This is a genomic window from Microcoleus sp. B4-C1 (assembly GCF_036705285.1).
GTDB lineage: Bacteria > Cyanobacteriota > Cyanobacteriia > Cyanobacteriales > Microcoleaceae > Microcoleus.
The window spans coordinates 1-53,712 of sequence record NZ_JAUBUC010000039.1; the positions used below are offsets into that span (position 1 = coordinate 1).

General features: G+C 45.6%; 50 protein-coding genes. 23 read left to right on the forward strand and 27 right to left on the reverse strand.

What is annotated here, in order from left to right; genetic code table 11:
- Positions 1 to 267 precede the first annotated feature (267 nt).
- The 3 genes from QUB26_RS16810 to QUB26_RS16820 all read right to left on the reverse strand — a co-directional run bounded on the left by QUB26_RS16810 (position 268) and on the right by QUB26_RS16820 (position 2,578).
- Positions 268 to 1,020, reverse strand: a complete 753-nt coding sequence (locus QUB26_RS16810) for a hypothetical protein (protein ID WP_333056884.1) — start codon at positions 1,018 to 1,020, stop codon at positions 268 to 270.
- A gap of 372 nt (positions 1,021 to 1,392) precedes the next feature.
- A complete protein-coding gene (locus QUB26_RS16815; protein WP_333242544.1) occupies positions 1,393 to 1,881 on the reverse strand; it encodes a hypothetical protein in 489 nt (162 codons plus the stop codon).
- 76 nt (positions 1,882 to 1,957) lie between these two features.
- Positions 1,958 to 2,578, reverse strand: coding sequence for a hypothetical protein (locus QUB26_RS16820; RefSeq protein ID WP_333242546.1), 621 nt, complete (start codon positions 2,576 to 2,578; stop codon positions 1,958 to 1,960).
- A 187-nt stretch (positions 2,579 to 2,765) separates the two neighbouring features.
- Here QUB26_RS16820 and QUB26_RS16825 point away from each other — a divergent pair, with 187 nt between their 5' ends.
- Both QUB26_RS16825 and QUB26_RS16830 read left to right on the forward strand, forming a co-directional pair.
- Positions 2,766 to 4,022, forward strand: a complete 1,257-nt coding sequence (locus QUB26_RS16825) for a WD40 repeat domain-containing protein (protein ID WP_333318920.1) — start codon at positions 2,766 to 2,768, stop codon at positions 4,020 to 4,022.
- Positions 4,023 to 4,091: 69 nt separating this feature from the next.
- Positions 4,092 to 4,265 carry a hypothetical protein gene (locus QUB26_RS16830; RefSeq protein ID WP_333242552.1) on the forward strand — a complete coding sequence of 58 codons (174 nt, stop codon included), beginning with the start codon at positions 4,092 to 4,094 and terminating at the stop codon, positions 4,263 to 4,265.
- 218 nt (positions 4,266 to 4,483) lie between these two features.
- Here the strand turns inward: QUB26_RS16830 and QUB26_RS16835 are convergent, their stop codons facing one another.
- Entirely contained in the window at positions 4,484 to 5,419 is a 936-nt protein-coding gene (locus tag QUB26_RS16835; RefSeq protein ID WP_333056878.1) for an isoaspartyl peptidase/L-asparaginase, read from the reverse strand.
- Positions 5,420 to 5,478: 59 nt separating this feature from the next.
- Positions 5,479 to 5,706: a hypothetical protein gene (locus QUB26_RS16840; RefSeq protein ID WP_445299409.1), complete on the reverse strand. Its 228-nt coding sequence runs from the start codon at positions 5,704 to 5,706 to the stop codon at positions 5,479 to 5,481.
- A gap of 104 nt (positions 5,707 to 5,810) precedes the next feature.
- Between QUB26_RS16840 and QUB26_RS16845 the strand changes: the two genes are divergently transcribed.
- The 5 genes from QUB26_RS16845 (at position 5,811) to QUB26_RS16865 (ending at position 9,592) form a co-directional block, all read left to right on the forward strand.
- The gene (locus tag QUB26_RS16845; RefSeq protein WP_333242555.1) at positions 5,811 to 6,767 is read left to right on the forward strand and encodes an RNA methyltransferase; all 957 of its coding nucleotides are present in this window, start codon (positions 5,811 to 5,813) and stop codon (positions 6,765 to 6,767) included.
- Between the two features lie 201 nt (positions 6,768 to 6,968).
- The gene (locus tag QUB26_RS16850) at positions 6,969 to 7,115 is read left to right on the forward strand and encodes a hypothetical protein (RefSeq protein WP_333291477.1); all 147 of its coding nucleotides are present in this window, start codon (positions 6,969 to 6,971) and stop codon (positions 7,113 to 7,115) included.
- Positions 7,066 to 8,655: a serine hydrolase gene (locus tag QUB26_RS16855; protein WP_333318922.1), complete on the forward strand. Its 1,590-nt coding sequence runs from the start codon at positions 7,066 to 7,068 to the stop codon at positions 8,653 to 8,655. Before QUB26_RS16850 ends, QUB26_RS16855 begins: the two co-directional genes overlap by 50 nt.
- Positions 8,656 to 8,720: 65 nt before the next feature.
- Positions 8,721 to 9,122, forward strand: coding sequence for a hypothetical protein (locus QUB26_RS16860; RefSeq protein ID WP_333318924.1), 402 nt, complete (start codon positions 8,721 to 8,723; stop codon positions 9,120 to 9,122).
- A complete protein-coding gene (locus tag QUB26_RS16865; RefSeq protein WP_333242563.1) occupies positions 9,119 to 9,592 on the forward strand; it encodes a hypothetical protein in 474 nt (157 codons plus the stop codon). Before QUB26_RS16860 ends, QUB26_RS16865 begins: the two co-directional genes overlap by 4 nt.
- 552 nt (positions 9,593 to 10,144) lie before the next feature.
- Here the strand turns inward: QUB26_RS16865 and obgE are convergent.
- The 4 genes from obgE to QUB26_RS16885 all read right to left on the reverse strand — a co-directional run bounded on the left by obgE (position 10,145) and on the right by QUB26_RS16885 (position 15,474).
- Positions 10,145 to 11,185, reverse strand: coding sequence for a GTPase ObgE (obgE, locus tag QUB26_RS16870; RefSeq protein ID WP_333242566.1), 1,041 nt, complete (start codon positions 11,183 to 11,185; stop codon positions 10,145 to 10,147).
- A 676-nt stretch (positions 11,186 to 11,861) separates the two neighbouring features.
- Complete coding sequence (locus QUB26_RS16875; protein ID WP_333242569.1) at positions 11,862 to 12,758, reverse strand: Mo-dependent nitrogenase C-terminal domain-containing protein; 897 nt, start codon at positions 12,756 to 12,758, stop codon at positions 11,862 to 11,864.
- 418 nt (positions 12,759 to 13,176) lie between these two features.
- Positions 13,177 to 14,109, reverse strand: coding sequence for a class I SAM-dependent methyltransferase (locus QUB26_RS16880; protein WP_445299614.1), 933 nt, complete (start codon positions 14,107 to 14,109; stop codon positions 13,177 to 13,179).
- 1,053 nt (positions 14,110 to 15,162) lie between these two features.
- Positions 15,163 to 15,474 carry a 30S ribosomal protein PSRP-3 gene (locus QUB26_RS16885; RefSeq protein ID WP_333056906.1) on the reverse strand — a complete coding sequence of 104 codons (312 nt, stop codon included), beginning with the start codon at positions 15,472 to 15,474 and terminating at the stop codon, positions 15,163 to 15,165.
- Between the two features lie 177 nt (positions 15,475 to 15,651).
- Here QUB26_RS16885 and QUB26_RS16890 point away from each other — a divergent pair, with 177 nt between their 5' ends.
- Both QUB26_RS16890 and QUB26_RS16895 read left to right on the forward strand, forming a co-directional pair.
- On the forward strand, positions 15,652 to 16,437 hold the full coding sequence (locus tag QUB26_RS16890) for a TIGR01548 family HAD-type hydrolase (RefSeq protein ID WP_333242575.1): 786 nt from the start codon (positions 15,652 to 15,654) through the stop codon (positions 16,435 to 16,437).
- A gap of 326 nt (positions 16,438 to 16,763) precedes the next feature.
- Positions 16,764 to 17,000, forward strand: a complete 237-nt coding sequence (locus QUB26_RS16895) for a hypothetical protein (protein WP_333242578.1) — start codon at positions 16,764 to 16,766, stop codon at positions 16,998 to 17,000.
- 201 nt (positions 17,001 to 17,201) lie between these two features.
- On the opposite strand, the gene QUB26_RS16900 is transcribed toward QUB26_RS16895, so the two are convergent.
- Positions 17,202 to 18,020, reverse strand: coding sequence for a tetratricopeptide repeat protein (locus QUB26_RS16900; protein WP_333242580.1), 819 nt, complete (start codon positions 18,018 to 18,020; stop codon positions 17,202 to 17,204).
- 933 nt (positions 18,021 to 18,953) lie between these two features.
- On the opposite strand from QUB26_RS16900, the gene QUB26_RS32015 reads away from it, so the two are divergent.
- The 5 genes from QUB26_RS32015 (at position 18,954) to QUB26_RS16915 (ending at position 27,738) form a co-directional block, all read left to right on the forward strand.
- A complete protein-coding gene (locus QUB26_RS32015) occupies positions 18,954 to 19,181 on the forward strand; it encodes an IS200/IS605 family accessory protein TnpB-related protein (RefSeq protein ID WP_445299612.1) in 228 nt (75 codons plus the stop codon).
- Positions 19,165 to 19,467, forward strand: coding sequence for a zinc ribbon domain-containing protein (locus tag QUB26_RS32020; RefSeq protein WP_445299613.1), 303 nt, complete (start codon positions 19,165 to 19,167; stop codon positions 19,465 to 19,467). Before QUB26_RS32015 ends, QUB26_RS32020 begins: the two co-directional genes overlap by 17 nt.
- 29 nt (positions 19,468 to 19,496) lie before the next feature.
- Positions 19,497 to 21,503, forward strand: a complete 2,007-nt coding sequence (locus tag QUB26_RS16905; protein WP_333242583.1) for an ABC transporter ATP-binding protein — start codon at positions 19,497 to 19,499, stop codon at positions 21,501 to 21,503.
- Between the two features lie 635 nt (positions 21,504 to 22,138).
- Positions 22,139 to 26,089, forward strand: coding sequence for a GAF domain-containing protein (locus QUB26_RS16910; protein WP_333318928.1), 3,951 nt, complete (start codon positions 22,139 to 22,141; stop codon positions 26,087 to 26,089).
- A gap of 350 nt (positions 26,090 to 26,439) precedes the next feature.
- Positions 26,440 to 27,738, forward strand: coding sequence for a cytochrome P450 (locus QUB26_RS16915; RefSeq protein ID WP_333318930.1), 1,299 nt, complete (start codon positions 26,440 to 26,442; stop codon positions 27,736 to 27,738).
- Positions 27,739 to 28,050: 312 nt separating this feature from the next.
- On the opposite strand, the gene QUB26_RS16920 is transcribed toward QUB26_RS16915, so the two are convergent.
- On the reverse strand, positions 28,051 to 28,656 hold the full coding sequence (locus QUB26_RS16920; protein WP_333318932.1) for a chorismate lyase: 606 nt from the start codon (positions 28,654 to 28,656) through the stop codon (positions 28,051 to 28,053).
- Between the two features lie 276 nt (positions 28,657 to 28,932).
- Between QUB26_RS16920 and QUB26_RS16925 the strand changes: the two genes are divergently transcribed.
- Entirely contained in the window at positions 28,933 to 30,552 is a 1,620-nt protein-coding gene (locus QUB26_RS16925; RefSeq protein ID WP_333318934.1) for an NAD(P)/FAD-dependent oxidoreductase, read from the forward strand.
- A gap of 6 nt (positions 30,553 to 30,558) precedes the next feature.
- On the opposite strand, the gene QUB26_RS16930 is transcribed toward QUB26_RS16925, so the two are convergent.
- From QUB26_RS16930 to QUB26_RS16940, 3 genes are read right to left on the reverse strand one after another with little or no spacing between them, the layout of a single operon-like run.
- On the reverse strand, positions 30,559 to 30,897 hold the full coding sequence (locus QUB26_RS16930) for a XisI protein (RefSeq protein ID WP_333318937.1): 339 nt from the start codon (positions 30,895 to 30,897) through the stop codon (positions 30,559 to 30,561).
- Positions 30,885 to 31,301, reverse strand: coding sequence for a XisH family protein (locus QUB26_RS16935; RefSeq protein WP_333318939.1), 417 nt, complete (start codon positions 31,299 to 31,301; stop codon positions 30,885 to 30,887). The genes QUB26_RS16930 and QUB26_RS16935 overlap by 13 nt, the downstream gene beginning before the upstream one ends.
- A 2-nt stretch (positions 31,302 to 31,303) precedes the next feature.
- Positions 31,304 to 31,855: an acireductone dioxygenase gene (locus tag QUB26_RS16940; protein WP_333318941.1), complete on the reverse strand. Its 552-nt coding sequence runs from the start codon at positions 31,853 to 31,855 to the stop codon at positions 31,304 to 31,306.
- 316 nt (positions 31,856 to 32,171) lie between these two features.
- On the opposite strand from QUB26_RS16940, the gene QUB26_RS16945 reads away from it, so the two are divergent.
- The 4 genes from QUB26_RS16945 (at position 32,172) to QUB26_RS16960 (ending at position 37,063) form a co-directional block, all read left to right on the forward strand.
- Positions 32,172 to 33,137 (forward strand): M48 family metallopeptidase, encoded by a 966-nt coding sequence (locus tag QUB26_RS16945; RefSeq protein WP_333202267.1) that lies wholly within the window; start codon positions 32,172 to 32,174, stop codon positions 33,135 to 33,137.
- A gap of 322 nt (positions 33,138 to 33,459) precedes the next feature.
- The gene (locus QUB26_RS16950; protein ID WP_333242602.1) at positions 33,460 to 33,885 is read left to right on the forward strand and encodes a DUF4359 domain-containing protein; all 426 of its coding nucleotides are present in this window, start codon (positions 33,460 to 33,462) and stop codon (positions 33,883 to 33,885) included.
- A 232-nt stretch (positions 33,886 to 34,117) separates the two neighbouring features.
- The gene (locus QUB26_RS16955; RefSeq protein WP_333242605.1) at positions 34,118 to 34,678 is read left to right on the forward strand and encodes a TerD family protein; all 561 of its coding nucleotides are present in this window, start codon (positions 34,118 to 34,120) and stop codon (positions 34,676 to 34,678) included.
- Between the two features lie 408 nt (positions 34,679 to 35,086).
- A complete protein-coding gene (locus QUB26_RS16960; protein WP_333242609.1) occupies positions 35,087 to 37,063 on the forward strand; it encodes a TerD family protein in 1,977 nt (658 codons plus the stop codon).
- Positions 37,064 to 37,075: 12 nt separating this feature from the next.
- On the opposite strand, the gene QUB26_RS16965 is transcribed toward QUB26_RS16960, so the two are convergent.
- Positions 37,076 to 38,434: a glycosyltransferase gene (locus QUB26_RS16965; protein WP_333242612.1), complete on the reverse strand. Its 1,359-nt coding sequence runs from the start codon at positions 38,432 to 38,434 to the stop codon at positions 37,076 to 37,078.
- A gap of 12 nt (positions 38,435 to 38,446) precedes the next feature.
- On the opposite strand from QUB26_RS16965, the gene QUB26_RS16970 reads away from it, so the two are divergent.
- Positions 38,447 to 39,838 (forward strand): ATP-binding protein, encoded by a 1,392-nt coding sequence (locus QUB26_RS16970; RefSeq protein ID WP_333242615.1) that lies wholly within the window; start codon positions 38,447 to 38,449, stop codon positions 39,836 to 39,838.
- Positions 39,831 to 40,463, forward strand: a complete 633-nt coding sequence (locus QUB26_RS16975; RefSeq protein ID WP_333242618.1) for an RloB family protein — start codon at positions 39,831 to 39,833, stop codon at positions 40,461 to 40,463. The genes QUB26_RS16970 and QUB26_RS16975 overlap by 8 nt, the downstream gene beginning before the upstream one ends.
- Positions 40,464 to 40,618: 155 nt before the next feature.
- Here the strand turns inward: QUB26_RS16975 and QUB26_RS16980 are convergent, their stop codons facing one another.
- The 7 genes from QUB26_RS16980 to hisH form a co-directional block, all read right to left on the reverse strand.
- Entirely contained in the window at positions 40,619 to 40,798 is a 180-nt protein-coding gene (locus QUB26_RS16980; RefSeq protein ID WP_333242621.1) for a hypothetical protein, read from the reverse strand.
- On the reverse strand, positions 40,795 to 41,142 hold the full coding sequence (locus QUB26_RS16985; protein ID WP_333242623.1) for a hypothetical protein: 348 nt from the start codon (positions 41,140 to 41,142) through the stop codon (positions 40,795 to 40,797). The genes QUB26_RS16980 and QUB26_RS16985 overlap by 4 nt, the downstream gene beginning before the upstream one ends.
- A 41-nt stretch (positions 41,143 to 41,183) precedes the next feature.
- Positions 41,184 to 42,353 carry a hormogonium polysaccharide biosynthesis glycosyltransferase HpsO gene (gene hpsO, locus QUB26_RS16990; RefSeq protein WP_333242626.1) on the reverse strand — a complete coding sequence of 390 codons (1,170 nt, stop codon included), beginning with the start codon at positions 42,351 to 42,353 and terminating at the stop codon, positions 41,184 to 41,186.
- Positions 42,354 to 42,384: 31 nt separating this feature from the next.
- A complete protein-coding gene (hpsN, locus tag QUB26_RS16995; protein WP_333242630.1) occupies positions 42,385 to 43,359 on the reverse strand; it encodes a hormogonium polysaccharide biosynthesis glycosyltransferase HpsN in 975 nt (324 codons plus the stop codon).
- Positions 43,360 to 43,545: 186 nt separating this feature from the next.
- The gene (gene glmM / locus QUB26_RS17000) at positions 43,546 to 45,006 is read right to left on the reverse strand and encodes a phosphoglucosamine mutase (protein ID WP_333242674.1); all 1,461 of its coding nucleotides are present in this window, start codon (positions 45,004 to 45,006) and stop codon (positions 43,546 to 43,548) included.
- Between the two features lie 256 nt (positions 45,007 to 45,262).
- Positions 45,263 to 45,805, reverse strand: a complete 543-nt coding sequence (gene rsmD, locus QUB26_RS17005) for a 16S rRNA (guanine(966)-N(2))-methyltransferase RsmD (RefSeq protein ID WP_333242633.1) — start codon at positions 45,803 to 45,805, stop codon at positions 45,263 to 45,265.
- A 264-nt stretch (positions 45,806 to 46,069) separates the two neighbouring features.
- Positions 46,070 to 46,705 carry an imidazole glycerol phosphate synthase subunit HisH gene (gene hisH / locus QUB26_RS17010; RefSeq protein ID WP_333242636.1) on the reverse strand — a complete coding sequence of 212 codons (636 nt, stop codon included), beginning with the start codon at positions 46,703 to 46,705 and terminating at the stop codon, positions 46,070 to 46,072.
- A 46-nt stretch (positions 46,706 to 46,751) separates the two neighbouring features.
- On the opposite strand from hisH, the gene QUB26_RS17015 reads away from it, so the two are divergent.
- Positions 46,752 to 47,258: a pyroglutamyl-peptidase I family protein gene (locus QUB26_RS17015; RefSeq protein WP_333242639.1), complete on the forward strand. Its 507-nt coding sequence runs from the start codon at positions 46,752 to 46,754 to the stop codon at positions 47,256 to 47,258.
- A gap of 49 nt (positions 47,259 to 47,307) precedes the next feature.
- On the opposite strand, the gene QUB26_RS17020 is transcribed toward QUB26_RS17015, so the two are convergent.
- From QUB26_RS17020 to lgt, 4 genes are all read right to left on the reverse strand, one after another.
- Positions 47,308 to 47,790 (reverse strand): flavin reductase family protein, encoded by a 483-nt coding sequence (locus QUB26_RS17020; protein WP_333225004.1) that lies wholly within the window; start codon positions 47,788 to 47,790, stop codon positions 47,308 to 47,310.
- 152 nt (positions 47,791 to 47,942) lie between these two features.
- Complete coding sequence (locus tag QUB26_RS17025) at positions 47,943 to 48,779, reverse strand: dienelactone hydrolase family protein (RefSeq protein ID WP_333242644.1); 837 nt, start codon at positions 48,777 to 48,779, stop codon at positions 47,943 to 47,945.
- 156 nt (positions 48,780 to 48,935) lie between these two features.
- The gene (gene cobM, locus QUB26_RS17030) at positions 48,936 to 49,715 is read right to left on the reverse strand and encodes a precorrin-4 C(11)-methyltransferase (RefSeq protein ID WP_333242647.1); all 780 of its coding nucleotides are present in this window, start codon (positions 49,713 to 49,715) and stop codon (positions 48,936 to 48,938) included.
- Positions 49,716 to 49,835: 120 nt separating this feature from the next.
- The gene (lgt, locus tag QUB26_RS17035) at positions 49,836 to 50,729 is read right to left on the reverse strand and encodes a prolipoprotein diacylglyceryl transferase (protein WP_333318943.1); all 894 of its coding nucleotides are present in this window, start codon (positions 50,727 to 50,729) and stop codon (positions 49,836 to 49,838) included.
- Between the two features lie 339 nt (positions 50,730 to 51,068).
- Here lgt and rlmN point away from each other — a divergent pair, with 339 nt between their 5' ends.
- Positions 51,069 to 52,184 carry a 23S rRNA (adenine(2503)-C(2))-methyltransferase RlmN gene (gene rlmN, locus QUB26_RS17040; protein ID WP_333250474.1) on the forward strand — a complete coding sequence of 372 codons (1,116 nt, stop codon included), beginning with the start codon at positions 51,069 to 51,071 and terminating at the stop codon, positions 52,182 to 52,184.
- A gap of 247 nt (positions 52,185 to 52,431) precedes the next feature.
- Here the strand turns inward: rlmN and QUB26_RS17045 are convergent.
- A partial coding sequence (locus QUB26_RS17045) for a calcium-binding protein (protein ID WP_333318946.1) occupies positions 52,432 to 53,712 on the reverse strand: 1,281 nt, incomplete at its 5' end.

Here is a 53,712-nt window from a genome sequence, read left to right on the forward strand (position 1 = left end):
CCGTCCAAAAAGGACGGGCGGGACGCCCATCCCACAATAAAAATTAAAATTGTCAGTTATTTAATTCGCGCTCCGAAAGAACCTAAAAAGTGAACGATTGTTCACTTTTTAGATGATGAGTTTCCACCCAATCGCGAGTTTCGCACTGGATACCAAAGAAACCGGGTTTTTATAACGGAAGCGATCGCACTCTAGGAGAGATTTTGCTAAAAAACCCGGTTTCTGCGTAAGTCTCCAACCTTGAGAAATCGGGTCGATCGCGAGCAGCTATTTTTGGTTATTTTGCTGGTGCAGATAGTTGTTAATCGCTTTGGCGATTTTTGCTTGCTGGTATGGGTTCATAGTGCGGGGTAGGGAGATGCGAGAGCCTCCACAAACTAACAGTCTAACTTCGTACCAAATGTCATGCTCCCGATCTTTTGTTCGCTCGACTTCCACGCCATAAATCTCGCACAGAGAGTATTGAATTAGCTTAGTTCCCAACAAACCCTGCTGTTTAACAGTCAGGGCATTTAAAGTTGTATCAAAGCTATAAATTTCCTTTTTTCCGAAGGCTATTACTGCTATCCCTGCTGTCACAAATATGGCTCCTATCCCTAGAAACCAACTGTCGAGTAGCTTTAATTCCAGCAATCTGCGCTCCGCATTTTTAACAAAAGAATTGATGTCCGAAGCAATAGCGTCTTGGGTTCCCCAATTAGGGGAGTTAGCAGTGAAAGGAACATAGCCAGCATCAGTCCGAAGTACAACTTTGCTGGTGTAGGCCGCTCTGACAACTTTTGCTCCCTGCAAAGAAGCAAGCTGAATTTCTTGAATCTTCGATCCCAGCAAGCTCGATCGCACCAACTGACAATTCCCTTGTGTTCCTTGCACTCTGTGACAATACAGGCTTGCCAAATTGTAATCAAACGCCGCCAATTTCAGTCCAAATACCATTAACAAACAGCTAGGTAGCCAAAAATCAAATACGCCACGAGTCTGAATTTTTAATTCAGTCGCTGTTTGCTCGATTATTTTCATTTATTTTACCCTGAGATTAAACAAAGGATATTAGAGGCCCTATCTTTGCTGGGATGCGCCCTATTGTTAACTTATATGTTATTTGAAGTTTGTCCTATGACCTGAGCCTTTTGATCTTGCTAAGATATTAGCACTAAAATGTCTCGCGCACAATAACTGTAGCGAGTATAGGTGCGGGTGGCTTTGAGATAGCTTTCCGTCATTTCTCCCTGGTGATGGACTTGGGCGATTGCCTACGCGATATAGCAATCCTCGCATCATTTGCATAATTATTGTAGGGGCAATCCCACGCCCGGTTACCCGATAGATAGGGGGTAGGCACTCTTAGCACTACCCCTACCAATTTATCTGAATCATTTAGGATTGCTATAGCTAGGGTTCACTGATTTGTAGGGCAAATACATTGCTAAGCGTGCGATTATCCTTAATCGAGATATAGCTGCGAATCAAGTCAGCCATTTTGTATTGTTCTGTTAGTGAATAGCTTCTTAAACAGATGATATCGCCCCCGAACATCCACAAATTAACATAATAGCTACGATTTCCCTCGCTATCTCCTATTTCCTCTAATTCCACCGCAGAAATCTCGCGAGTTGAGCATTCGGTAACATCATGAAGCCATACACCCCGTCGTTTAATGGTCATTTTGCTAAGAGTTTTATCAAAAATATATGTTTCATCTATCGCCCCGTCCAACAAAGACAGCGAAAACAACAGAAAGATACCTCCACCTATCCAATTTGATACTAAAATAATCTGCAATAATCCCATAACGATAAATGGAGAAATTAATAGCAAACCATCCCAAAAGCTCGCTGTTTTAATTATTAATCTATTTGGCGTTTGCTTGATGATTTTCATTATTTAAGGTGAGATTTTTAACAACCCTGTGAATCACTTATCTATTCGCTGTATGCAATTTTTACTGCACCGATTATTATTTGACACTGCTTTGGACGATCGCACTTTTGGTGTTGTAAACAGCCTTGACAGCATAAGCGTCGCCCGGACGTATATGTAAAGCTCTGTTAAAATTGATTAAAGCGGTTTGATAGTCTCGCTGTCCGTAGTAAATATAGCCGAGTTTCATCGATTGTTTGAAGTCAGAATTTTGATCAGCAACACGTGCAGAATTAGGATTAGTTACAGGTGCAGCAGAAGTAGGAGATGGCTCTAAAGCAGGAGATAACTCTTGATTGGGTGATGGAGAAGTGTTGAAACCAGAAGGAAAAGAAGAGGGCGATTGCTCGTTATACCCCTGCTCTACATTAGATCCAGAGCCAGAGATTTTTACAAAATTTTTGCCATAAAATACTGAAGTAGTAATGCCTCCCAATACAAACATCAACAATCCAGCACATTGAATTAAGAAGGTTTTTCTAATTTTTTCATTGCTCCAATTTTTGATATAAAAAACCAATGATGCCAATGGGACAAGCAAGTAAAGCACTCCCCAAATAGTTTCCTCTCCAAAAGCTTGAACTAATCCCCAAAAATAGCCAACAAGACTTAAAACTAAACCTAGGATAAAAAATAAGGCGATCGCAATTCCCGGCATTTTTTATTTCTCCAGTAGATGTATACTTATTTTGACAACTGTAAAAGAGCGGATTTTCAACCTGAAACTCTTTCCCCTGTTTGCTGTGTTAAAAATAGATTAGCGGTGACAACAGTTCGATCGCGCACAGCGAATGTTAGGATTTTGGTTAGGAATTTGACTAGGAACTAGATCGCGACTGCCGCAAATGATACTCTCAACCCTCGATCGACCCGAAGAACCATTTGCACGGGCAAGCAAAGGCTGGGACATCCAAAAGCTTTACACCGACTTGGCAAATGCCAAACAACAATTCGCCCCCCACACCAGAAGAGGGCTGACACCTGTAGAAAAGCGGCACCTCTGCGGCTTGTTGTGCGGCTACAGCCCAGCCGAAATTGCGGTATTTCTCAACAAACAAATCAAAGGTGTAGAAGTTGACTTGTCAAAAACTTTGTACAGATACATAGAATTATTGACAAATCGGCCCCGAAATGCTCTTAAAAATTGGAGAGATGCGATCGACTGGCTGGAAATAGCCGGGTATAAAACGCAGCCAAAAACCTCAACCGGCGCCATCTTAAAAGCCACTCTCCACCATTCAGACAGGATTTTGTCTGCAGCTATCAGTCCCGACGGACAATTCCTCGCAACGGGCTCAGAGGATAGTACAGTGAAAATTTGGAGTTTGCACAGCGGGGAACTGCAGCAGACAATTTTCGGACATTCAACAGCCGTATTGCTAGTGGCTTTCAGTCCCGCCAGCAAAACGCTGCTGACACGATCGCGCGCGGGTACAGTCAAACTCTGGAACCTGCAAAACGGCCAACTGCTGAAGCGTTTGGCAGACGTGCACCGCCACGAATCCGTCGCCGTAAGCCCCGACTGGCAAATTTTGGCGATCGGCACCACCCGCAGCACTGTCAAGCTTCAGCACCTCAACAGCGGCCAACTGCTGCAAGTTTTGGCAGGCTATCAAGGGGATGACATAAGTGCGATCGCCCTGAGTCCCAACGGCAAAATGCTAGTAGCCAGCGGCCTCAATGCAGCCAGCGGTTTCTGTCGCGCCACAGTCACTTTGTGGGAACTGCCGGGAGGCGAAGTGAGGCGAACATTTGGCAGCGAAAATTATGTGGCAATTTCTTCCGATAGCCAAATTCTTGTCAATCATGGTGGCCAAAATATCAAACTGTGGAATTTGCAAACAGGCGAATTATTGAACTCACTGCAAACAGGAATTCGCATCACTTCCGCCGCCGCAATTAGCCCCGACGGGAAATACTTTGCAGTGGGGTGTTTTGACGGTACTGTTAGACTTTGGAATTTTCGCGGCGAATTGCTGCACACTTTAGATGGACATTCTAGCCCTGTGTCTGCGGTGGCGATCGGGCTTTTGGGCGAAACTCTCGTCAGCGGCGGGGAGAATGGTACTGTTAAACTTTGGCAACTGCGGATTGAAGATTAGAGAGGTTAGGGGCGATGATTAAATTATTAGACTATAATTGATTTAAGTTTTTTTAGAGGGGGCCAGACAATGCAACTGCCAGAAAAAAGAAATATTGCATTGAAACAGAAGCGTCTGGCAGAACTCAAACAGAAAATTGCTAGTGGCACCGAGCAAATTGCTCAGGGGAAAGTAACTGATGGTGAATTAATTTTTACCAGATTGCAGGGAAAAATTCGCTTAATTTCTGATTCTAAGGAATGAGGATACGGCAATGCCGTTTCCCTCGCCCAAAATAATCAATCTTCCTCGCTTTTTATGTAAGCATCGCCCGATTGATTTTAGGGAAACGGCATCGCGTCGTGTCCTGAGTGTGGGTAATATCAATTCGGATGTGACCCGATTTATATAAAGCTAACGACATCAAGAGCCCCGACTTCTTGGAGAAGTCGAGGCTCGGAATCACCGATTAAGAACCATTTTTAAGCAATAAAAATCAACGTTCCCTTGCTCATTTCCAAAGTATCGCCCATTTGCATACCGTTGTGAAAAGCACCCAAAATCACCTCGCTAGTTTTGCCGAAAGCGATCGCCCCGCTAGCATCAATTCCAATTGCGCCAAAATCCCGTTGACGTTCGTCAGCTTCAGCAAAAGAACGCTCAAAAGCAGCTTTCAAACTCAAACCATCCGTTACCCGAATCACAATTCGCGCGGCCAAACACTCGTCCATAATGTGCTCGCCAATCCCCGTACAGCTTACCGCCGCACTCCCTGCCGCGTAATTACCCGCCGGCATCGCCGAGTCGCTAACCCGCCCGATGCGCTCAAAACCCTTGCCACCAGTAGAAGTCCCAGCAGCCAAGCGTCCATGAACATCCAAAGCTACGACTCCGATCGTACCCACACCGGCCGGTTCGGCAACCACGTCAGCCATTGCTTTGCTAAAATTGCCTTGGCGTTCCTGCATCCACTCGTGCAAACGCAAATCCGTCATCGGATCGTAAATCGGCAAGTGAAGTTCTCGCAACAATTCTGCCGAACCAAAATCAGAGAGAACCCGATCGTCCGAAGTCTGCAAAAATTTAGCAAGTTCGATCGGATTTTGAACGCGAGAAACATTTATCGCCCCGCTGAAACGCTGCATCAAACCGTCCATCAGCGAAGCACTCATCCGAATTTGACCGTCCGACTGCACCACAGAACCAGTACCGGCATTGAATCGCGGGTCATCTTCCAACAATTGGCACCCCCGCACCACTGCATCTACGGCACTTGCACCGTCTTTCAGCAGCGGATAAACTTCCTCCAAAACATCGTAAAGCGATTTCCGCACCGCCTCAATTCCGCCTTTACTGTGTAGAGAACTGCCGGCACCGCCGTGAATAACTAGCTTTGGTTGCACTTGTTGCGATGCCATAATTTATAACCTAATAACCTAAAATTTTTCCTTTGCAATCTTAGCTTTGATCGAGCAACTTACCCTAAATTCTTAATCTTGAGCCGCCAAACGGCGGCGACGACAACGTTCGGAGCAGTATTTGACCTCATCCCAGCAGTCGGCCCATTTTTTGCGCCAAGTAAAAGGTCGATCGCATACCGGGCACATTTTTGTCGGTAAATCAGATTTCGATCGTTGCTTAGCCATGCTAATTTTGACAATAGATTAACTAATTCCCATCTTGTACCATTTTTATGAACAGGCAAGATGCCTGTTCCACAACAAAATTCAATTCTTGTGGAACAGGCATCTTGCCTGTTGCTGAGGAAACGAAACCAACCACTTTCAGCTAAAAATCTCCCTAAATTAAATGCTCGAAACGGCCGACGCCAACATCCGAATAGTTTTAGTCGAACCTGCAGGCCCATTGAATGTCGGTTCTGTTGCCCGCGTCATGAAAAATATGGGTTTGCACCAATTAGTTTTGGTAAATCCCCACTGCGATCATTTAGGGGAAGAAGCCCGACTGATGGCAGTTCGCGCCGCCGACATATTGGAAACGGCGAAAGTAGTCGAGAGTTTGCCCGCTGCTTTGGTTGGGTGTGTCAGAGCGATCGCAACTACAGGGGATGATAGTCGATCGTTGCCAACACAACTAGAAGAACCCGCAGAGGCCTTGCCTTGGCTCCTAGAAGCCCCCAGCGCCCTCATTTTCGGCCGAGAAGACTGCGGCTTGACCAATGCCGAATTAAACCGCGCTCAACGCCTGATCCGCATTCCCAGCAGCGATGCCTACACATCTCTAAATCTCGCCCAAGCCGTCGCTATCTGCTGTTACGAACTATACCGGGAAGAAGGAAGAAGGAAGAAGGAAGAAGGAAGAGGGAAGAGGGAAGAAGGAACAGGGAAGGAAGAAGAAGATGCCTCGTTCCCCGGCTCAGCCGGGGAACGCATATCCAGAGGCTCTGCCTCTTCAATACCCCATGCCACAGATAATTTATCAACTTGTTACCAAGAACAACTTGCCACCCGCCAGACAGAAAATCTCTCAATTCCCCTCGCCAGTGCTCCCTTGGAAAATTTAGAGGGATATTACCAGCAACTAGAAACGCTTTTACTCAAAATAGGATATTTGCAGCAGCACACAGCAGCAAGCCGGATGGAAAAATTTCGGCGTTTGTACACCAGGGCCTATCCGACAGTGGATGAAGTCGCCATGCTGCGGGGCGTCCTCCGCCAAACAGAATGGGCAATCAAAACTTACCCACGAGAGGCAAATTCTGATACTCTGGATAGGGCGTTACCGGAAAATCCAACGGATAGCTAGGAGAAATGCTGATAATTGGGGATGTGATATTGAGGATTTTTTTCACAGAGAACTTTTCTTCACCCACTTGTCACTTTCATAACAGGGTTTCTTGACTAAAAACCAAAGCTTTGCGATAATTTGCGAGCAATAAACCAGGTGGCTGATACCATGCAGCGTCTGGGATAAATCTAAAATCTAAAATCTAAAATCTAAAATTGATTGGCTGACAAGCTGAAAAATCTTAAACTTGAACTTTACATTAGTGATGAAGGAGTAAGACGTGGCAGAGCGGTTTCCCAAAGGATCGATATTATCGGTGATATCCTCGTCGATATCCTCTCCCAACTCCGGCTCAAAGCAGCCTAAGTCCGGCAAAGCAAGTCAGTCTGGCAAATCGGGCCGCCGCCGTCCTCCGCAACCGCAAAACGGCAATCCAGAAATTCGATCGCCCGAACCTGCAACTTTGCCACCGCAACAAAGCCGCGGCAGCAGAATTGGAGCCAATTCTCCCACATCTTCGGAAGAATTTACTACACAAGACTTTTTATCCGATCCTCGATCGGCAATTAACCCCAGAAAACCCAGAACCAGCAAAACTCCGCAGTCGAAGACTCGCCAACCAGGCAAAAAAGGCCTCGCTGCTGTCGATATGTTCCAGTTTCCAGATCCTACTCTGGAGCGGGAAAATGTGAGTTCGATCGCCAGCAATCCCAACACCCAGCCCCCAACTGCCACTCCCCCTACCACCCGTGGAAGTCGTCCCACTTCGCCCCCAGTTCGCATTCCAGACACGGTAATCCCCCCAGATGTCAAAAAACCCCCCGTGCCTAAACCGCGTCCGCAAGCGAGCCAGAAACCGGGCAAACGCTCTGCACCTCGGAGCGTGCCGCCGTTGGTGTATGCTACTCGCTTGCTGATTCTGGGAGTTGGGATAGCGGTAATTTGCGGTACGCTGCTGTCGGTGGTAAATGCTGTGAGTCGAGCATCGACTGTAGCGACAGAAGAACAAACTACCGCAGGGCAGAAAAACCCAGCCGATAGCGCATCTGCTGCCTCCGCAACCCCAGAAGTGCTGCAACTGAATCAAGAATTAGGAGCTTTGAAAACCCAAGTTCAGGTTTTAGCAACAGAAAATCCTAGTTTGACAGCCGGAATATTTCTAGTCGATTTAGATACTGGAAGCTACCTAAATTTTAATGGCGATACTGCTTTTGCTTCAGCTAGCACAATTAAAGTACCAATTTTAGTGGCTTTTTTCCAAGCAGTAGATGAGGGCAAAGTGCAGTTAGATCAGGTGCTGACGCTGAAGTCCGAACACATTGTCGGCGGTTCTGGGGATATGCAAGACCAGGCTCCTGGGAAGAAGTATTCGGCTTTGGAAGTTGCCCAAAAGATGATTGTTGTCAGTGACAATACGGCGACAAATATGATGATTGAGTTGTTGGGAGGTGCTGAGGTTTTGAATCAGCATTTTGCAAATTGGGGTTTGAGTACCACGGTTCTGCGTAATAATTTGCCAGATTTGGAGGGGACTAATACTACCAGTCCGAAGGATTTGATTAATATCATCGCCCAGATCGATCGGGGTAATTTGGTATCGGTGAAATCGCGCGATCGTATTTTGCAAATCATGCGACAAACTAGAAATGATTCTTTGCTGCCGAAAGGTTTAGGCGAAGGTTCAATTATTGCTCACAAAACCGGCAACATTGATACAATTCTTGCGGATGCCGGTATGGTGGATTTGCCGAACGGTAAGCGTTATTTGGTGGCGGTGATGGTGAAGCATTCGCCGGAAACAGAGAAGCCAGCTCAAACATTGATTCGGGAGATTTCTCGGATGAGTTACCGCTATTTGTACGGTGGGGAAACGCCAGCCGATTCAAAAGTTAAAATTAAAAATTGAAAATTCAACCGGGTTTTTTCCGGCTATTGTTGTAGACTTTATCAAACTATAAACCAGTTGGTATTATGAAACTAAACATTCGACTTGCTTGTCTAGTAGCGCTCTCAATTTTAGCTGTGGGAGTCTTCCCTACCTTGAGTAATGCTAATCCTGCTCCTGAATCTGAGACGGACGGCGTGAGAGTGATCAACAATAATATCGAACTCAATCGGGCGAAAAACTTAGCCCGTCAAGCAGCAGAAAGGGCTAATGGGGGTTTAGGCAACTATCGAGCTGAAGCTTCTATGCACGGTACTTCTAAGGAATCGCCGTTTGTTGACAATGGCGATGGAACTTGGACTTTTACTTTTAAGGGTAACAAGCCTGGTTCGTCTGTCTATACTGTAGAAACGGTTGTTACGGTTTCTCAAGATGGGAGGGTGAGAGTCGATTACAACGGGCAAATTCGCCAGTTATCTCCATTGTGAACAACTGTGCAAATATCGGGCTATGCAGTTTCAATCCCCGATCGGGATTTAAGTTAACGGCATTTTTTCCGTTTGTTACAATCAAGGGAATTCCCATCCTCACATCAGCACTAATGCAAATTATCCTAGAAGTTCCCGAGATCCTTGGCGAAAAACTGCAACAATTGGGCGATCGTCTCCCGGAAGCCCTGGATCGCGCACTTCGGGAACTCGCCCCCGCAGAAACCATCCCCTACCAAGACGATCGCCAAATCGTCGAACTGCTAGCCAGTCAACCCAGCCCAGAAGAAATCCTCGCAATCCGCCCCACACCTGCGTTGCAAGCCCGTATGAGCGAACTGCTCGATCGCAATAAATCCGGCACTATTTCAGCCAGAGAGGAAGTCGAACTCGATCGCTATTTGCTGTTAGAACATTGGGTGCGTTTAGCCAAAGCTCACGCCTACAAACGCTTACAGACAGCAGCATGAGCTATATCAAATGCGTTAGCATTGAAATTATTCATCTCTCTTATCTCTCTCTGTGTTCTCTGCGTCCTCTGCGGTTAAAAATTCCAATCCAACTGGAAACGATATCAATCCCTGATAGGGGTTTAGGTTAATTGCGGCATTCTTGAGCAATCAAGAAAAGCTGAATAATTTTTTATATCAATCCCTGATAGGGGTTTAGGTTAATTGCGGCACAATCAGTCAATTAAATTATAACTTTGTGCAAAATATCAATCCCTGATAGGGGTTTAGGTTAATTGCGGCCGATCGCTCCAGAAGCATTACAGTATTTAGTTTTCAAGGTACTGTTCCGTCAAGCATCCAAAAAATATCATTTCAGGCACCGACCTGTCAAGAGGCAAAATTTTCAACAACCATCAAAGCTATACACAGCAATAATTTCAGCCTTTCCGTGAATCGTTTTTTTCAGCATAGAGGCTCAAACCCTTGCCGCACCAGCCATACAGCCGAAAGATTTGACCCCCTCAAAAAAACAGCTACCCATTCAGGGAAATTCCCAGAACCGGAAAGCGATTAAACACTCGCGACTGCTAACTGTTCCGCCGCCTCTTTCTCGTTCATCTCGTCGAGTTTCTGCCAAACTTGCTGCATCAATTCATCCAATCCAACTCTACTAACGGCGGAAATCAACAAAACAGGAGCCCCACTAATTTCTTTAAGTCGGCTGATTAAATTACGAATTTCTTCGCTTTCGAGGTCGATCGCATCTACTTTATTAAAAGCCAAAATCTGCGGTTTATCGGCTAAACCACGCCTGTAAGCCTTCAATTCTTCCTGAATTGTGACATAATTGGCGATCGGATCTTCATCCGTAATATCGATCAGATGCAGCAACAACCGAGTTCGTTCGATGTGCCGCAAAAACTCGTAACCCAAACCAGCACCTTCGTGAGCCCCCTCAATTAATCCCGGAATATCAGCAAAAACAGTACCGTCGCCGCTGGGTTTTCTGACTACGCCCAAATTCGGGACTAAAGTTGTAAACGGATAATCTGCTATTTTGGGGCGGGCTGCAGATAAAGCTGAAATTAAGGTGGATTTGCCAGCATTGGGCATCCCCAGAATTCCCACTTCAGCTAATAGCTTCAATTCCAAACGCAAAAATTTGTGTTCTCCTTCTTTTCCCGGCATCGCATAATCTGGAGCGCGGTTAGAATTGGTTAGAAAACACTTGTTTCCCAAACCGCCTTTGCCACCTTTGGCTACGCAAAAAGTCTGTCCGGGCGTTACTAAATCTGCTAAGATTGCCTGAGTTTCCGCGTCGTAAACTACTGTACCGCAGGGAACTTCGATCGTGCGATCGTCCCCACCGGCACCGGTCATATTTTTCGGCGCGCCCCGCTTCCCGTCATCGGCTTTAAAAATCCGGTTGTACTGAAAATCTAGCAGCGTTTGCAGGCTTTCCACCGCCACCATATACACGGAACCGCCTTTGCCGCCCGTCCCGCCAGAGGGGCCACCCGCTGGTACATACTTTTCTCTGCGAAAAGCTACCATACCGTCGCCGCCTTTGCCGGCTGCGACTTGAATATCTGCTCGATCGATAAATTGCATAATTTAGTCAGTTGTCAGTTGTCAGTTGTCAGTTGTCATATCATGTCCAATCGAGCGATTAAGAGGGCGGGTTTTTGAGATTGTCAATTATTGGCAAATATTTTTCGTAAACCCGCCCCTACCTTATTAGGGGTAATCGACCGGACATGATATCACTTGTCATTGGTCAATTGTCAATTGTTAGTTGTGATTAGTCATTAGTTATTATACCAGATGCAAGTACCATATTCCCCTTTTCCTTTAGTCCGCGTCGGCGTACGACAGCCAAGTTTAGTCGCGATTTACAGTTGCGGTAAAATTATAATTTTACCAATTTTTAAAAGTAGTTCAGAGCCAGAGATTGTACGTGAGCATTTGTAGGGAAACGGCAATGCCGTTTCCGGCTCCTAAATCGGCGATTTTTAATAATTTGTATAAGCTTGAGGATTGTACCAAAACTTTTATTGAAGTAGTATTATCAAAGCAGATTTGATATTAGCAGGACTTACGCACAAAAACTGCAAAAACCTGGTTTTTCTAATGGGGCGGATGGGTGTAATGATGTTTTTTCGTAGAAAAACCTGGTTTTTGCGTTCAGGACTAATTAGTAGTCATTGGTTAATAGTTACAGTCATTAATCCAAGATTTTACAAGAATGACTACTGACTACTGACTACTGACTAATGACTACTAACTACTAACAATATGACGATACATCTTCCTTACATTCATCTGCCAAATAGCAGAGAGCTCGAAAGCGCATCCCGACTAACTGTTCGTAAAGCGGGTTAATCTGGCACATCGCCGGAATGTGGACGATTTTGCGACCAAATAAAACGACATCTCGCTCAAACGGACACTGGGGCGGAATAATTTTACAGACAAAGTGTGCCAATTTTGGATCGTGAATTTCCCAGCCGTCAAGCCAGTCTTTGACGGGTTGCAGGACATCTTTGTGGTGAGGTTTAGGTAGCCGAGATGAAAGGGGTGTTCCGGCGACGGGGGCGACATTCGCATCAAAGACGATTTGGCTGCTGGGCCCCTGCGGATCATCGCACTTGCTGTCTTCGATGGTGTGTCGCAGAGCTTCGAGCGCCTCTACATTTTGCCCCAAAGCTGTGCAAAACTTATAGATTACCTCGTCTTCGCTGAGCGAGTAGGTACCGTCTGCCAAAGCTACCATGACTGCTGTCCTTAAAAAATCCTCGCCTTTGGCGGTGTCTTTCCCTAACACAGTGGCTAATTCCTCTGGGGCAATAGGTTCAAAACCCTCCTCAAAAGATACCGGGTGTAGTTCATCCTGAGTTAGATTTGCAATCATTTTTTGCTCGTCTTCGTCAAAGTTGCCGTCTGCCCAAGCAATTGTCAGCAATCCCCGCAGCCAAGCAGTAATCTCTTCATTGGTGCAGGAAGATTTAGCGTTACTCATTAGCATTTCCACTTGGATGTACCAGTCAATTTGTTCGTTTACAGCGGGATCAATATTCCCCTCCCAATAATTTTTACTGGTTTTTTGGTCGATGGATGATCTATTTGTGGAAGGTTTGTGGCCGAAGATTGCTCCAAACGCTTGTAGTGGATGTGTTAAAAGCATATTTGTTTCTGTGCAGCATCGCTGACTAGCGAGCTAATCTTTTGGCTAATCCTATTCCCTAAAAAGTCATCTATCGGGAGGAATAGGTTGGTTGAATTCATCTTAACTTTAGTTGCACCCATTGAGATGGGGATCGACTTTTATTCCAGCCGGATTGCCATTAGCAACCCAATTTTTCGCCAAAAATAAAAGGTTGGCAAGCGCGGGATCTAATCAGACACTGGGTTTCTTACCCAGGGGCGATCGAACTTCGCTCTCTTTACATTTTAATATATATTTTTGTGAATTTTTCTGTACTGGCAGCACAATATTAACAGCGAGCAGGGTTTAAGCTGTTGAAATAAAAATATATGAGAAAAATTTGACCGCCGATAAAAGCTTTTGATTGCTGTGTCCGTCTATAAATGACCGATTTTTTTTAACTTCGGCGGCACAAAATCCAGCGCAATTCCATTGGCGGGCGTGCGTTTGCCATCGGGAAGACATCTCGACCGGTGGCCCAACTGGGAAACCAGGGCGTCGGGGGCCAGGCTGCTTCCGGCAGGTGGTGGCGTTCATATTCAAACACCAATTCGTCGGATATTTGGACTAAGGGCAACCCTTCCATTGCAGTGGCGAGTTCTTGGGGCGTAAATAAAGTAGACCAGGAGAGTTGGGCAACTTGTCGCACGAGGGCATCAGGCTGGTAGTCACCGACGGTTAAAAACGTGCTGAACAGCAACAGACCTCCAGGAGACAGGGAATCGCACATTTTAGCGAGGAAAAGCCGTACTTGATCGCTGTCTCGAAAATGTGAGATGACTTCGGCGGCAACTGCCAACTGGTAGCGGGCCGGTTTCATCCGCATTAAGGGGTCGAGCACATCGCCTTCAGTCACTGTCACGGGAAGGTTTTCGGCTGTTACTGCTGCTTTCAATTGTTCTGCAAAAGCTGGGGCTAGTTCGATCGCATCTACAGAATAGCCCAATCTCGCCAGGGGCAAGGTATTGCGGCCGGTACCAGCGCCCACGTCCAAAATCCGCACTCGATCGGGTGTGCCCAATTTAGCAGCCGTTGCCATCAATTTTGCGTCTGGATGAGAGCCGAAAAGCGGAGGTTCTCTGGTGTCTACCCAGCTTTTGTACTGTTCTCCTACTGTTGAGCTAGTAACAATGACTTTGCAAGCTAAACCAGTTTGTGGCGGCTGCACAGATTCGTATTGCAGAATCAGCATCGATGCTGTGGAGGTGCGGTAGCCTTGTTCTAATTTGGTGGCTAAAAGCTTGCTGAGTTCGTCTCTGCGGTCTTCGGGCAGGGGTCTGTCGAGAGTGCTAAATAGCTTTTCTATCGACTTGAGATAGTGGCTTAGCATTCCCGGTACGCAGGGGAAAATTAATTCTCCGCGAGCGTTTACGCGGGTATTAATTTTGTAGAGGATAGCTTGCTGGAGAATGTCGGGATTTACTACCAGCGGTAGCTGTTCGGTCTGGTTGATTGTACTTTCGGCGCCCATAGATTCCGCGAAGAGGTGATTAGCTGTTAGTTGTTAGCTGTTAGTTATTTGTTATTTGTTATAACTCACATTTTGCACCCTTTTCAATAACAGGCATCTTGCCTGTTCCACAAAGAGGGAATTTTATTGTGGAACAGGCAAGATGCCTGTTCATAAAAAGCTATAAGCCGCGCGTCAAAGCACTTTTAGCGTAAGTATTAATTATCAAAAAAACGCGGATTTTAAAGCTTTATTTTCAATAAATATCAAATCGACCAAGCCCAAAACGCGAGTAGGTTCCAAAATCGGAGTTAGTATCAAGATCATCTGTAGCGGATTTAACTCAATTGGCGTAAGTCCCACGCTGTAATTGTACTCAATTGGGCGTTGGGATATAAGCCAAGTAAGGTGTATGAAATAATCCAAATTTTCCTGATTTGTCACAAAAAGATGGTATGATATAAGTGGTTGCGACCCACCCACTCGGCTGCAAACAACAGGTCACAGTAGCAGTAGTATGCTTACCAAGGATAACTGCGAGAGAAAGGGGGAAAAGACAGACCGCTGGTTATTGGGATACCTCCTAATGTGAAATACAATCCAAGTTTGTCATACGGAATAGTTTTTTGCCTTGGGAAACAGGGTTTCTGCGTGGGTTCCCTACGAAGGGATAAAGGCTGCAACGCCAGAGATGCTGTGTAAGACTTGGATCGTCTTGAGTGACGAATATTCAGCAATGGATATCCCCAACAGAGCAACGGCAAATGAGACACGAAGCCTACACGCTCACCGCAAGGTTAGTGTTAGGTATTTCACATTGTATTTTTCACGGCGAGGTGGAAAAAGCGTCAAATCCTCTCGCCTTCTCCCCTCTCTCCTTCCCCTTGTCAGCCATAACAGGCAATGTATATGGGTAGCAACTAAAAGCGGGGCTTAGTTGCTGCCGGTAAAAGTCACTAGGGGGAACTTTGACTGAGCTTCAGTCATCGGGCGCCGTCTGCCTTCCTCTTGCCAGTAGTTGATTACTTCTGTGGCTTGGTTGAGGATTTCGACGCGATCGTTGTCAGCAATCCAGTGTTTGGCTTCGAGTTCGTTTTTGAGGTCTTCCCACGCATCTTTGCGTGGCCAGAAAAAGTAGGATGTCAGCGGGCTAGTTCCTTTGCCGACAACTTGGTCAACGGCGAGGGCAACATTCTCTTCTAGCCAGAGAACTTTTAAGATGAACTTGGACAAGCAAACCTCCAGGGTTCCGATCGAACTTGTTAAAAATTTCTACAATCGCTAAGCGTAGCACACTCTGTTCGATAATTGGTCATCGGCCATAAAAAGTTTTGTGGCGCGACTGCTTTTAGCGCCACTCAGGGGCTGGAAACCGATAAAATTTGGGTTCTCACCCGCCCTAGGTACAAGGATGGTTAAATTGTGAACAGAGTTATTGTAGTTTTTGACATTGATGGTGTGGTGCGGGATGTGTCGGGTTCCTATCGGCGGGCGATCGCGGATGCGGTGGAACATTTCACGGCGGGTGCTTTTCGCCCGAATTCTCTCGATATCGACTCTCTGAAGTCTGAGGGAGTGTGGAATAATGACTGGCAGGCGTCTTTCGAGTTAGTTTGCCGTTATTTTGAGGGAATTGGGCGATCGAGAAACGAACTCGCTCTCAACTATGACGAATTAGTGGCTTTTTTCCAAAGTCGCTATCGCGGGCCCGATGAGAAAAATTGGACTGGTTACATTTGCGACGAACCGTTGTTGTTAAGTCCGGCTTACCTGGAAAATTTAACTGTTGGGGGAGTTGTTTGGGGCTTTTTTAGCGGGGCGATGCGGGATGAAGCTGCTTATGTTTTGTCAGGGAAACTGAGTTTAAATTCCCCGGTGTTGGTGGCGATGGAAGATGCACCGGGAAAACCCGATCCGGCTGGACTTTTCGCGGCAATTGAACAGTTGGAAAACCTGCACGGTTTAGAAGAAAATTTGCCCGTGATTTACGCGGGAGATACTGTTGCGGATATTTACACGGTTGTGAAGGCGCGGGAAGTGCAACCAAATCGGGTTTGGCTGGGGGCTGGAATTTTGCCACCTCATGTTTTGGATGATGCTGGGCGCTGCGAGGCTTATGCTGCGGGGCTGGAAAATGCGGGTGCAGCAGCGGTTTTCAGGAATGTCGAGGAGTTGACGGCTGCGCGGATTTGGGAATTAGTTCAGTAGGCTGTTGAATGTTGACTGTTGGCTGTTGGCTGTTGAATGTTGACTGTTGGCTGTTGACTGTTGAATAGGGGTCAAAAAAATGAAAATTGCGCGAATTATTTGTTGGCAGGTTGATTCGATTTTGCGCCTGACGTTGAAGCGCGGATTTGACATCGATATTATTGACAAACAAATCTAATTTTGTTAAATAACTGTGCACCTTATCCTATTGACAAGTAAATGTAGTTTTGTTACATTTATTTGTCAATTTTTGCATCTTTGAGTTGACAATATCTGCTGCTGCGGCTTAGTACAGAGTAGAGGTCAATCTCTAGGAGAGTGCCAATATGTTAGTTTCGCGATCGACTGCTAAACAAGCTACGCCGGAAGAAACTCGGCAACTACAAAAGCTCCAAGTCCAAATCGAGCGAGCTGTTGCTAACGGCAAGATATCTAAGCAAGAAATGGAAGACATCAGAAGAGCGATTTGTGCTGACGGAAAAGTTACTGTTGAAGAACTGGAACTATACAGAATGTTGGTGACAGATAGGATTGTTTCTGGAGATGTGGAATACGAGTTTTGAGAAAAAAATCAACGGAGGGAAGGTATTTAAGGAATGAATGTTGAGGAAAGAAGAAACAAGGAAGAAGAAGTTAAATTGTTCTTCAAGAGTTTATTTACTGCTAGCTTAGGATGAGATTGGGCAATTTTTTGGAGCATCCCTTTTAGGAACTATACCCCACAATCATCGGGATGCTCGCAATTTTTTATTGGCGTTTTGAGATTATTTCAAGTGCAAGAATTTGTCTAATGCACTGACTGCAAGTGGTGGCCAGCGGCGGGTATTGGCAACCCAATCGAGGTCTTTGTAACGGGAGTCGAGGCCGATGGCTGCTACCCAATTGCTCTCAGCTTCGCCGCGATTTCCAGCTTCCCAAAGACAGGCGCTGAGGGCGGCTCTCATGTCGGCAAATTGGGGGTATCTGCGGACGATGTTTTTCATGTTGCGAATTGCTTCTTTGGTTTGCCCGTTTTGATAAAGTGCCAGGGCGTGGTTGGCGCGGGCAAAGGCGTATTCGGGGGCTAGTTCAAAGGCTTTGCTGTAGTCGGCAATTGCTTGTTCCCATTTTCCTAAACCTGCTTCGGCGTTGCCTCGGTTGTTATAGGCGGCTGGATCTTGGGAGTCTAATTCTAGTACATGATTGTAGTCGGCGATCGCCTCTTCCCAGCGTCCTAAACCTTCTAAGGCGGTGCCGCGGTTTAGGTAGGGATCGGGGGCGTCGGGTGCTAGTTCGATCGCTCTTTCGTAGTCGGTAATAGCGGCTTGTAGTTTGTTTTGGCTGACTCTAGAATTGCCTCGGTTGCTCCAAGCGGCCGCTTGTGAGGGAAATTTGTCAATGATTTGAGTCCAAAAAGTTTCAGCGGCGGGAAATTTGCCTTCATTTGTAGCTTCAAAAGCTTTTTGAACGAGTTCTCCCAATTCCTGTTGGGGATCGGCGATATCTGTTGGTTGTACTTGTGCGGCAACGGGGGCGATATTTCCCAACCATACTAATCCGGTTACAATTAATACTGTAAAAAATGTGAAAACTGAGCGAATCATCGTTGTTGGTCGTTTAAACTTTACTAAACATATTATTAACCGAATTGGCGAGCGTTGGTTAGAAGATGTTTGAAAAGTCTGGGCGACTTAAGTCGCAGCTACAGGGACAAAACCTGCCTCCGCAGGTTCTGGATTTTGTTTCGTCGGGATAGGCGGACTTTGGTTGGGTAGTTGGGGGTTTAACTGATATCATGTCCGATCGATTGACCATAATATCCCGGCCGGGGCGGGTTTTTGAGATTGTCAATTATTGGCAGATATTGGCAGGTTTACCCGCCCCTTGCAAGCTCCAAGTAGCGCCTGAGCAGTCCATCAAAATTGATGCAACCCTTCAGGCGTTCGCGAGCTGACGGGGTGACAACCTCGTCAAAAGCCCTACCTGTTGCGGATTTCGGCAAGTTGCGGTAAAAAAGATGGGGTAATTTTTGTCAACAAGGCCCATCTGTTAAATATGTTTCCTCAATTTTACCACATCCACCTGCAACACCAACTAAAAACGGACGTATACGTGACGCTTAAAATCTTGGTATATCTTTTGCAATGCCACAAACAAGTTAGTATTGAGTTGCTGGCTTCTTTGATGCCTTATCCCATTTTATTTGAGAGTCTTCGTTGCAGCATACAAAGATTTATTAAATTATCTTGCCTCGATATTAAAAACCTCTGGTTCCCTATTGTTCGATAATTTATAAAAACAAAATTTTCTCGCTCCCAGAGCCTTAAACTTACTGCTGTGATTTGGGTAGGAGTGATATTGCAGTTACTTCTGACACAGATACATTTAGCGGTAAATAAATTACCAAAGTTAGGAATCATTATGCCAAGTTGAGAGCAAATATCCAGCGAAAAGCCAGGAAAGGCTCGCGTTGCACTCGGCGTAGATGTCGAGAATTGTTGAAACGGTTGTCGGGCAAAAAAAAGCGCTTTCAGACTTTGGTAAATCACACTATCAGTCACCGTATCGTAACCAAGGCTAAGAACAAAAATCAAGTTGTCGCTTTGGAAGATTTGACGGGAATTAGGGAGCGCACAAATCACCAGCCACGCTCGAAAAAAGTGCGGAGACGATTCAATAACTGGGCATTCTTTCAGTTGCGCCAATTCCTAATCTACAAAGCTATAAAGCATAGCGTAAAGATTTTGTTTGGGGAGCCTAGCTAGATATACTAGCAAAATGTGCCACAAGTGCAATCATATTCACCCTGGACGGGGCGAATCTTATAGAACTGGTAAAAAGTTCGCTTGTGACCATTGTGGCTGGAAAGGTGATGCCGACTTAAACGGCAGTAAGAATATTGCTGCTATTGGGGCTTTCGTAAATAAGCCCGAAGGTTCGAGATTGTTTTGCAATGTGCAAGATTATTTCAGGGCGATTGAAAGCCCACACTGTGCCTGTACTCAGGGAGCGTGCTGGGTAATTTACCAGGCCCTGCTACAATCCACTTAGTCTCCCTTTAATTTTTGCCATAGACTTCCATGAGTGAAACCGTCCTAGAAGTTCGCAACCTGCGGGTTCAATTTCAATCTGCGGACGCAGGCGATGCGTCTGCAACCGTCAAAGCGGTTGACGGCATTTCGTTTGAGGTCAAGCGAGGGCAAACTCTGGGCATCGTGGGAGAGTCGGGTTCGGGAAAATCGGTAACATCCCTGGCTGTTATGGGTTTGCTGTCGAGTTCGTCAACGAAAATCGAGGGCGAAATTTGGTTTTCTCCGACAAAAGACGGCGCTAGCAATGGGCCTGTGAATCTGCTGGAAATGCCGGATAGGGAAAAACAAACATACCGGGGCAGCCAGATTGCGACGATTTTTCAAGAGCCGATGAGTTCGCTAAATCCTGTTTATACGATCGGATTTCAACTCACAGAAGCCATTTGTTTGCACCAACAGGTGTCGCAGACAGAAGCGCGGCGCCAAGCTGCTTCTCTGCTGCAAGAAGTGAAGCTGCTACCGGGCGACGATGAGCTCAGGCAGCGGTGTTTGGCTTTGCGGCAAGAAGCGGTTCGGGAGGACGATCGCGATTTGATGCAGCTCGTCAACGGCCAAAAACAAGCTATGCTCGATCGCTATCCCCACGAACTATCAGGCGGTCAAATCCAGCGCGTGATGATTGCAATGGCCATTTCTTGCAATCCAACTTTATTAATTGCTGATGAACCTACCACGGCTTTGGACGTAACCGTGCAGGCAACAATCTTAGCTTTGCTGCGCGAGTTGCGGGACTCTAGAGGCATGGCAATGATTTTTATTACCCACGATTTGGGCGTCATTGCTGAAATTGGCGATACGGTGGCGGTGATGTACCGAGGCAAGATTGTTGAGTGCGGTGCGATCGAACAAATTTTCAGCAATCCCCAACATCCTTACACAAAAGGTCTGTTAGCTTGCCGCCCAACTCTCGATCGGCAAAGGCGCCGTTTGCCGACAGTTTCCGATTTTATGGATGTCACCACAAATGCTAGCGGCGAATTAGTAATTGTCGAGAAAAATGCCGATTTAGACGGCGACAACAGTGGGGGAAATCCCGCTTTTGCAACCGGAAAACCGCCTCGGCTGCCGCATATTTCCGGCCCTTTGCTAGCTGTTGATAACTTGCGAGTCGGTTTTCCGGTGCAGGGAATGTTTGGCGAAACTAAACGCTTGTTTATGGCGGTAAACGATATTTCTTTTGAGGTTTACCCCGGCGAGACTTTGGGTTTGGTGGGCGAGTCTGGCTGCGGCAAATCTACTTTGGCGAGGGCTTTGCTGCAATTAATTCCGATCGCCAGCGGTAAAGTGTTTTTTGAAGGTCAAGAAATTACGCCTCCTGCCAGAAGTAGTTCGGCATCGCAGTGGATGGCTAATTACCGGATGAAAAAAGAGTACGATCGCAAATTGCGGTGGCTGCGGCGCGATCTGCAAATTATTTTTCAAGATCCTTTTAGTTCTCTCGATCCGCGCCTAAATGTTGGGGATGCGGTGATGGAACCGATGGTGATTCACCGCTTTGGTAAGAACCAGAAAGAACAGCGCGATCGCGCGGCTTATTTGTTGGAGAGAGTGGGTTTAAATCCCGATTTTATGCGGCGCTACCCTCACGAGTTTTCGGGTGGACAGAGACAGCGAATTTGTATTGCTAGAGCTTTGGCTTTGAATCCTAAGTTTATTATTTGCGATGAGTCGGTTTCGGCATTAGATGTGTCGGTGCAGGCGCAAGTTTTAAATTTGCTGAAGGAGTTGCAAACAGAGTTTGGACTGACTTATATTTTTATTTCTCACGATTTGAGCGTGGTCAAGTTTATGAGCGATCGCGCGATCGTGATGAACAAAGGTAAAATCGAAGAAATTGGCACTGCCGAGCGCATTTACCGCCAACCGCAACAAGCTTACACGCGGCAACTCATAGCTTCTATTCCAGCGGGGAATTTGGAGCGAATTCGGCAACAGCAACTAGGTCGCCAAGCTGCTTGGCCCCCATCGCCTGCGGATGAATCAGAACAAAATTGATATCTAGTGTTTTAAACTCGTATCAATTACCAATTGCCCGTTACCAATTACTAATTAGCCATTACGGGCGAACATCTCCTGCAAGGAAAAACTGCTATGAAGGTTTTTTTCTTTTTATCTTCACAAATCAGCAGTTTATATTTATTTTAACTTCATAATTTATGCTCAGATTCAACCTGTTTGAACTTGACTAATATTCCGGGCTGTTTAACCCACAGCCAGGGCGCTAAACGCAGTATTTTTCTACATCAAACCAAGTTATTTCTACAGGCCAAAAGTGCGGTATAACAGGCTACTATAAGGCGGTAAGCAGATTCAGGCGCAGCCTAGATAATTAGGGTTTGCGTCTAGGACTAGCTAAATTAGGCCAAATGTCCAATGACTAACAACAATATATCGCGTAGTATTATAAGTAAACTCTCTCTCTGAGTCGCAAAAATTAGCAAATGCGTACCCCAGCTAAAAAGAGATTGGTGGCTACTTCCGTAAATACACTTAATTATCTCCTCGTTTTGGGTACATTTACCCAATGATCCAATATTAGAGCTCGCAAAGTAGGAAATATTTATAATATTTAAACATCTTTATTGTAATTTTTAAATCAGCACAACTCAAAGTAACTATAGAGTAAAAGAATGAAACATTCAGTTCAAGTAGGAGAATCCAAAAGCACTAAATTGGTGAAATTCCTGCAATTGTTGTGGACAAAAATTATGGCAGCAGTCACCACAATACAAAAAGCAGAATCTAGAAAGCATTCTGAAAAAAAAATCAGCGTAGCGACGATCGCCCCTGGGAGTTTATTCTCAATTTTGATAATTGTACTGCTGGTGTTAAACGGGTGGCTCGTAGCTGGCAGCGGCGATAATTTCTATGCCCGCCAACTCGCCCTGGGATTTTTGGCAATAGCAAATATTGTCTTTTGGGCGGTATCGGCGGGTTCAAAAGCTTCTGCTGTCGCAGCCCAAAACGATCGCCCATCCAGCGAACCCAACGGGGGCGATCGCTTTTTTAGTCTCTCGCTAGATATGCTGTGCGTCATTAGTTTTGACGGTTATATAACACTCATCAACCCAGCAGCAGAAAAAATCCTCGGCTATTCCCCAGGAGAAATGATTGGCAAACTCTTCATTGAATTCGTGCATCCAGACGATCGCGAAACTGCTTTAAAAGAAGCTGAAAGTGTTGCTACGGGGAATAATACCGTTGGGTTTGAAAACCGCTGGCGCCGTCGCAACGGTTCTTACAAGTGGATAGCCTGGACTGCTACGGGTTTCTGCGACGAAGAATTGATCTATGGTGTCGGGCGCGACATTACCGCTCAAGAACAAGCAGAAGCAGCGCTGCAAGAAAGCCAGCGTTTTCTCGAACAAATTGCCAATGCTACTCCGAATATTCTCTATGTCTACGACGAGATCGAGCAGCGAAATGTGTACAACAACCGCGAAATCAATGTCGCGCTGGGCTATACCGTAGAAGAAGTTCAAAAAATGGGCAGCAGTCTGTTGCCTACCATTATCCACTCTGATGATTTAGCTAAATTTCCAGAATATTTGCAGCAATTGGAAACTGCTCCCGACGGCGAAGTTGGTGAGTACGAATACCGGGTGCGCGACAAAAATGGCTGTTGGCGCTGGCTAGTCAGCCGGGAAATTGTATTTAGCAGAACAGAGGAGGGAAAAATTAAGCAGCGTCTCGGTTCTGCTACGGACATTACAGAGCGAAAAATAGCAGAACAAGCTTTAGCAGAACAATTGAAACTTTCTTTATTCACAGCAGATGTGGGAATTGTTCTAACTCAAAATCAGGGTTTGCGTAGAACTTTGCAATATTGCGCCGATGCAGTTGTGCGCCATTTGGATGTTGCCTTTGCTCGGATTTGGACGTTGAATGAAGACGGAAATGTATTGCAACTGCAAGCAAGCGCGGGGATATATACTCATATTGACGGCGCTCACAGCCGCATTGCTGTCGGCGAGTTCAAGATTGGTTTAATCGCCCTGGAGCGACAACCTCACATCACTAATTCTGTGAAAGAAGATCCCCGAATCCAGGACAAAAAATGGGCCTCACGACAAGGAATGGTGGCTTTTGCTGGATATCCGCTAATTGTTGACAATCAGTTGCTGGGAGTAATAGCGATGTTTGCTCGCCAGGAGTTGAACGAATCAACGCTGATTGCTTTGGCATCAAGTGCCGATACGATCGCCCTGGGAATTAAGCGCAAACAAACAGAAGAAGCTCTCGCCAGACAACAGCAAACTTTGAGGGCAATTATTGACAACGCTCCGATCTGGGTATGGCTGACAAATGCTAGCGGGCGGATGTTATTAATTAACAAAACTTTCTGCGAAGATGTGGCTATACCTGAATCAAGATTTTTAGCAGCATCTCACTATTCCGAAGTTTTGGGATTAGAAGCATCTGCTAACTGCATGGCATCTGACGCGCAAGCGTGGAGCCAAGATATTCCCTGTTATGCTGAAGAAGTGCTGCAGCTTGCTGATGGTAAAGAACATTATTTGGAGACAATCAAAACTAAGGTTAAAGATGATTCTGGTAACGCGATCGGCTTAATTGGTTTGGGTTTGGACGTTACAAAACAAAAAGAAGCTCAAAGACAGTTGCAAAAGTCGGAAGCGAGATTCCGCAAATTAGCTGAGCAGGAAGCGCTGCTGAACCAGCTAGCTAGCAATATCCGCCAATCTCTGGATTTAGATACTATTTTGGCGACAACTGTGCAGCAAATTCGCGAGTTGCTCCTGCTCGATCGCTGTCAGTTTATCTGGTATTTACCCGACGCTTCGCCACCGGTTTGGGATGTGAGATACGAGGCAAAGAATGCCGATTTGCCCTCGCGTTTGGGTTTATATCCTGTCGAGCCAACTGCTTCTATCGGTGAGCGGATTGCCAATTTGGAAATAATTCGGATCGACGATGTTGAGGCATTAACCGATCCAGCCGAACGGGAATTTTTAATGTCTGTAGGGCTCAATTCTCTGCTGGACATTCCCCTTCAAACACAGTCGGGTCAAATTGGCACGCTCCTCTGCGGTGCTTGCAGCGGGGTGCGGCTGTGGAGAGACGAAGAAGTGGAACTGTTAATGGCAGTAGGAACTCAATTGGCGATCGCCATTAATCAAGCCGAACTTTACGAAAAATCTCGCCTCGCCGCCGCCGAATCAAAAGCAGCAGCAATGCAGCAAAAATTGCTCAACCAGCTAGGCAGTCAAATCCGCGCTTCTCTAGATTTAGATACTATCTTGGCAACAACTGTGCGGCAAATTCGCGACTTGCTGCAACTCGATCGCTGTCTGTTTATGTGGTATACGCCCGAGGCCGAGACGCCCGCTTGGGATGTCGTCCACGAAGCTAAAAATGATGACTTGCTCTCGCTTTTGGGTTATTACCCTGCTGAGGTAACGGGGACACTGGCGCAAAAGATAGCTAATTTGGAAATCTATCAAATAGATGATGTTGCAACTTTTAGCGATCCAGTAGAAAGGGAATTCTTTTTGCAGGTGGGTTACAAGTCTGTCTTGGATTTGCCGGTTAAGAGTGCAGGGGGTTTAACTGGAGTTGTTGGCTGCACTTCTTGCCGCGAGGTGCACAGGTGGACAAAAGACGAAGTGGAGTTGCTATCGGCAATTTGCGATCAATTGTCGATCGCCATCAGTCAATCTGAACTTTACACTAAAAGCGTCGATTCAGCTCGGATAGCGCAAGAACAAGCTGCAAAACTCGAAGTAACTCTGTGCGAACTTAAGCTTGCTCAAACCCAGCTCATTCAAGCAGAAAAAATGTCAAGTCTCGGTCAGATGGTAGCAGGAATCGCCCACGAAATCAATAACCCGGTCACATTTATTTTCGGCAATCTTACCTACACAGAAGAATACGCCAGAAACCTGATGAAACTGGTGCAAATGTATCGAGATGAATACCCGGAACCTTCTCCAGCGATTCAGGAGGAAATAGAAGTTTTAGAGCTGGATTTTGTGCTAGACGACTTGCCGAAAATGCTGTCTTCTATGCAGGTGGGAGCCACTCGCATCCGGGATATCGTGCGAAGTTTGCGAAATTTCTCTCGCCTCGATGAATCTGACATGAAAAAAGTTAACATTCACGAAGGCATCGACAGCACATTGATGATTTTAGAACACCGTCTGAAAGTTCAGCCGGATCGCCCAGCAATTCAACTTGTTAAAGAATACGGGCAATTGCCACGGGTGGAGTGCTACGCCGGACTATTGAATCAGGTGTTTATGAATATTATTGCTAACGCTATTGACGTGTTACAAGAACCGCTCGAAAATCCGGGAATTATCCGCATTCGTACAGAGGTAGAAGGTACTCTCGCTGTGATTAGAATTTCTGATAACGGTGCAGGGATGACAGAGCAAGTCAAGCAACGGATATTTGACCCGTTCTATACTACCAAACGGATCGGTTCAGGAACGGGGATGGGTTTAGCGATTTCCCATTCAATTATTGTAGAAAAACATAAAGGTGAAATTAAGTGTTTCTCTGTGGTAGGGAAAGGTACTGAATTTATAATCGAGATTCCGATTAAAAGAACAGAAAATTAAATTGGTTTTTCGGCCAAAATACTAAGGTGCATCACTTGGAAAGACCTGATTTTTTTGTACTAACCTTAAGACAGACGCACCCTACAGGCTACACACAGATAAAAGTTATTTTACCAGAAATTTGTCTGCTGCGTATTGCCCACCCTCCAACTAAAATTGATATGATATTAAAAATCTAAAATCTAAAATCTAAAATCTAAAATCTAAAATCTAAAATCTAAAGACGCACCCTACAGGCTACACACAGAGAAAAGTTATTTTACCAGAAATTTGTCTGCTGCGTATTGCGCCGCCTACAAGGAAAATTGATATGATATTAAAAATCTAAAATCTAAAATCTAAAATCTAAAATGGCCTTACCTCCCGGCAGTTTCGGTTTACCCCTAATTGGCGATACCATCAACTTTTTGCAAGATGCCCAATTCGCGAAAAAACGCCAGCAGCAGTACGGAAATATTTTCAAAACCAGCATTTTCGGACAGCCTACAGTTTTCATGTGCGGCCAAGAGGCTAATTTGTTTGTTTTAAGCAATGAAAACCAATATTTTGTTGTGACTTGGCCTCCCAGCACGAGAGCGCTTTTAGGGCCGCTTTCCTTGGCCCTGCAAACGGGTGCTAACCACCAAAATCGGCGCAAGTTGCTGTACCAAGCGTTTCAGCCGCGAGCGCTGGCTGGCTACATCGGCGGGATGGAAGATATCACTCAGCGCTATTTGGAAAAATGGGCCAAAATGGAAACGCTGACTTGGTATCCCGAACTGAGAAATTATACTTTTGATGTTGCGGGGAAGTTGTTAGTAGGGATTGATAATGGTTCGGAAACGGCGCTAGGACATTATTTTGAAACCTTCTCTGATGGTTTATTTTCTATTCCTTTAGATGTACCTTGGACTAAGTTTGGCAAAGCTAAAAATGGCAGAAAGCTGCTGTTGGCAGAACTTGAAAAGATTATTCGCGATCGCCAGCAAGGAACCCCTAGTGACAATGATGCTGTGAGTTTGCTGATTTCGGCTCGCGATGACGAGGGAAATAGTTTGAGTTTGGATGAGTTAAAAGATCAAGTGCTGTTGCTGCTGTTTGCGGGACACGAAACTTTAACTTCGGCGATCGCCTCTTTTTGTCTTCTCCTAGCTCAACATCCCGATGTGATGGCAAAAGTCCGCACCGAACAGCAGCAGTTCCCCGCTACGGAACCCCTAACCTTGGAACAACTCAAACAAATGACCTATTTAGAACAGGTGCTCCAAGAAGTGCTGCGTTTAGTTCCACCAGTGGGAGGTATTTTTCGGACAGTCATTAATGCTTGTGAGTTCGGCGGCTATGAAATTCCCAAGGGCTGGACTGTGCTTTCTCAGATAAATCAAACCCATCAGGATAGTCAACTTTATCCTGAACCCGATCGCTTCGATCCCGATCGATTTAACTCCGAGCGATCGGCAAAACCGTTCAGTTACGTGCCATTTGGTGGCGGTTTGCGAGAATGTTTGGGCAAAGAATTTGCTCGGTTAGAGATGAAGTTGTTTGCAGCAAAGATTGTTCGGGAGTTTGAATGGGAGCTTTTACCCGATCAAGATTTGAATTTAATCCGAGTACCGACTCCCCATCCCCGCGACGGTTTGCGAGTGAAATTTCGGCGAAACTATTCTTAAGAACAGGCAAGATGCCTGTTCCACAATCGGGTAAATTTTCTTGTGGGGGGTTGCTCTGAGCAACGCCCTGAAAGCCACAAGATGCCTGTTCCATAATCGGGTGAATTTTCTTGTGGGGAGTAGGGGTTGGGCTTCTAGCCCGCCCTGAAAGCCTTATTGAGAATGGTGCAACATTTCAGTTGAGATTGATATCTTGCACCATTCTCAATAAGCTTTTTATGAACAGGCTTTTCGGCCTGTTCCACAAAGAGTGAATTTTCTTGTGGAACAGGCCGAAAAGCCTGTTCTTGATAATGGTGCAATATCTCAGTCTCAATCAACATCCAATTGCATCGGCCCCAAATACTTAGTTAAATAAGGAGAAAAAACCTCATAAATCAGAGTCAATGGCTTCCCGTGATGCCAAAACAAATAGTGTCGGCCCCAAAAAGGCCCCGACTGTTCAAAAGCTGACTCCAAAGCCACCGAATTACCGCAATAAATGCCCTGCACATCGCGATACAATTCTGTCCGCAGCCTCGCTAAACTGGCCCAAATTGGCAAAGATTTATTTTGTAAATATTCGTCTACATGACTCGCTTCCCACCAAGAAGTCGCATAGGCCAAGCGCTGTCCCGAAGCAGTCCGCAGCCACACTTGGCGGCGCAGGCGCGGCCCCGGAACGGCGACAATTTGCTGGGGCGCGCCGTCTGCGTCTTCACCGACTAAGGACATATCGATCACATCTACTTCTGTTGGTTCCCCTGTCAGCAGTTGCAGGTGACGAGTGGGGGAACCGTCGCCCAAGAGCAGTATTTGCCATGCCGGTGCTAGCTGGGTGTGGGGTAAACCCTTCTGTACTGCGTCTTCTGCTCCTTGCCACAGGGGGTTGAGAGCGTGCCAGGTGCGGCTGTTTTTGGGTGTGAATGTTGCAGTCAAGGGTCTTTACAAAACTTAATTTTTTGTTTATTATAACGCTTCTTAAATTATCCACTCAAAAATCAAAAATTGATCGACCGAGGACGATCGCCCATAGGATATCCGGTTAAATAGTTATAATACTTCTGTTCGGGATTTTTCTTCTTCCTTCTTCCTTCTTCCTTCTTCCTTCTTCCTTCTTCCTTCTTCCTCCTTCCTTCTTCCTTCTTCCTTCTTCCTTCTTCCTTCTTCCTTCTTCCTTCTTCCTTCTTCCTTCTTCCTTCTTCCTTCCGCTATATGTTAAGAATAACCGAAATAAAACTCCCCCTCGATCATCCTCAAGATGCGATCGCCAGTGCCATTCTCAAAAAGCTGCAAATTCCCCCCGAAGAATTGCTCAGCTATTCCATCTTCAAGCGCAGCTACGATGCTCGTAAAAAAGCAGAAATCCTCCTTGTCTATATTGTGGACGTAGAGACGACACAGGAAAAGCAACTTTTGGCGCGCTTCAAAAAAGATCCTCATGTGATGGTGACACCCGACATTAATTATCGCTATGTAGCCAAAGCCCCCAGCAATTTGACGATTCGCCCCCTTGTGATTGGTACAGGGCCGTGCGGGATGTTTGCAGGTCTGATGCTGGCACAAATGGGGTTTCGTCCTATCCTTTTAGAACGCGGAAAAGCAGTGCGCGATCGCACGGTTGATACCTTTGGATTTTGGAAGAAAAAAGCAGAATTCAACCCAGAATCTAACGCCCAGTTTGGCGAAGGTGGCGCGGGTACTTTTTCCGATGGCAAACTCTACAGCCAAGTTAAAGATCCTCAGCATTATGGGCGGAAGGTGTTGATGGAACTTGTGAATGCAGGAGCTTCACCAGAAATTTTATATATTAATAAGCCGCATATTGGTACGTTCAAACTGGTGGGAATTGTCCAAAGCCTTCGCGCCCAAATTGAAGCATTAGGCGGAGAAATTCGGTTTCAAAGTCGTGTAGAAGATATCCACATCGAAAATGGAAAAGTGCAGGGACTTACCCTCGCCAGTGGAGAATATATTGCTAGTAATTATATAGTTCTGGCGGTGGGACACAGCGCCCGCGATACTTTTGAAATGTTGTTTTCGCGCGGGGTTTACATCGAGGCCAAACCTTTTTCTATTGGTTTTCGGGTGGAACATCCCCAAACTATCATCGATCGCTGTCGTTTTGGCGATCGCGCGGGCCATAAGCTTTTGGGTGCCGCCGATTACAAACTGGTTCACCATTGCCAAAACGGCCGTTCTGTGTACAGTTTCTGTATGTGTCCCGGTGGTTTGGTAGTGGCTGCTGCGTCAGAACCGGGGCGACTTGTCACTAATGGGATGAGTCAATATTCTCGCAATGAACGCAATGCTAACAGCGGAATTGTTGTCGGTATCACGCCGGAGGATTATCCGGGTCATCCCTTAGCCGGAATTGAGTTTCAGCGTCGCCTAGAAGAGCGGGCATTTGAGTTAGGAGGTGGCACTTATAACGCCCCTGGGCAGCTTGTGGGGGATTTTTTGGCGAATCGCCCTTCCACGGCGCTAGGCAGTGTGCAGCCGTCTTATACGCCGGGAGTTGTGATGACTGATTTGAGCGAAAGTTTGCCCGATTATGCGATCGCAGCTATCCGCGAAGCACTTCCGGCTTTTGACAAACAGATTAAAGGATTTGCGATGGATGATGCGGTTTTGACTGGGGTGGAAACGCGCACTTCTTCACCAATTCGGATTAAACGCAAGGAAGATTATCAGAGTTTGAATACAGAAGGTCTTTATCCTGCTGGGGAAGGTGCAGGATATGCGGGTGGAATCCTGTCGGCGGGGATTGATGGGATTAAGGTGGCGGAGGCGGTTGCTTTGAGCATCTTGCAATCTTCAAACCACAAAATTTGAGGCGGATCAACCAACTGCAAATTCGGTGTATTGTCGGACATGAGGTGCATGATACGCCAGCACAATTTCCTGGGATGGGACACCTCGTGCTACTAACTGATCGGCGATCGCTTCTTCAGTCCCGTCATGCTGCACCCAAATTTTCCCATCTTTAATATCTACATGAATCACACAGCCATAAATCCGAGTGCTACCGTTTTTCCAACCCACATTTACAAGTTGATAGCGATCCTTTACCAGATCGAAAATCGTCTCGCTGGAAACTGGATCGCTAGGCGATCGTCGCTGGGCTCGCTCAGTTAGCAATTCCTGAATATATTGACGATACAAACTTACTTTATCCATTGAGAAATCTCCTCTTTTTCGGTATCGTAAACTAAAAGCGGAATTTGATTGCGTTCAATCACCCTTTGAATAAAGGAGTATTTGAAAAATCTTTTGTAAATATCTAATGGAATTGCCAAGTAAAGAGTTCTATCGGGATCGTCATATTCTAATGCAATCCGATAGTTAATAAATTGTCCCACTGCGGTATGAAATTCAGAAATCGTCGATGGTGCCAAAAACGTTTTGATTTCAACCGCAATTTTTTCATTATCCTTTGTCGCTGCTAATAACTGTTCTGCACCCAGATCGATATAAAAATCAACAAATCCCAGATCGATATGATAAGGATCATGAGTAATTGTCCAATCCTGATTTTGGAGGGCAGTCTTGACGAGTTCATGAAACTTATCTTTAGCTGGCATATTTAAACGATGGCTAAGCCCGATCGAATTTCCGTATCGGTATACTCCGGCGTCCAGCCTTCTGTGGTGGTAAAATAGCGCACCGCTTTAATTTTCCGGGCTGCTGTCAAATAAAACCAGTGTTCTGTATTCGCGGGCACGTTGATAAATTCTTCCGGCTGCACTGTGAGTTCGACTTGGCTGCCGTCGGGCCGCACGAAGCCGAAAATGCCCTCGCCTGCTACGATATAGCGGACTTCATCATCGGCGTGGATGTGGCACTTGTTGAATTTGGACAGCATGGTGTCGAGGTTGGGAATGTCGGGGTGCAGTACGATTAAGTCGCGATCCTGATAGCCTGCACTTTCCGACAACTGTTGAAAGTAGCCGTCGAGGGCTTGCAACACTTGCTCTTTTTGATTGTCGTCAAGAGCATCTTTAGCTAACAAATTTTGAATTTCAGCGCTGCCACCCACGGGCCAGCGGTTGAGTTGAATGTTTAAGGGCGCGAGTTCACGCGCAATGTCGCTTTGTTGAGTGTAGGTTGTACCGTTTTCGAGTTGCAGGATAGCCATTTTTGCACGTTCCAATTTTTGGGTGAGGCGATACACTGGCACTGTGAAAGATGTTTGTCGATCGCGCCTGTACCAGAATCACAATTTTAACGCTAATTTGAACAGGACTTACAGGGAAGCCCAGAAACCGGGTTTTTTTTACGCAATACTTCGTTACACACCGTAAATTCGGTAAAAAACCCGGTTTCTTTGTCGGAGTGGGTCCAGGACTGATGAACAGTTCAATATTTGTCGCGATAATATTATAAGTCAGGCGCCAGCTAGCACCAGCAGCGATGGCATTACTGATATCTTAAATGTAACTTTTGCAACAACTATGCCTACTTATACGGGAATTTCTAGCGAAGCATTTCAGCATCCCCTCGATCGCCAAGCTGAGGAAGCGTTACGCAGCGTGCCTGGATTTGACTTAATTGCCAGCAAATTTGTAGAATTTATCTACGAACGACCGCAATTCGTTTACCTAATGGGAAATAGCATTCAAGTCGGGCCCCGCCAATATGCCAGCATTTATCATATATTTCGCGAGTGCGTGCAGGCTTTAGATGTTTTTCCCGAACCGGGTTTGTTTGTTTCTCAGAACCCCTCAGTTAACAGCTATGCCCTAGGAAAAAACCAGCCTTATGTAGTATTAAACACTGGTCTTTTAGACTTGTTGGACGAGGCGGAACTGCGGGTAGTCTTGGCTCACGAGTTGGGACACATTAAATGCGGTCATCCAACTTTAAATCAAATGGCGATGTGGGCGATGAGCGTGGCATCGACAATTGGGGAGATGACTTTCGGGCTGGGAAATATGGTCGGTAGCGGTTTAATTTTCGCTTTTTACGAGTGGCGCCGCAAGGCGGAATTATCGGCAGACCGGGCGGCTTTGTTGGTAACGGATGACTTAAACAGTGTGATGAAGACGATGATGAAACTTGCGGGAGTTAGCAGTAAATATGCTGACCAATGCAGTTTGCAAGAATTTATCCGCCAGTCTGACAACTATCAAGAGCTCGATCGAGACAATCTCAACCAAGTGTATAAATTTTTACTTTACAACGGCGGCCAGGGCGTGATGCTGAGTCACCCTTTCCCCGTCGAACGGCTGAGGTATTTGCGAGACTGGGCAAGTTCCGAGGAATACCGCCAAATTAAGTTGGGGAACTACAAGCGGGCTGTAGCTGAGGGTGCGGTTGATGTGAAGTCGCAAACGCCTAACAGCGAGACGGAGGCTTTGCGCCGTCAGATTGAAGAGTTGCAGCGGGAGATCGATCGGCAAAAATCAAAGCGAAACTAAGTTTCCTCGTCCCCAGGCTGAGCCTGGGGATGCAGATCCAGAGGCTCTGCCTCTTCTTCGCCAGGAGCAGCGAGGCAGAGCCTCTGGATCTCGGTTCCCAGGCAGAGCCTAGGAACCAGCTAACCAGCTAAACCAGCTAAATGTTTTGTTGAAGATTTACCGGATTTGAGGGAGGGGGAAACGTAAAAGGAAGGTAAACCAGTGAGAGACTTGCTCGCAACTGGCCTCCAATCTAAAAACTGTCCCCTCGTTTCGGAAATCTGTTTCTAAGGAGGTGTAGTTTAAATCAAGAGAAGCTTATAAATCAACGGGGCTAAAAAAAATGAATATTGATAACGCAATGAATACTAACAAGCCAACTTCTAATTTTTTCGGCAATGTGGGAAAAGTCGCGATCGCCCTGACTCTGCTAGCCGCCGGCATGGCATTTACAAATCCTGGGAGAGATCAATACCTAACTTATGCTTCCGGCGTACTCCAAAACGAGTTGGAAAACACTGTGTGCAAAGATTCTCGCGTGCCGAAAGCTTTGGGCGGCATTACAGATACTTTGATCGGCAGTTGCAAGAATTTGCTGACTTCGCAGCGGGGCACGATCGAAAGCTTGCTCGACAATACAACGCAGCGTCAGAATTTAGGCGTTGTCAGCATTTATACAACTGAACTGGGCAAAAAAAGCTATCAAACGGTTGGAGCTTTTGGTAATTTTGTGACGCTGCCACCTAGTTCTGAAAATGCTCAAAAGTAGAGTCAAATTAAGTTCAATTGCCGAAACCGGGTTTTTTAGAAAGCCCGGTTTTTGCTTAGGTAATTCTCTATCAGTAAATCTCAATAAATTCGGAGAGCGCAGCACATATTTTTAATGAGCCACGCTATTAGAGGCAAAATATTAAGTTTTCTTAAAGAAGAAAAGTTAGTGTCCCACTTAATATTAACATTAACGCTATAAAGTTTGATGTTTAACAAATAAGCAGATGGCAATGCAATTAAGTAAGGGTGAGAGATTTAATATCTCTAAAGAAGCGCCCGGTTTAAAAAAAATGGCGATCGCCCTCGGTTGGCAGGTGACAGAGGCAGGACAAAGCTACGATATTGATGTCTCTGCGTTTATGCTAGGTGCTGACGGCAAAATACCTAACGATAAATATTTGATCTTTTACAATAATTTGCAATCCTTTGACAGTTCGGTACTGCAATCGATTCCTGACAAAAACAACCGAAGTCAAGAAAATAAGACTATTTACGGCGTTATCTTAGAAAGAGTTAATCCTGAAATTGAGGAAATAACTTTTGTTGTGACTATTCACGAAGCAGATAAAATTAATGCAAATTTTAGCAATATCAAAAATGCTTTTATCAAAGTTTCCAATTTGGATACAAAAAGCGAACTTGTTCGGTATGAATTAAAAGAGAATTTTTCGCGAGAGACTGCTGTAGAATTTGGTCGTTTGTATAGAAAGAATGGAGAGTGGAGATTTCAGGCTGTAGGAGCAGGATATCAGGCAGGATTGCAGAGTTTTGTTGACAAGTATTGCAGCTAAAACATTAATAATATTTCTCCCATTACTCACGACTTGGCAGCGGGAACGACCGATGATTGGCCGTTTCCGGCTGGGGAGTGGGAGGTGGAGTCAGAACCGGAAGCGGAACAGTCTCGTCTGGAGCTTTTGGTAAATTTGTTACCTTGTTACCTAGTTCTGAAAATGCTCAAAAGTAGGGTCAAATTAAGTTCAATTGTAGAAACCGGTTGGGGCAGAAAGCCCGGTTTTCACTTAGGTAATTCTCTGTAAGTAAATCTCAATAAATTCAGATACAGGCAGCAGATATTTTTAATCAAGCCCGCGATTAGAGAAACTCTGTTAAATTTCATTAATTAAAAAACTTATTGTGCCACTTAACATTAAAATTAGGAGTATAAAATTTTAGGCTTAACAAATAAGCAGATGGTAATGCAATTAAGTAAGGGTGAGAGATTTAATCTTTCTAAAGACGCGCCCGGTTTAAAAAAAATGGCGATCGCCCTCGGTTGGCAGGTGACAGAGGCAGGACAAAGCTACGAGATTGATGTCTCTGCGTTTATGCTAGGTGCTGACGGCAAACTACCTAACGATAAATATTTTATCTTTTACAATAATCTGCAATCCTGTGACGGTTCGGTACTGCAATCGATTCCTGATAAAAACAACCGAGGTCAAGAGAATAAGAGTATTTACGGCGTTATTTTAGAGAAAATCAATCCTGAAATTGAGGAAATAACTTTTGCTGTCACTATTCACGAAGCAGATAAAATCAAGGCAAATTTTAGCAATATCAAAAATGCTTTTATCAAAATTACCAATTTGGATACGGGAAGCGAACTGGTTCGCTATGAATTAAAAGAGAATTTTTCGCGAGAGACTGCTGTAGAATTTGGTCGTTTGTATAAAAAGAATGGACAGTGGAGATTTCAGGCGGTAGGACAAGGATATGAGGCAGGATTGCAGAGTTTTGTTGACAAGTATCACAGCGGAAATAGCAATAATATTGCTCCCATTAGTAGGGAGTTGACAGCGGGAACAGCAGCAGATGATTTGCAGTTGCCTGCTTGGGATTTGGAGGTGGATTCAGAACCGGAAGCGGAACAGTCTCGTCAGACTCGAAGGGTACAGCCATCACGAATTAACAATCAAGTTAATAATAATTCGCGAAGCCGCAAAATACCCGCAGCTTTATTAGCAGGTTTAGGGGTTTTGGTGTTGGGAACAAGTGTAGGGACGATCGCCTTTATGCGATCGGCAAATGAAACGCTGAACCAAGCGAAAATACTGGCACTTGACACGCAGAATGCAGGAAAAGCCACCGATGTCAATTTGCTCAGAAGTTTGGATAAACGACTTAAAGAAACGATCGCCAATTTAGAGAAAATTCCTAACTTCCCCGGCTTTGGGTATCAGCAAGCTAGAGCAGATTTGCTGCAACTGCGCCCGATTTTGGTTCCAATAGCCCAAAACTTACAGGCGGCAGAAAGTCTAGCAACGGCTCAAAATTTGGCGATGGAAGCTGCTGTGGTTGTGCAAAAACCGCCTCATCCGATGGAAGTTTGGCAGCAGTCGCAAAGTAAATGGCAACAGGCGATCGCACTTTTAGAAGCGATAGATTCACGTACACCGGTTTATAATCTAGCTCAAAATAAGTTATCTAATTACCGAGCCAATCACGCTGTGATCAGTCAAAGAGTTGCGATCGCTCAAAAAGCTGCAAATTTCAGCAACCAAGGTTCTTTGAAAGTTCAAAAGGGAGATGTTCCGGGGGCGATCGCCAATTTTACTCAAGCTTTAGCGCTGAATCCGAACATACCTCAAGCTTACCTCGGATTGGGAATTGCTACTGGCCAACAGGGAAACAAGCAGCAGGCAATTTACAATTACGATCGAGCGCTGCAATTTAATCCTAACTTGGCAGAAGCTTATTTCGGTCGCGGTCAAGCATACTATGAATTGGGAAACAAGCAAAAGGCGATCGGGGATTATGAAGAAGCTATTCGCGTTAATCCTAATTATGGTTTGGCTTATTTGGAACGAGGTGCTATTCGCTGTATGTTGGGAACAAAATCGCCAGCAGTAGCAGACTTTCAACAAGCGGGAGAACTTTTCTTAAAGCAGGGAGACGGCAAGAATTACCAATTAGCACAAAGCTTTATTAATGATTGTCAAGAACCGAGTGCAGAGGCTGCAATCTGCGATTATCGAAGGAACATAGATTCCTTCGGCAGACCCTGCGGTCGCTCTGTTAATGTTCCGATTATAATTAGAAGAAAATCCGCGACTGCTACCTCAAACTCTGAGTCTACTGCTGTTAAAAGCAATAGCAGCGTTGAAAAAATCTCGCCTGCATATTCTGATAGCAGCAGCACAAGAACTCGCAGCAGGAGAAGAAGTAAAAGGTAAACGGCTGTTGCATTAGTTAATAGATGACAAAATTTGCTGGTAAGCATCGATAGTTTGTTGGGCGATCGCCTCCCAGTTATAATGCTTTTTGGCATACTCTTGGCCGTTCAATCCCCGCCGTTGACGCTCCTGTGGATTGAGAAGTGCTGATTTGATTGAATTGGCGATCGCCCCTATTTCCAAAGGTTCTACCCAGCCAGCTTCTGCTTGCTGTATGTCTTCCGCAATATGTATGCGATCGGAAATGGCGACAGGTACACCCGCAGCCATCGCTTCGGCTACAGCAATGCCAAAGTTTTCGTAATAAGAAGGCAATACAAATAAGTCGGCTTTTGTCAATAGTTCAACTTTTAAATCACCGCTCACAAAGCCAGTTATTGTTGTGTATTTTGCTAAGCTTGAATTCTGAATTTGTACTTTAATTTGTGTTTCATACTCAGCATCTTGGGGATTTGAACCAGCTAAAATAAAGTGAAACTCTATGCCCAATGCCAAAATACTTTCTAAGGCTGGAATTAACAAATCAAGCCCTTTTTTAGGTTCAATTCGCGACATAAATAAGATAATTGGCACTTCAGATTCCCGCAATCTCTTAGGAAACAAACCTGCTGTCACCCCCAATGGAATCACCAAATCCCGTGGCACAGGCATCTTGCCTGTGGAGTCCAAATCCCGTGGCACAGGCATCTTGCCTGTGAAATCCAAATCCCGTGGCACAGGCATCTTGCCTGTGAAGTCCAAATCCCGTGGCACAGGCAAGATGCCTGTGAAGTCCAAATCCCGTGGCACAGGCATCTTGCCTGTGAAGTCCAAATCCCGTGGCACAGGCATCTTGCCTGTGCTACCCAAACCAAATCTTTCTGAGATTTTAGCCTCTTCTTTACTTGTGAAATGAATTGCAGCAGCACCTGCTAAATTAGGGCGTTCTAAAAGCGTGGCATAAATCTGTTTCAAGCGCTTTTTTTTCTGCAAATCGGCAGGGTCAAGCATACCGCAGGGACGCATAATATATGGCAAATGATGATATCTTGCAATTGTAGCCGCGAGGGTAGTTACTGGTGAGAAAAGAGCGTGAATGTGAGCCAAGTCAAACTGTCGCGCGTTTTCATTTAACCACTGCAATAACGAGAGAGAAAACTTATATCTACGAAACGGAGAACAGCGGAAATAAATAATTTGATAACCGCTTTGTTTTATTGGTTGATTTAAAGGAACATCTAAAGGAAGTTGACCGATATCTCCGTTAGAATCTGTGGTGATAATTGTGACATCGATGCCTTGGGAAGCGAGGGCCGCAGAAAGTCCGAGTACCATTTGACTCGGCCCGCCGTAGACGAGGGAAATTGAGGGGATAATTTGGAGAATTCGCATGGTTAGCACTTGGTGTTAGCTGAGGTAGCTGGTTGTGTTATTATAGAAAGAATTGCAAAATTTGCACGTTATACTAATTTAGGCGATCGGAGGCAAGTTATGCTGATTGGATTCAGCGTCGGCAACTACAAATCTTTTAAAGAAACTGTCACCCTCAGCCTGGTAGCTTCGTCAATTACTGAGGAAGACAAAGAGCTGGATGAAAATAATGTATTCCCAATTAATGATAAGTTAAGCTTACTCAAAAGTGCTGCTATTTATGGAGCTAACGCCAGTGGTAAGAGCAACATTGTTGCTGCTATTAACTTTATGAAATGGTTTGTCCTAAACTCATCCAAAGAAACGCAAGTTTCAGAGGCGATCGATATTGAAGCATTTAGGCTAAGTACGGAGACAGAAAAAGAGCCGTCTTTCTTTGAAATCGTTTTTCTACTAGAAGACAAAACTTTTAGGTACGGTTTTGAGGTGAACGCGCGGGAAGTTGTTTCTGAGTGGCTATTTCAATCTGATGACAGTGAAGAAAAAATGCTTTTTGAACGGGATTTTGATAATTATATATTAGATGATTTCCCAGAGGGACAAGGAATTATCGATAAAACCCGAAGTAATGCTTTATTTCTTTCTGTAGTCGCACAATTTAATGGTAAAATTTCTGGTAAAATATTGCGGTGGTTCAGTAAAACTTTGCAATTGATATCAGGCTTGGAAGATAGAGAATACCGCAAGCAAACCTTGGAGTCTTTGGAGAATGCTGGGCACAGACACGATATTATTGAATTTATCAAAAAATTAGACTTAGGTATTTTAGGTATTGATGAGATCAAGATTAATATTCCACCTCCTGTATTTTTTATTTCTAATAATACAGAAAAATACGGTGGCTCCTACGGTAATTTATACCCTAACTCTGAAACCAAAACTACGGTGCACGTGCACACACTTCACCCAAAATATGATGCTGACGGTAAGCAGACTTCTAAGGTACTATTCGATATCGAAAAGCATGAATCCGAGGGAACAAACAAACTGTTTGCATTAGCAGGGCTGCTTCTCGATACTTTGAGGACAGGAAAGATTTTATTCATAGATGAACTTGATGCCCGACTGCATCCGCTGATTACTCGCGAATTAATCTGCTTATTCAATTCTAACGAGACTAATCCGCACAACGCACAGCTTATATTCACGACACACGACACAAACTTACTCAGCAGCAAGACTTTTCGCAAGGATCAAATATGGTTTACCGAAAAGGACAACAAGGGCGCTACTGATTTGTATTCTTTGGTAGAGTATAAAGTAGGAAAAGATGCCTCACTTGAGCGCGATTACATTATGGGTAAGTATGGAGCTATCCCTTTTATTGGTAATTTCAAAGAACTAATAGGTGAACTTCATGAATAAAAAAAGTTCGTCTAGAAAAACAAATATTGATTACTACAATAGAAAGGTTAAAACTAGAAGATGGTTTTTAATCGTGTGCGAAGGTGAGAAAACAGAACCCAACTATTTTAGAAGTTTCCCGGTAGACACAAAGGTAATTAAGCTGGATATCAAAGGAGAAGGAAAAAATACGAAGAGTTTAGTAGAAAAAGCTATTGAGTTAAAAAACGACACAGAATCCGACGAAAAAGACCGATTTTGGTGCGTGTTCGATCGCGATAAAAACCCTAAAAATCCTAACGACTCGCAAAATTTTAATTCAGCCATAACTCTTGCAAGAAATAACGGCATTGACGTAGCTTATTCAAATGATGCTTTTGAATTGTGGTATTTGCTGCACTTCGATTTTTATAATACGGGAATTTCTCGCCAGCGTTATCAAAATATGCTAACCAATAAATTGGGACACGAGTATAAGAAAAACAGCAAGACGATTTATGAGGAACTAAAAGACAAACAGCAAGATGCAATTAAACACGCAAAACGGCTTTTAATTGAATACGACCGCCCCAACCCTGAAAGTGATAATCCTTCAACAACAGTACATTTGCTAGTCGAAGAACTTAACAGTTTTATTCCTGATTGATGAAGGAGAAAGTCGTAGAAACCGGGTTTATAGCCGCCCCATGCGTAAGCCCTGCAACTTTCGTAGACGAGAGAAATTGAGGGGATAATTTGGAGAATCCGCATCAGGGATAGTTATTTAAATCAACATATCAACATTTCCCATTACAAATTTAATTATCTATCTGCAAAAGGCTGCCCCTCTAGCTGTTCAGCTTCCTCTCTCTTTGTTGCTGTAATCTGGGTATTGTGAGCCATTTTCTTGGAAAATTCATACATCTCACTGGCTTTGGCTTCCGCCGCTTTCACAATTTCCAGGATTTCCAGGAGTTGGCTTTCATCAGGTAATTGTTTCATGGCAATACTTCTAATTTCTCAACTACGTTTTTTATCATAACTTTAGTTTCTGGAGCCATCTTTAGCAAGGCTGCTAAATAATCTCCTGCTTTTTGAACATCTTCATCGGGCACACCAGCCATCAATACATTGCCCACAATGTGCTCTGCTTGTAAGCGAGTACCTGCTACGTTGAATTGAAAATTGGTGATGGAAGAAAAGTATTGCATCAGTATTTCATTCTGGGGAAAAAGAGACATGGCTCTTCTAAGTGCAAAAAGTCCCTGCGTTGCTTGGCGCTCGCTATCGTCTAATACCTGGTAGAGTTCGTTAACCAAAGAGCGTATGTCGGGAGGAATAGACATTTACTACAGTTTTTATTTAACACTTGCATTATAGCTAAAAGTTACAACAATTCTTTGTAGAATTCCAATAACTGCTCAGCTAAAGCTTTATTGGTATAATTGCTCATCGCTCTATGATAACCCCGATCGCCCAAATCGGCCGCCAACTCCCGCCGCTTCATCAATTTCTCCAAACATTCTCGCAAAACCCCTGCATTTCCTTCTGGGAATAATAAGCCCGCATCGCCGATGACGTGGGGAATTTCCCCGCAGTCGGAACCAATCACCGGAATTTTACAGGCCATCGCTTCAATTAAAACGTGACCAAATTGTTCTTTCCAGCCCACCGTGGTCAAAGTTTTGAATTTATAGCTGGTTTGCGAAGGCAATACCAAACAGTTCATTAAGTTAATGTAAGGGGGAATTTCTTCGTGGGAAACGCTTTCTACCCAGATTATTCGATCGCTGATTCCCCATTCAATACATTTTTCGGCGAGGTGCGTCCGCAATTTTCCTTGTCCTACTAACAGCCACTTCCAAGAGCTTTTTTTCAACCCTGCCAAGGCTTCAGCTAAAGTCAACAGTCCTTTTTCTTCGACAAATCGCCCTACAAATCCTACCACAAAATCGGTCGGTTTAATACCGAACCTGCGCGATAAATCAGCGTCTTTACCAGTGGGGCGAAACAAAGTTTCATCTACTCCGAGTTGCGGCATTACTTTTACCGCACCTTCATAGCCCCGCTGCCGCAAAATTTTAGCTCCATCTAAGTTACCTGCAATAATTCCGTCGGTGTGCTGAAGATTGTAATTTTCTAAGACTGAAACCGGCCAATTCAATTGATAAGGCAGATTCCACCAAGTAAATAATATATTTTTTGCTTCCAGTTTTAGCAGTTTATTTAGTAAAATTAACTGAGCGCAAGCAATAGATTTTGAACCTTGTTCAACTTGAATTATCTGCGGTTTAATTTTCTGCAGAACTCCAATTAAATCTGTACCAAAAGTTAGCAATCCTTGATTGTTTTGACTAAAGTTGGAGACTGGGACTACTTTAAATGAGCCTTTTTGATAAAATTTCGTTTCTATAATTTTATTTTGTATGCCTCCGGGTTTCCAACGCTGCGGCACTACAACTGTTACTTCAATATCGGGTTCTAGGTTGGCTAATATCTTGAATTTTTCCCGATTAATGTCCACAATATAGGTGTGACTAGCCACGAGAATTCTCATTTATTGGGAAGGGCGAATGGAGAATAGGTAATTATTGATCGTTAATCTGGTCTTGATGGCTATAACTTTGTCCATCATTCCACAGAGATTGAATTAGTGTATTTATAGCACTGAGAAAACCCAGGATATAAAAAGCAAATCTAGTTATAATTTTAATAGGCGAGGCGCTTTTATAACAAGGTGGATTTCCCAAAACGTGGCAGTCAAAGAGTTTGGCGAAAAATCGCAGGCATTGAAAGGCTGTTAAATTTTTCAATCCCATGAGGAAATGGTTGTGATAAAATGTGACTTGATACTCGATCGATCGCGTACTGACATCGTGACACCCGCCGCTCTCTTCCCCCAAGTGAACTAAACACGCATTGGGATCGTACCAAATTTTCATGCCAGTCGATCGCAATCTCAAACAAAAATCCGACTCCTCCCGCACCGCACTCCCTGCAAACCGCTCGTCAAACCTCAGCCCGCACTCGGCAAAAACCTGTCGGCGAAATGACATATTACAGCCTCTAGCCGAGAGCACCTGCTGCGGTTTTACTGTATGCACCAAATCCATAAAATACCAGGCAATGCCTGGATCCATAGCTTCTGAGGGCAAATATTCGATCGCCAAATCGCCTCCAGAATTATCGAGTTTCATTCTGTCAAAAACCCTGCCCGCCACACATCCCACATCGGGTTTTTCTAAATAATTGTCAGCGTGAGCCGCCAAAAAACCATCTGGCAATTGTACATCATCATCAATAAATAAAATAATTTCTCCAACTGCGCGCCGCACTGCATAATTTCGAGCCGCCGGTAAACTCGCCCAATCTACTCTAAACCAGCGAATTTGGCCAGCATTTGCCAATTCCTCTAAATAAACTTGAGTTTCCGATTCGTGGGTGCGAGTTTGATCAATTACCAGCACTTCAAAATTCGGGTAATTTTGCCTAATCGCATCAGCCAATGTCTCTCGCAGAGGTTGCTCGCGGTTGTAGGTAGGTATCACAACAGAAATCATCATCACACAATTGAGTGAAAATAAAGTTAAGGGTAGGCAGGATGCCTGCCCCCCTCGTTATTTTTGGAGAAGTTGATTAAAACTCGAAATTAATAGTTAGAAATTTTGATTTATGAATTTTGAATTAAAAGATTTCAACTCAAAACTCAAAACTCAAAATTCAAAAGTTCTAGCACTTCCCCATTTCCATCAGATAGCGATGTGTTGCTGAACGGCTAAAACTAAATTTTCAGTCCAGAAATTAGCCAATTCGGCGCTGGCCGCTTCCACCATAACTCGGATTAGCGGTTCAGTGCCAGAAGCGCGAACCAAAACCCGTCCCTGTTCTCCCATTGCTGTTGTAGCACGATCGATCGCACTTTGCATTGCCTCGCACTCGTGCCATTTCAGGCGTTTTTCGCGATCGTCCACCCGAATATTTCGCAACAACTGCGGATAAGTTTGGAAACTGCCACTTACCAATTGTGCCAAAGATTCCCCGGACTGGCGCACCAGCGAAGCCAAATGCAAAGCCGTCAGCAAACCGTCGCCGCTGATACCGTAATGCGGACAAAGAATGTGTCCCGACTGTTCGCCGCCCAACATCGCACCAGTGCGCTGCATTTCAGCGTGAACGTACTGATCTCCGACGTTCGTTCTAATTAGTTTGCCGCCCAATTCTTCCCAAGCTCGCTCGAAGCCGAGGTTAGCCATTACAGTAGAAATAATTAAATTGGATGGTAACTGTTGGGACTCGCGCAACTGCCGGCCCCACAGATAAAGAATGTAATCGCCGTCAATCGTTCGCCCTTGGTTGTCAACACCCAAAACTCGATCGGCATCGCCGTCAAAAGCAAATCCCAAATCGGCATTGTGTTCCAAAACCGCCGCTTGCAAACTGTCGAGATGAGTAGAACCGCAGTTAACATTAATACGAGATCCATCAGGAGAGTCGTGCAAACAGATCACATCCGCCCCCATTTGCGCGAACACCGCCGGCGCCAAACCTGCGGCAGCCCCCCAAGCCAAATCCAAAACTATCCGCATTCCCTCCAAATTCATCTGTTGCAGCGAATCACAGAGCGAAGTGGCATAATCTTTAACCAACTCAGAGCGATGGTAGTGGTGTCCCCAACCTAAGCTAGCAATTGGAACCTTTGCCCCCCGGATTCCCGCTTCGATTTGTTCCTGCAACTGCTGCGACAGCTTGGAGCCGTTTGAGTCGAAAAATTTAATGCCGTTGTCTTCTGGGGGATTGTGAGAAGCCGAAATCATCACTCCGCCGACCGACTCCGAAACGCTTGCCAGATAAGCAACGCAGGGAGTGGGACACAATCCCAAATTCCACACTTCCAAACCGGCGGCCGTCAAACCCGCTGACAGTGCCATTGCCAGCATATCGCTGGAATTCCTGCTGTCTTGCCCCAAAATCACAGGGCCCTGGTTGGGGGAATTTTGGCGTAGAACTTGTCCAGCCCAGAAGCCCACTTGCAGGGCTAGGGGTGCATTCAGCAATTCTCCAACTTTCCCGCGAATGCCGTCTGTGCCGAAGAGTTTGGTATTGGGCAGGGGGAGGCTATCTCCCAGCAGAATCGTATCGCGTTTGACTGGCTGTACCGAGTTAGCAGCCGGAAACTCGCTGCCACGAGGGCGCGAAGGTGTCTGAACCATATTCACTCCTTTAGGAATATTCACACTCACACTTTGGGTTCATGTTACAACTGAAAGTCTTTATTTTCAGCCTAAACTTCATTTATTTCGTCAATTGCTGAGGCAACTTGCTCTGACAACCTACGCACAAAGCTTAACTTCATCGGAAAAATTTGTATGGTATTCAAGGGAAAAACTTTTAGTACCGGGGGCGCCCACGCCCGGAAACCCGGTTTCTTTCTGCCTCCAGGCGTGACGGTGCTGCGGTTTGAGCCGATCAGCAACTGCGGCTATAGAAAGTTAATGCTGTATTGCCGTATACTTTGTGGCGGCAAATTTCTAGGCCGGAAATCGCTTGTGTCGATCGCTCCGGGCTGTGTTCGACGGCCATTTCGCCATTTGGTGCTAGCATTTCTTGGCTGGCGATCGTGTTTAACACAGGTTCGTACAAGTCGCTGGCGTAGGGCGGATCGAAGTAAATGCGATCGAACTGCTGCCCCGCTAGTGTTGCCAATTTCGCCGTCGCGTTTCCCCGCAGTATTTGGAATGTTTGGGACGAGTCTGCTACTTGCTCCCAGTTTTCGCGGATAATCGCACAAGCTTTCGCCGACTGTTCGATGCCAGTGACACTAGCGGCTTGCCGACACAAAGCTTCTGCACCCATGGAACCACTGCCGGTACAAATGTCAAGCCATCTGCAATCTGCGATCGTCCCTTGCCAAATATTAAATAAAGCTTCTCTGACTCGCGAAGGTGTAGGGCGAGTTGCGAGTCCCGGCAGGGTTTTTATTTGGCGATTGCCACAGATTCTTAAACTCATTTAGGAAGAAGGAAGTTCGGCAACGGATTCTGTAACGGATGTAACGGATGTAACTCACATCTTGCACCATTCTCAAGAACAGGCAAGATGCCCGTTCCACAAAGAGTGAATTTTCTTGTGGAACAGGCATCTTGCCTGTTCCTAAACAAGTAATTGAGAATGGTGCAACATCTCAGATGTAACGGATGTCAGGAAGAAAGAATACTTTTAAAAATGTCAAACCCGGTTTCGGCAATCTACCGGGTTTTTAAAGATTCATTCCACCTAAGCGGGTACTTTTTCCCTCACCAGACTGACAAAATTTGACAGCATTTGCAATCCCGTACTCGAAGACTTTTCGGGGTGAAATTGCACGGCCATCAGATTGTCTTTAGCTATAGCTGCCGTCACGTTTTGACTACCGTGACTCACGATTGCCGATCGCACTTCCAAATCAACTGGATCGACATAATAAGAATGCACGAAATAAACCCAAGGATCAGACGGTAAATTTTCCCACAGCGGCAAATCCGGCCCAGGAAATTCCAATTGATTCCATCCCATGTGGGGAATTGTCAAACCAGGTTCCGAGCGAAATCGGCGCACTTTTCCGGCAATAACGCCCAATCCCGGTTCTACGCCTTCTTCGGAACTTTCAAACAGAATTTGCAAACCCAAACAAATGCCTAAAAAAGGTTTTCCAGAGGCGATCGCCCTTTTTATCGGTTCTATCAAATTGCGCGATCGTAAATTCTGCATTGCCGGGTCAAACGAACCCACTCCCGGCAAAACCACCGCATCAGCCTGCTCGATTATAGCAGGAGAATCTGTAATTTTTGGCACTGCACCCACATTTTCCAAGCCTTTACAGACTGAGTGCAGATTGCCCATGTCATAGTCTACTACTGCAATGACAGACATTGACTTACTTGCCTTATATTATCAATATCAGTATTATTGCACAAATATGACAGCGAAAATCCTGCTAACCTCATTTGATACTTGGCTTCCCCATCAGCAATCCAACTCTTCGGACGACTTATTAGCCAAGATTTCCCAGATGAAATCTTTGCCTGATTCCCTGACTTTTTTGAGGAAACTGCCCGTAGATTTTCAGCTAGCACCAAATTTGGCGATCGCCCAAATCAACCAACTCCAACCCGACACTATTATCTGCTGTGGCATGGCCGAAAGCCGGCAAAAATTAACCGTGGAATCTTGCGCTTGCTGCGATAGCGACATTCGGAAAACCGCAGTTAATCTCGAACCGCTAGTCGCTGATTTAGCTGCAACAGAAATCAGCCACGAAGCCGGAAAATTTGTATGCGAAGCCCTCTATTATGCAGTTTTAAAACACCTTGCAGATTCTCAACTTAGCACCAAATGTATTTTCGTACACGTACCAATTTTGACAGAAGAAAATGCCGACAAAATTGTCGCCGATTTTTTATTAATTTTAACTCGCATCCCTTAACAACTGACAACTGACAACTGACAACTGCCAATTGCCAATTGCCAACTTTCTAACCGCCGTAATTCCAACCGGTGCTTTCTAGCAGCAACGGATTTCCTTCTCGGTGGACGCCGGCTGCCAAAACTTCTCCCACATAAACTGTGTGGTCTCCGTGTTCCACAGAACCGACAACTTTACACTCGATGTAACCCAGAGAATCCGAGATAATCGGACAACCAGTTTCCGCGCCCGGATAAAATTCTACATCCTCAAATTTATTGCCAACGCGGCGCTGCTGCTTGAAGAATTTCTGGGCTAACTCTTTTTGCCCTGCTTCTAGGAAACTCAAAGCAAAGACACCGCTGGCTTTGATCATGGCGTGGGATTTGGAGTCTTGCTTGACGCAGTTGACAACTAAGGGAGGGGTAAAGGAAGATTGCATCACCCAGCTAGCGGTGAAACCGTTGACTTCCTCCCCGTCTTTGACACCGCAGATGTACAATCCGTGAGGGATTTTCCGCAAGATGGTCTTTTTAGCTTGTTCGTCTAGCACGGGCTTACCTGTTCGATCGATAATTCTACACCGCTCAGTTTACCAATGTCGGGCCCACAAACCCACCTGTCTTAAGGGCTATTCGCTAATATTGCCTTTTTCGATCCCAAACTTGACACCAGTTTTAAGTGAAAATTAACAACTCACAACTATTATGAAACTCCATACTTTTTAAACCAATCTTGCATCCGTTTCCAACCATCCTCAGCTTCTTTTTTCCGGTAACTGGGGCGATAGTCGGCGTTAAAAGCGTGGGGCGCATCTGGATAAAGCACAATTTCGGAACCGCTGCTACCAGTTTTGAGAACTTCCTGCATTTTCTCGACTGTATCGTTGGGAATTCCCTCGTCTTTGCCGCCGTAAAGCCCCAAGACAGGCACTTTCAAAGTTGCTGCAATGTCGATCGGCTGTTTGGGAGTTAAAGCCGTAGAATCGCCAACTACACGCCCGTACCAAGCCACTCCTGCTTTGACTTTCGGGTTGTGAGAAGAGTACAGCCAAACAATTCTGCCACCCCAGCAAAATCCTGTAATTCCCAACTTATTAATATTGCCTTTTCCTGACTTTTGTGCCCACTCTACGGTTGCATCTAAATCGGACATAACTTGCTCGTCAGGAACTTTCGAGACAACTTTACTCCTAATTTCTTGAATGTCGGTGATTTTAGAAACATCACCTTGACGGGCAAACATTTCAGGGGCGATCGCTAAATAACCTAATTTTGCCAAACGGCGGCAAATATCTTGAAGGTGCGCGTGAACTCCGAAGATTTCTTGGATTACTAAAATTACTGGAAAATTGCTGCCGCTGGCTGGCATTGCTCTGTAGGCTGGAATTGAGCCGTCTTTTACGGGAATTTTTACCTCACCGGCAACTAAACCAGCAGCATCCGTATTGATGACGGCAGCCGCCAGAGGATGAACTGCTAAAGTAAATCCGGCGCTTAATGCGGTGACAGTGATAAATTGTCTGCGAGTTAAGTCTTTCATTTGTGATTTGGTTATTGGTTATTGATTATTAGTTTTTATTCTGTAGGTTGGGTTGAGGAACGAAACCCAACACTCATGAATTGGATGTTGGGTTTCGTCCCTCAACCCAACCTACTACTGACTACTACTGACTGACTACTGTCAACTGCCAACTGACTACTGACGGAAAAGCCGATCGTGCTCTGGATGGTACAAGCGCGATCGCCCTTCTGCCGATTTTCCCAACGCCGGACTAATAACATACATTGTCGTTCTGATCAAATTATTTTCGCGGGTAGCAACTGCCATTTTGTCAAGGGGAACTAGCACAATTTTTTCATCGGGCCAGCCCAACCGATAACAAATCGCTACAGGCAAATCAGATGGGTAATGTTCCATCAATTTAGCTTGAGCTTTTTCGACATGGCGGGCGCTCAAATACAGGCACAAACTCGCTTGATGAGCCGCTAAACTCGCCAATTCTTCGCGATCGGGCACTTCGGTTCTGCCGCTAATTCGCGTCAAAATAATTGTCTGCACAACTCCCGGAACTGTCAACTCAATTTTAAGTTTAGCCGCCGCAAGTTGGAAAGCGCTAATTCCCGGAATTACCTCAAAAGCAATTCCCTCGGAGGCCAAAGCTTGCATTTGTTCGCCCACAGCCCCGTAGAGACAGGGATCGCCGGAATGGAGGCGGACGACGCTTTTACCCTCGCGCACTCGTTCCACCATCAAAGGTACAATCTCTTCCAGGGTCTTATCCGCAGTTTGGATCACTTCAGCATCCGCGCGTACTCCCTGCAAAATTTGCTCTGGAACTAACGAATCAGCAAATAATATGACATCGGCTGCAGCCAGTAATTTTTGAGCCTTAACAGTCAACAAATCCGGGTCTCCCGGGCCTGCACCTACAATGTATACCCCTGGAATTAGGGCTTCAATCTCTGTCAAACTCATGGCTGCTAAAAAATTTGCTAAATTTACGGACGCTTCCGGATGTACCTATTTTGGTTGGAAGTAATAGATGGTAGATGCACCCTGGTTTTGAACCCTAGAGACTAACCTCTCTGGGGTTTTTTATTGATCCTCTGGCAATTTCGGAGTGATCTTTGCCCGATCGCTATTCGGGGAGACAACATCAGGTAAAGGTCGATCGAGCAAATAAAGCCAAGCTAACCCGCCCAACCCTAAAACAATCCCAGTCAAGCTTACCATCTGTGCTGTCCGCAGCGGCCCGAACATCAAACTATCAGTCCGCAACCCTTCAATCCAGACTCGACCGGAACTGTAAGCTGCGATATAAACCAAAAATAAAGCACCAATTTTTAAGCGAATTTTGCCCTGCAAATCGCGGAAAAACAAAGTCAGAAGCAACCCAAATACTGTCACATTCCACAGTGATTCGTAGAGAAACGTGGGGTGGAAGTATTCAAAATTAGCGTAGGCGGGCGGGCGGCTGTTTGGCGGAATATAGAGTTTCCAAGGCAAATCCGTAGGACTGCCAAAAGCTTCGGAGTTAAAGAAATTTCCCCAGCGTCCGATCGCCTGACCGAGAATTGCCGAAGGCGCGATTAAATCTGCCAATTGCCAAAAAGAAACTCGCTGAATTTTCGCAAAAATTAAAGCTGCGATCGTGCCGCCCAAAATCGCCCCGTGAATGGCAATTCCGCCTTTCCAAATCGCAATAATATCTTCAGGCCTCTGGGCGTATTGCTGCCACTCAAAAGCCACATAGTAAATTCGAGCGCAGGGAATAGCGCCCAAAACCAGCCAAATTGCCAAATCACCCAATAATTCTGGGTTGACGCGGCGTTTTTGGGCCAAGTATTGGGACAGACTGACCCCAATCAAGACGGCTGAAGCTATCAACAGCCCGTACCAGCGAATGGCTACGGGGCCAAGTTGAAAGATAATTGGGCCCGGCGATGTAAATTGAAACGCTAAGGGCAACGCAAGAATATTTAGCACCATAAAAGTTGCATTAATTGTGATGGAAAGCAGTCAGATTGCATACCCTTGAACAAACTACAGAGTTTATTTTAGGTGGCTGCCGTCATTTAAATGCAATTTTTGTGGAATTTTACCAAATATTAACTTTGTTGCGGACATTGATGTCTGGAGTTTTCTTTGTGAGTCCACAATAAGATGCCCCCTAACCCCCCTTTTTTTAGGGGGGAACCGGATTATTCTGAAAGTTCGCCTGATTAAGGGGGATTTAGGGGGATCGAGACTTCTCCTTTTTGACGATTAACTGCAGCTTGGGTCGAGAAGTTTTAATATAGAAGGTGGCTTTAAATTTTCTGATGACCTATGTCTCCTACTTCCGTTTCTCAGGTGTACTCTTCTGGTAATTCCAAGGGTGCGAATCAGTCTCGCAAGACTGCTGCTTTGGCTGTTGAGTCGGGTAAAATTCCGCCCTTGCTGGGGGCGAGTTTAGCTGAGTTAACGGAGTGGGTGCAGCAAAACGGGCAACCTGCTTATCGCGGGAAGCAGTTGTACCAGTGGATTTATGAGAGAGGCGCGCGATCGATCTCTGACATTTCTGTATTCTCGAAACAGTGGCGCGAGACTGTTGCTAAAATCCCGATCGGGCGATCGACTATTCATTATCGATCGGTCGCACCAGACGCCACGGTAAAGTATCTATTAAAATTGGCAGACGGTCAAATCATTGAAACAGTCGGCATTCCCACCGATAAACGGCTGACTGTGTGCGTCTCAGCCCAAGTTGGCTGCGCGATGGGCTGCGACTTTTGCGCTACGGGAAAAGGCGGTTTCAAGCGCAATTTAGAAAAACACGAAATCGTCGATCAAGTTTTGACTGTACAGCAAGATTTCGGCCGCAGAGTCAGCCACATCGTATTTATGGGAATGGGCGAACCCCTGCTGAATTTCGATAATGTTGTAGCTGCTGTCAAGTGTTTGAATCAAGACGTAGGAATTGGGCAGCGAAACATCACCATTTCTACAGTAGGAATTCGCAATCGCATCAGCCAACTCGCTGAACATCAACTGCAAGTTACCCTCGCCGTCAGCCTCCACGCTTCCAATCAAAGATTGCGCGAAGAGTTAATTCCTAGCGCCCGCCCTTATCCTTTGGGTGAGTTAATCGCAGAATGTCGGGAATATGTGCGATCGACCGGGCGTAGATTGAGTTTTGAATACGTACTTTTAGCAGGTGTGAATGACTTGCCGGAACACGCAGCCGAGTTAGCTAGTCAGTTGCGCGGCTTTCAGTGTCACGTCAATTTGATTCCTTACAATCCGATTCAGGAAGCTGAATATAAGCGACCGACTCCCAATCGAATTAACAGTTTCGTTGCGACTTTGAAGGAAAAGAAAATTGCAGTTAGCGTGCGGTATTCTCGCGGCTTAGAAGCAGATGCAGCCTGCGGACAATTGCGGGCATCCGAGGTGGAGGCTTAGGTTTTTAACCCAATACGGTTCAGATAAAACAAATCCCCCCTAGCCACCCTAAAAAAGGGGGGAAAAGGGGGGGTGAAAGTCCCCGCAACGATTCGGGGGATGCTGCAAGGGATCTCCGGGGAATTAGCAGTGTTAACTGAACCGTATTGGTTTTTAACCGCCAAAAATTATTGTCGTAGGATGCCCCGGAGTGCGTTATTTTCTCAATGATTGAGAAACTACGATCCGGGGCATCCTATTACTGTGGTTAAACTGTTCGGAAATCGTTAACATCAATTAGCGAAGCATTGACTCCAGTTAAAGAGGCGATCGCAATTCCATTCACCTTAATCAAAGCGCTGTTATTACTCTGACTAATTTCCAATTGGTTGAAACTCAAGCCGCGAGACAATCCCAACACATCTTCGCCTTTAACAAAGTCGGAAATAATATCGATTCCGAGATTGTTGCCGATCGCAAACGTGTCATTGCCCAGCCCGCCAATCAAGCTGTCATCTCCTAAATCTCCGAACAATAAATCGCTGCCAGTACAACCGAGGAGGGTGTCGCTGTTTTCACCGCCATAAATGGTATCATTTCCAGCTCCGCCATCTATGAGGTCATTATTCTCGTTGCCACAGAGTAAATCGTTGCCAGCATCCCCGCACAGAGTGTCATCTCCAAATTGTCCGAAGATAGAATCACTGCCTTGACTTCCGACAATCGCATCGCTATCTTTGCCGCCAATTAGGATATCGTTTCCTTTACCACCATCGATAAAGTTGACGCCTGCATTGCCATAAATGAAGTCATTGCCCTCTTTACCGTTAATCGAATCATTCCCCTTATCTCCGAAGATGAGATCCTCGTCTTCACCGCCGATAATGATGTCGTTACCTTTGCCGCCAAGTAGGATATCATTTCCGCGATTTCCATTGATGAAGTCGTTGCCTTCGTTGCCGTTGAAAATGTCTGGGCTGTTGCCACCAATTAGGTTGTCGTTACCTGCTTTGGCATTGAATATATTGGGACTGTTGCCAAAGTAACCGTCATTTCTGGGAGTACCGATTAGGATGCCGGAATTGCCGTTGATAATATTATCAACTGGATTTGGTCGATCGAGATTTGGCCTTTCAATGCGATCGCCAATGCAGTTTGGATCGGGCGTCGGCGTACCTGTCGGCGTCGGAGTTGGCGTACCTGTCGGCGTCGGAGTTGGCGTACCTGTCGGCGTCGGAGTTGGCGTACCTGTCGGCATCGGCGTACCTGTAGGCGTCGGAGTTGGCGTACCTGTCGGCGTCGGCGTACCTGTCGGCGTCGGCGTCGGAGTTGGCGTCGGCGTACCTGTCGGCGTCGGCGTACCTGTCGGCGTCGGAGTTGGCGTACCTGTCGGCGTCGGAGTTGGCGTACCTGTAGGCGTCGGAGTTGGCGTACCTGTCGGCGTCGGCGAGGGACTGGGATCGGGTGTCGGTGTACCTGTCGGCGTCGGCGAGGGACTGGGATCGGGTGTCGGTGTACCTGTCGGCGTCGGCGAGGGACTGGGATCGGG

Excerpts from the sequence above, each read along its gene's own strand:
- QUB26_RS16810 (WP_333056884.1), bottom strand. The coding sequence starts at position 1,020 with ATGAAAATAATCGAGCAAACAGCGACTGAATTAAAAATTCAGACTCGT.
- QUB26_RS16815 (WP_333242544.1), bottom strand. The coding sequence starts at position 1,881 with ATGAAAATCATCAAGCAAACGCCAAATAGATTAATAATTAAAACAGCG.
- QUB26_RS16820 (WP_333242546.1), bottom strand. The coding sequence starts at position 2,578 with ATGCCGGGAATTGCGATCGCCTTATTTTTTATCCTAGGTTTAGTTTTA.
- QUB26_RS16825 (WP_333318920.1), top strand. The coding sequence starts at position 2,766 with ATGATACTCTCAACCCTCGATCGACCCGAAGAACCATTTGCACGGGCA.
- QUB26_RS16830 (WP_333242552.1), top strand. The coding sequence starts at position 4,092 with ATGCAACTGCCAGAAAAAAGAAATATTGCATTGAAACAGAAGCGTCTG.
- QUB26_RS16835 (WP_333056878.1), bottom strand. The coding sequence starts at position 5,419 with ATGGCATCGCAACAAGTGCAACCAAAGCTAGTTATTCACGGCGGTGCC.
- QUB26_RS16845 (WP_333242555.1), top strand. The coding sequence starts at position 5,811 with ATGCTCGAAACGGCCGACGCCAACATCCGAATAGTTTTAGTCGAACCT.
- QUB26_RS16860 (WP_333318924.1), top strand. The coding sequence starts at position 8,721 with ATGAAACTAAACATTCGACTTGCTTGTCTAGTAGCGCTCTCAATTTTA.
- obgE (WP_333242566.1), bottom strand. The coding sequence starts at position 11,185 with ATGCAATTTATCGATCGAGCAGATATTCAAGTCGCAGCCGGCAAAGGC.
- QUB26_RS16875 (WP_333242569.1), bottom strand. The coding sequence starts at position 12,758 with ATGCTTTTAACACATCCACTACAAGCGTTTGGAGCAATCTTCGGCCAC.
- QUB26_RS16880 (WP_445299614.1), bottom strand. The coding sequence starts at position 14,109 with ATGCTAAGCCACTATCTCAAGTCGATAGAAAAGCTATTTAGCACTCTC.
- QUB26_RS16895 (WP_333242578.1), top strand. The coding sequence starts at position 16,764 with ATGTTAGTTTCGCGATCGACTGCTAAACAAGCTACGCCGGAAGAAACT.
- QUB26_RS16900 (WP_333242580.1), bottom strand. The coding sequence starts at position 18,020 with ATGATTCGCTCAGTTTTCACATTTTTTACAGTATTAATTGTAACCGGA.
- QUB26_RS16905 (WP_333242583.1), top strand. The coding sequence starts at position 19,497 with ATGAGTGAAACCGTCCTAGAAGTTCGCAACCTGCGGGTTCAATTTCAA.
- QUB26_RS16910 (WP_333318928.1), top strand. The coding sequence starts at position 22,139 with ATGAAACATTCAGTTCAAGTAGGAGAATCCAAAAGCACTAAATTGGTG.
- QUB26_RS16915 (WP_333318930.1), top strand. The coding sequence starts at position 26,440 with ATGGCCTTACCTCCCGGCAGTTTCGGTTTACCCCTAATTGGCGATACC.
- QUB26_RS16925 (WP_333318934.1), top strand. The coding sequence starts at position 28,933 with ATGTTAAGAATAACCGAAATAAAACTCCCCCTCGATCATCCTCAAGAT.
- QUB26_RS16930 (WP_333318937.1), bottom strand. The coding sequence starts at position 30,897 with ATGGATAAAGTAAGTTTGTATCGTCAATATATTCAGGAATTGCTAACT.
- QUB26_RS16935 (WP_333318939.1), bottom strand. The coding sequence starts at position 31,301 with ATGCCAGCTAAAGATAAGTTTCATGAACTCGTCAAGACTGCCCTCCAA.
- QUB26_RS16940 (WP_333318941.1), bottom strand. The coding sequence starts at position 31,855 with ATGGCTATCCTGCAACTCGAAAACGGTACAACCTACACTCAACAAAGC.
- QUB26_RS16945 (WP_333202267.1), top strand. The coding sequence starts at position 32,172 with ATGCCTACTTATACGGGAATTTCTAGCGAAGCATTTCAGCATCCCCTC.
- QUB26_RS16950 (WP_333242602.1), top strand. The coding sequence starts at position 33,460 with ATGAATATTGATAACGCAATGAATACTAACAAGCCAACTTCTAATTTT.
- QUB26_RS16955 (WP_333242605.1), top strand. The coding sequence starts at position 34,118 with ATGCAATTAAGTAAGGGTGAGAGATTTAATATCTCTAAAGAAGCGCCC.
- QUB26_RS16960 (WP_333242609.1), top strand. The coding sequence starts at position 35,087 with ATGCAATTAAGTAAGGGTGAGAGATTTAATCTTTCTAAAGACGCGCCC.
- QUB26_RS16965 (WP_333242612.1), bottom strand. The coding sequence starts at position 38,434 with ATGCGAATTCTCCAAATTATCCCCTCAATTTCCCTCGTCTACGGCGGG.
- QUB26_RS16975 (WP_333242618.1), top strand. The coding sequence starts at position 39,831 with ATGAATAAAAAAAGTTCGTCTAGAAAAACAAATATTGATTACTACAAT.
- QUB26_RS16980 (WP_333242621.1), bottom strand. The coding sequence starts at position 40,798 with ATGAAACAATTACCTGATGAAAGCCAACTCCTGGAAATCCTGGAAATT.
- QUB26_RS16985 (WP_333242623.1), bottom strand. The coding sequence starts at position 41,142 with ATGTCTATTCCTCCCGACATACGCTCTTTGGTTAACGAACTCTACCAG.
- hpsO (WP_333242626.1), bottom strand. The coding sequence starts at position 42,353 with ATGAGAATTCTCGTGGCTAGTCACACCTATATTGTGGACATTAATCGG.
- hpsN (WP_333242630.1), bottom strand. The coding sequence starts at position 43,359 with ATGATGATTTCTGTTGTGATACCTACCTACAACCGCGAGCAACCTCTG.
- glmM (WP_333242674.1), bottom strand. The coding sequence starts at position 45,006 with ATGGTTCAGACACCTTCGCGCCCTCGTGGCAGCGAGTTTCCGGCTGCT.
- rsmD (WP_333242633.1), bottom strand. The coding sequence starts at position 45,805 with ATGAGTTTAAGAATCTGTGGCAATCGCCAAATAAAAACCCTGCCGGGA.
- hisH (WP_333242636.1), bottom strand. The coding sequence starts at position 46,705 with ATGTCTGTCATTGCAGTAGTAGACTATGACATGGGCAATCTGCACTCA.
- QUB26_RS17015 (WP_333242639.1), top strand. The coding sequence starts at position 46,752 with ATGACAGCGAAAATCCTGCTAACCTCATTTGATACTTGGCTTCCCCAT.
- QUB26_RS17025 (WP_333242644.1), bottom strand. The coding sequence starts at position 48,779 with ATGAAAGACTTAACTCGCAGACAATTTATCACTGTCACCGCATTAAGC.
- cobM (WP_333242647.1), bottom strand. The coding sequence starts at position 49,715 with ATGAGTTTGACAGAGATTGAAGCCCTAATTCCAGGGGTATACATTGTA.
- lgt (WP_333318943.1), bottom strand. The coding sequence starts at position 50,729 with ATGGTGCTAAATATTCTTGCGTTGCCCTTAGCGTTTCAATTTACATCG.
- rlmN (WP_333250474.1), top strand. The coding sequence starts at position 51,069 with ATGTCTCCTACTTCCGTTTCTCAGGTGTACTCTTCTGGTAATTCCAAG.